Origin of the sequence: Streptomyces sp. TLI_55 (assembly GCF_900206255.1) — a bacterium.
In the GTDB taxonomy this organism is placed as follows: domain Bacteria; phylum Actinomycetota; class Actinomycetes; order Streptomycetales; family Streptomycetaceae; genus Streptomyces; species Streptomyces aquilus.
Genome location: NZ_OAOJ01000001.1, coordinates 8,378,700 through 8,433,813, shown reverse-complemented (window position 1 = coordinate 8,433,813; position 55,114 = coordinate 8,378,700). Strand labels below are relative to the sequence as shown.

Below are 55,114 nucleotides of genomic sequence, written 5' to 3'. Positions count from 1 at the left end.
GAGCGCGCCGGCGCCCGCGGCGCCGAGTCCGGCGAGCAGGACGGTGCGGCGATGGATGCTGTTCATGGGGGGGGGCCTCGATCTCAGGTGCGCAGAGGGAAGTGGGCGTGCCGGAGGGCTTCTCGGCCTGATGTGCAGGCGCGAGGAAGCCGCTGGGCACGGCCTAGATGCGCAGCTGGGAGAGGACGGACAGGTCCGGGGGTGCCCGCTCGGCCGTCCCGGCGGCCTCGGGGCCCGTGGTGACGGCTTCGGCCGCGGCGGCACTCCACAGCACCGGTGTCTCCACGGGCGCCCGGAGCTTCACCACCTCCACGCCGGCGGCGGAGCAGTGCTGCATGGCCATCCCGGAGCAGGCCGCATGATCGGCTTCGGCGGCGGGCGGTTCGCCGGTGACCGCGGCCGGCATGGTCGTCCCGGGCCACATGACGTGCCCGGCGGACGCGGAGGCCGGGGCCGTCGGCGGGGCGGACAGCTCGTGATGGGCCAGCAGGGCGAGTGCCGCGAGCACGGCGACGACGGCGGCGCACACCACGCGGCCCACGCCCTGCCGGGCATGGTTCCGTGGGGTGGAGGCTCCCCGTACTGTCATCGCCGCCCTTGGGGTTCTCGGTGGACCGACCGCCGCCAATATACCCGGTGGGGGTAATGGTGGGGGCCGGATCGCCATGGACGAGGGACCGCTGGAGGAGCCGTATCCGTCCCGAACCCTTGACGAGTCCCGTATGACTGCGTAGACATGTCCGCGTAGACATGACTGCGCAGTCATTGAAAGGATGCCTGCCGGCAGTCGGACTTCGATCAAGTGGCCGATGAACCTGATCACCTGGTCGAAAAAACGGTCGACGGGAGACGCACATGGCGCCAGGGACGAAGCGCGGCGGGACCCCCGCGGCGCCGAGCGGCGTGGACGTGGCCCGGCTGGCCGGGGTCTCCCAGAAGACGGTGTCCAGGGTCTTCAACGACGAGCCGTACGTCTCGGCCGACGTGCGCAGACGCGTCCTCGACGCCGCCGAGCAGCTCGGTTACCGGCGCAACAACGCCGCCCGGGCGCTGGCGTCGGGGCGTACCCGCTCCATCGGGGTCGTCACGCTGGGCACCGCCCTGTACGGTCCCGCCTCGCTGCTCATGGGCGTCGAGCGGGCCGTACGGGACACCGGGTACGCGCTCCGGGTGGTCAACACGATGGAAGGCGATCCGGCGGGCGTCGCCGGTGCGGTCGGCTCACTCCTCGACCAGGGCGTGGACGGCATCGTCATCTCCGAACCGATCGACGAGGAGGGTGCCACGGAAGAGACCCCCCTGCGCGTCGACGTACCCGTCCTCGTGCTGGGCGCGCCCTCACCGGTGACCGCGCCCCTGGTGCTGACCGCAGGGGGCGGCGCGGGTCCGATGGCCCGGGCCGCCACCGAACACCTTCTGGAACTTGGACATATGACGATCCATCACCTAGCCGGTCCGCAGCGGTGGTTCGCCGCCCGCGACCGCCTGGCGGGGTGGCGGGCCGCGCTGACCGCGCACGGGCGGACCGTGCCCCCGGTCGTCGAGGGCGACTGGTCGGCCGCGTCGGGATACGCGGCGGGCCGGGAACTGGCCCAGGATGCCGGTGTCACCGCCGTGTTCGCCGCCAACGACGACATGGCGATCGGCCTGGTCCGGGCCCTGACCGAGGCCGGGCGGCGGGTGCCGCAGGACGTCTCCGTCGTCGGCTTCGACGACATTCCCGTCGCGGCCTATGTGACGCCTCCCCTGACCACGGTGCGCCAGCTCTTCGACACCGTGGCGCAGGAAGGGCTCAAGCGTCTGGTGCACGCGATCGAGAACCCGGACGCGACACCGCTGCGGGCCGCCGATCCACCGGTCGACCTCATCGTCCGCGCGTCGAGCGGGCCGCTCGCGAAGGGAGGCCGCGACACCGGACACTGACCGCCTGCTGACCCCCGGCACCTCCGCCCGGGCGCCGTACCCGCACCGTCGGGCCCCCGCCCCGGGCCACGCCGAGCCGCACCCGCACACGACGGGCCGCACCCCCAGGTCCTCCCCGACCTTCCGCGCCCCGCCCCGCCCGGCCGCGACCGCGCCTTCCACGCGACGCGACGCACGCGCCGGCCACCCCTGACTCCGTACACACCGCCCGGCCGTCTTCCGGCCCGTGCCCGGCCGCCCCGTGCGCGCGCTTCTCGACGCGCCGCACCCCACCATGCCCTCGCACGCCCTCGCCAGGTGTGCCGCCATCTTCGCCTCCGGCGGGAGTTCACCATGCCCAACTTCGCCTCCGCGTCCAGCCCTTCGTCGATGAGCCGTCGGCTGTTCCTCTCCACCACGGGCGCCCTGTCGCTCGGCGCCGCCCTGACCGCGTGCGGCGGCGGGGACTCGGGCGGTTCCTCGGCCGCCACCAAGCCGGTCACCCAGGCCGACATCGACAAGGCCATGACGACACCGACCGAGCTGACGTTCTGGACGTGGGTCCCAAACATCGCGAAGGAAGTCGCCCTCTTCGAGAAGAAGTACCCGGCCGTCAAGGTCAAGGTCGTCAACGCGGGTCAAGGCACGCCCGAATACACCAAGTTGCGGATCGCCCTGAAGGCCGGCAGCGGTGCCCCGGACCTGGTGCAGATCGAGTACCAGGCGATCCCCACCTTCACGATCACCGACAGCCTGCTGGATCTACGCCCCTACGGCGCCTCCGCACTCAAGTCGACGTTCGTGGACTGGACTTGGGGTCAGGTCAGCGGGCCGGGCGGCGAGATCTGGGCGATACCGCAGGACACCGGCCCGATGGGCATGCTGTACCGCAAGGACATCTTCGACCGGCACGGCATCGAAGTCCCCGGCACCTGGGACGAGTTCGCGACCGCCGCCCGCAAGCTGCACAAGGCGGACCCGGACGTCTACCTCACCAACCTCGCCGCCAACCAGGTCGCCGCCTGGCACGGTCTGCTCTGGCAGGCGGGCGCCAAGCCGTACGCCTCCTCCGGCAAGAGCGACCTCACCATCAGCGTCGACGACGCCGTCTCCCGCAAGCTGGGCGCCTATTGGGGCGGCCTCGCGCAGGAGGGCGTCATCGGCGTCGAGCCCGACTTCACGGACTCCTGGTACGCCGCCCTGAACAAAGGCAAGTACGCCACCTGGATCACCGCCGCCTGGGGGCCGGTGTTCCTGTCCGGTTCCGCCAAGCCCACGTCCGGCAAATGGCGGGCGGCCCCGCTGCCCCAGTGGGACGCGGCCAAGCCGAGCTCGGGCAACTGGGGCGGCTCCACGACCGCGGTCATCCGCGCCACCAAGAACCCCATCGCCGCCGCCGTGTTCGCCCAGTTCCTCAACAGCGACCCGGCCAGCGCGAAGATGTTCGCCACCGAGCAGTTCTTCTTCCCCGCCACCAAGGCCCTGCTCACGGACCCCGCCTTCGTCGCGGACGCGCCGTCCTTCTACGGCGGCCAGAAGGTCAACCAGGTCTTCGCCGACATCAGCTCCACCGTCAACTCCGCTTTCCAGTGGCCCCCGTTCCTCGACCAGGCGGCGACCGACTGGACGGAGACCGTCGGCAAGTCCCTCGCCGAACACACCGACACCGTCCGCGCGCTCGGCAGCTGGCAGTCGCGCATGACGACGTACGCCAAGAACCAGGGCTTCACCGTCAAGGGGAGCTGAGATGACCGCCGCACGCCGCCACCGGGCGGCCGGACCGCTGTTCGTCGCCCCGTTCCTGGCCCTGTTCCTGCTGCTCTTCCTCGCCCCGCTCGGCTACGCCGCCTACCTCAGCCTGTTCCAGAACCGGCTCATCGGCGGCAACGTCTTCGTCGGCCTCGACAACTACACCCAGGCCCTGCGCGACCCCCAACTCCTGCACGGCGTAGGCAGGGTGGCGCTGTTCTTCGTCGTCCAAGTGCCCCTGATGCTGCTCCTGGCGCTGCTGTTCGCGCTCGCCCTCGACAGCGGCCTGCTGCGGCTCGCGCGGGTGATCCGGCTGGGCATCTTCGTCCCGTACGCGGTGCCCAGCGTGGTCGCCGCGCTCATGTGGGGCTATCTGTACGGGCCGGACTTCGGCCCGTTCGCCCAGCTGAGCCGCGATCTGGGGCTGCCCGCCCCGGAATTCCTCAGCGACGGCTGGATGCTCGGCAGCCTGGCCAACATCGTGACCTGGGAGTTCGTCGGCTACAACATGATCATCCTGTACGCCGCCCTGCGCACGATCCCCCAGGAGCTGTACGAGGCCGCCGCGATGGACGGAGCGGGCGCCTGGCGGATCGCCTGGTCGGTCAAACTCCCCTCGCTGCGGCCCGCGTTGCTGCTCACCCTGCTGTTCTCCGTCATCGGCAGCTTCCAGCTGTTCAACGAACCCAACCTGCTGATGAAGATCGCCCCGGACGTCATCAGCTCCTCCTACACCGCCAACCTCTACGCCTACTCCCTCGCCTTCACCGGTCAGCAGGTCAACTACGCGGCCACGGTCTCCTTCCTCCTGGGCCTCGTCATCGTGGTCGCCTCCTACGCCGTCCTGCTCACCGCGAACCGCAGGAGGACCCCGTGACGACCACGACCCCGACCGCCACCGCCGTCCCCAAGACCACCGCACCCGAGCCCACCCCGCGCAGGGCACGGCGCCGTGCCCGCCGCAGCACCCCGCTGACCATCGCCATGCTGGCCGCGCTCGCCTACTTCCTGCTCCCCCTGTTCTGGCTGCTCATCGCCTCGACCAAGAGCACCCAGGACCTCTTCAACAGCTTCGGCCTGTGGTTCTCGCACGCCCCGCAGCTGCTGACCAACATCAGGGAGACGGTCACCCAGGACGACGGCGTCTTCGTGCACTGGCTGCTCAACACGGTGCTGTACGCCGTCGTCAGCGCGGTCGGCGCGGCGCTGCTCGCGGCGGCGGGCGGGTACGGGTTCGCCAAGTTCCGCTTCCGCGGCGACCGGCTCGCCTTCAACCTGGTCCTCGGCGCCGTCATGGTCCCGACCACGGCCCTGGCGATCCCGACCTACCTGCTGTTCGCGAAGGCCGGCCTGGTCAACACCCCGTGGGCGATCATCCTGCCGTCCCTGGTCAACCCGTTCGGCCTGTATCTGATGCGCATCTACGCCGCCGACGCCGTCCCGGACAGCCTCCTGGAGGCCGCCCGCATCGACGGCGCCGGCGAGGCCCGCATCTTCTTCCGCATCGCCCTGCGGCTGCTGGGCCCCGGCCTGGTGACGGTGCTGCTGTTCACCCTCGTGGCGACCTGGAACAACTACTTCCTGCCGCTGATCATGCTCAACGACCCCGATCTGTACCCGATCACGGTCGGCCTGGCCTCCTGGGCCGCGCAGGCCCAGAACGGCGGGGCCGGTGCCGGCAGCGACATGCTCGCGCTCGTCGTGACCGGCTCACTGCTCTCCATCGTGCCGCTCGTCGTGGCCTTCCTGATGCTCCAGCGCTACTGGCAGAGCGGCCTGGCCGCCGGCGGCGTCAAGCAGTAACCCCCCTCACCCCATCCTTCGGAGGTCCCCTTCATGGCGGCTCTGCCTGCCCGCGTCCTGTTCGGCGCCGCGTACTACCACGAGTACCAGCCCTACGACCGCCCCGCCGAGCGTCTCAAGACCGACCTGGACCTGATGGCCGACGCCCATGTCACCGTGATCCGGGTCGGGGAGTCGGTGTGGTCGACCTGGGAGCCGGACAACGGCCGCTTCGACCTCGACTGGCTCCAGCCGGTGCTGGACGGCGCCCACGAGCGCGGCATCTCCGTCGTCCTCGGCACCCCGACCTACGCGGTGCCGCCGTGGCTGGCCCGCCAGTACCCGGAGATCACCGGCGAGGGGCGGACCGGCGAACGGTTGGGCTGGGGCGCGCGCCAGGAGGTCGACTTCACCCACCCGGCGTTCCGCTTCCACGCCGAACGCGTCATCCGCAAGATCGTCGCCCGGTACGCCGGCCACCCCGCGGTCATCGGCTTCCAGGTCGACAACGAGCCCGGCCTGCACCTCCTCCACAACCACGGCGTCTTCCAGCGCTTCGTCGACCATCTGCGGGACAGGTACGGCGACGTCGAGACCCTCAACCGGGAATGGGGCCTGGTCTACTGGTCGCACCGGCTGTCCACGTGGGCGGACCTGTGGACGCCGGACGGCAACCAGCAGCCCCAGTACGACGTCGCCTGGCGGGAGTTCCAGGCGCGGCAGGTCACCGAGTTCATCGGCTGGCAGGCCGACCTCGTCCGCGAGTACGCCACCGGGGACCAGTTCGTCACCACCTGCATCTCCTACACCCGCCCCGGCGTGGAGGACGACGAGCTCACCGACCGGCTCGACATCGCCTCCGGCAACCCCTACTACGACATGCAGGACGGCCTGCTGCTGCCCGACCCCACTCCCGACGGCCACGAGCAGATCTGGAAGACCACCGGCGTGTGGGCGCTGTACCAGACCGCCGACTGGATGTTCTCCTCCCGCCAGGAGCCGTTCCTGGTCACCGAGACCAACGCCGGTTCCATCGGCTTCCCTTGGGACAACCGCCCCGCCTACGACGGGCAGTGGCGCCAGGCGGCCTGGGCGCTGGTCGCCCGCGGTGCCCGCATGATCGAGTACTGGCACTGGCACACGCTGCACTTCGGCGCCGAGACCTACTGGGGCGGCATCCTCCCCCACACCGGCCGGCCGGGACGGACGTACGCCGAACTCGCCCGGCTGGGAGCCGAGTTCGAGACCGCCGGTCCGCTGGTCGCCGGTCTGACACCGGACGCGGACATCACGATGGTGTACTCGACGCCGAGCAAGTGGCTGATGCAGAAGTACCCACCGCTCGCCCAGCCGGACGGCAGCCCGGACCCGGCCGCCTACCACCGCTTCTTCGACCCCTTCTACCGCGGCGCGTTCGAGGCCGGCCGCCAGGTCCGCATCGTCCACGCCCGCCAACTGCACGACCCGCGCGGCGAACGGGAGGGCCTCGCCCCCGAGGAGGCCGTACGCCGCCATCCCGTCCTCGTCGTCCCGGCCCTGTACCTCGCCGCCGACTCGACCCTCGACTGGCTGGCCGCCTACGCGCATGCCGGCGGCCATCTGGTCCTGGGCCCGCGCACCGGCTACGCCGACCACGAGGCGCGCGCCCGCGCCGAACGCGCCCCGGGGCGCCTCGCCGAGCACGCGGGCGTGTCCTACGACGAGTTCGGCAACCTCGCCCAGGAGGTCCCCGTGAGCCCGGCACCCGGCAGCCCGCTGCACCTGCCCGCCGACGCCACGGCGACCCGCTGGGCCGACGGCCTCACCGTCGCCGACGCCGACGTGCTGGCCGCCTACGACCATCCGCACTTCGGCCACTGGCCCGCGGCCACCACCCGACGCCACGGCGCGGGCCGTATCACCTGCGTGGGCACCGTCCCCGGCCGCGCGTTCGCGCGCGAGCTGGCCGCCTGGCTGGCACCGGCCGCGCCCGGGGCCTGGCGGGACCTCCCGGCGTCCGTCACCGCGACCACCGGCACGGCCGCCGACGGCCGACGCGTCCACGTCGTCCACAACTGGAACTGGCAACCGGCCACCGCCCAGGCGCCCGTGGACCTCACCGATGTCCTGACCGGGACCGCCGTCCCCGCCGGGACCGCACTGCACCTCGGCCCGTGGGACGTACGCGTCCTGGTCGCCTGACACCACCACACCGCCGGCTCGGCGACGACGGCGATGGCGACCGCAGCGACTTGGCGATCGCCCTTGCCGGTCAGGCCTCCTCGACCGTCGTCGTGACCGGCGTGCCGATCTCCACCGTGCGGCTGACCGTGCACAGCCGGTCGTGGGAGGTCTTGACCGCTCTCGGCAGGATCGCCCGGGCGCGGTCGGCGCCCTCCCCGTCGGGGAAGGCGACCGAGAAGGTGACCGTGAGGTCGGTCATCCGGTTGCCGAGGTCGTCACTGACCTTGTTGCCGGTGACCGTCACGGAGAACTCGGAGGGTTCCGCGTGGCGGCTGGTCGCGATGTCGACGTCCACGGCCGTACAGCCGCCGATCGCGGCGAGCAGCAGCTCGACCGGGGTGAACTCGGTGTCGCCGTCGGCACCCGAGCCGGTGCCGAAGCTGATGGTGCCGCCGCGGGTGTTGGTCGCGGTGAAGTGGCCGGTGCTGGTTCGCTCGACGGTGACGGTGCGCACGGGGTTGTCGGTCATGCCGTCGACCTTACGGGCACGGCGCCCGTGCGCGGCGCTCCTCATTGCCGCATTTCCGCCAGTTCCTCACCGTCGGCTCCGTAGACGCGGAAGACGGGGCCGTCCACCGGCCGGATCATCCTTTTCCGCTCCTTCTCGCTGACCGGCGCGCTGATGGCGTACGAGCTCACGAAGGAGGGCCGGCCGGGGAGCCGGACGATGGGAAGCAGGGTGGTCCGGCCGTGCTGGGTCATGGTGATCCGGGTGGCGGGTGTCTTCCCGGTGTAGACGAACACGGACACCACTCCTTGCGGGAACGGGTACCAGTTGAGGGCCATGGGCACGCCCGGCTCCTCCACGTCCAACGGCCCCACACACGACGGCTTGGGGTCCAGTGGGTGCTTCGGGCAGTACTCCCGCTCCTTCAGCAGGTACCACACGCCGAGTCCGACATCGATCCGCTCCCCGGGGCGCACCACGCGTACCGGCGAGGGGGCGTCGCCGGTCTCGGACGAGGCGGATGAGAGAGGGGTCGGCGAGTCGGCGCTGCTGACGGTGTGGGAGGACGGGGCGGCCTGGTCGAGGGCCAGCTTGCCGGCTACGGGGAGGAGCAGCAGCGCTGCCACGGAGACGGCCGCGAGCCTGCGGCGCCGTCTGATGGCCGCCGCCCGGCGCACGATCGCCTCCCTCGGGAACGCCGGGGGCACGCAGTCCGTCACGGCCTCGTCCAGCAGCCGCCGCAGGTCGGGCTTCGGCGACTGCGGCGGGAGGTCGGTCTTCATGTCGGACACTCCCTACTCCCCGTGCGTCATGGTGGCGGCGTACTCGGACAGCGCCGCGCTGGAGCGCAGCTTCTTCAGCGCCCGGCTGGCCTGGCTCTTCACCGTGCCGACCGAGCAGCCGAGGAGGTGTGCCGTCTGCTGTTCGCTCAGGCACTCCCAGTAGCGCAGCACGACGATGGCCCGCTGCCGGGGCGGCAGGGTGGCCAGGGCGGCGAAGAGCTCCGACCGGGTGTCGTAGCTGTCGGGCCGGTCGGCGTCCCCCGCGGGGCTGCGCTGTTCGGGCAGGTGGGGCGTGAGGAGCTGCACGACACGTCGTTTGCGCTGCCGGGTCGTGTTGTTGTTGATCAGGGCGCGTCGGACGTACTGGTCGGGTGCGTCCAGGGTGCGTATGTGGGACCAGCGCAGATAGATCTTCGCCAGCGTGACCTGGACGAGGTCCTCCGCCTCGTGATGGTCGCCGTTGGTCAACAGGTAGGCGGTGCGCAGCAGTCGTGGCCAGCGGAGGGCCGCGTAGGTCTCGAAGTCCGGCAGTTCGTCCCGCGGAAGCTCCGTGTCACGGCCTCCTCCCGCATCGTCCCCCTGTTCCTGGTCCATGTCCCGCACCGCCTCTCTTCGATCGGCGGTGGGCGTACAAGTCCTGGTCGTCGTACGCACGCTGAGTTCCCCCGATTTCATCCACTGCCGCGCGCTGGTCAGGCGCGCGTGAACTCCTCCCTGTAACACCCCTCGCGAAGCCCTCAGGTTGCATGCGCGACGATTTTTCGGGCCGCGTGTCCGACCGGTTGCCGGGGGTGCCCGCTAAGGCCGCCCGGCCACGCCGACGGTCACATATCCCTCGCCGGGGCCCGGCGGGCGGCGCCAGGAGTGGGTGCGGAGGGTGTGCAGTCGTCCTTGGGTGAGGGCGAGCCTCGGGAGGCGGACGCCGAATTCGACGGCCATGGCCTCCAGCGCGCGCCGCTCACCCAGGCGTTGGTCCCGGGGCTCGTCCACCGGGAAGAGCCGGTGCGGGTCCAGGGTGCCCGGCAGGGTTCCGCGGCTGTCGGTGGTGTCGCGGCGGACGGTGAAGGCGTACGTCTCCTCGCCGTTCTCGGCGACCGACAGATGGAAGACGCCGGGGCGCTGTCCGTCGAACGGCTCGCTCCACACCGTCACCACCCGGGTGCCCCGCGAGGCGGCGACGCCCGGGGAGACGAACCACCGCTCGTCGAAGGAGGCGCTCGGGTGGGCCTGGAGGGCGAAGCTCCAGCCCTGGCCCGCCCGCCCCACGGAGACGGTGGCCTCGTCCGCCCACGGCGCGCTGCCCTGGCCGCCGCGCGGCCGCATGCGGGACTCCCACACCATCGCCGGCTCCCCCAGGGCGGCGCTCTCGTCGACGCCGACGCGGCCCGGAAGGTCGGCCGGTTCCACGCCTTCGACGAGGAGGAAGCGGTACGACCCGAGCAGGTTGCCGGGGTGCATCTCCGTCAGCCATGCCAGGCCCGGCGGATCCAGGTCGGGCGTGGGTGCCGGGGTGTCGCCGCTGTGCCCGGCGCGGGGTGTGGCCAGCAGTTCCCGGCCGCGCTCCGGCGTGATCACGGGGCCGAGGAGAGGGTCGGCGTACAGGCCCACGGGGGCGAGGTGGTCCGGGCCGAGGGGCCGCCACCGGGGCAGTGCGGCGCGCAGCGTGCGCCAGGCCGCGTCCGTCTCGCCCCAACGGGCCTGTTCACGCGCCTGATCGACCGCGTCACCGAAGGGGCCCTCGGGTGTGTAGCGGTACGTGCCCGCCCACACCTGCCGCACGGCCTCCTCCACCGCGGCCCGCTCCGCGTCGGGGAGGGTGCCCAGCCGCGCCGTCAGTGTCCGGTCCTCGCGGTTCATCCGCACGTTCTCGGCCGCCAGCACCGGCACCACCTCCGCCGCGTACCGCGGGTCGGTCACGAGTTCCTGAAAGGACACCAGGTAGGTCTCCCCCAGCAGTCGGCGGATCTGGTCGCGCAGTGCGCCCGCCCGGGGTCTGCCGTGCGAGCCCGCCTGTGCCAACGCCGTCGCGGCCTGCTCGTACCGGCCCGCCAGGGCGTCTTGGCGGGCCGCGTCGACCGAGTCGTCCAGCGCCTGCGTCGTCGCGTTGACGAACTCCGTCCCGGCCCGCCGGGAGCGGTCCGCCTGGAGGCTGTGGAACTCCCGGTACATGTCCTCCATCCACGCCCGGAACGACGGGTACCGCTCGGGCGGACTGGCCCGCCAGGACGCGTACGAGTACACGGCCCACTCACCCGCGTCGTCCACGTCCCCCGGGTCCAGCAGGACGTACACCATGTCCGACTCGACGTCGAGTTGCAGCGCCCGGTCCCACATCCCGGCGAGCAGTTCGTCCTCCGGCGTGAGGTCCTCCGACTCGTCGGGGAAGTACTCGGACAGGCCCGCCTCGTCCTGATGCCACCTCACCTGCCCGGTGCCGGCGAGCAGCCAGACGAAACCGCCCGCGTGCCGCCAGCCGTCCGTCACCGCCAGGAACGTCCGGTACGACGGCGGCAGTCGGTGTCCGAGTCGCTCCTCCAGGTCCGCTATCGACTCCTCGGACGCGCCGGGGAACCCCAGCCATCGCGCCCGCGCGGGCTCCTCGTCCGCCACGTTGCGCTCGTCGGCCGGTGCGTCCAACTCCTGTGCGTCCGCCCACTCCTGGCTCCACCGCTCCAGGAACGGCCGCCAGTCCTCGATCTTGTCCGCCATGAGATCGATGGTGCCAGCCGCCACTGACAACCGGCGTCGTGCGTCCGACGACGGCTCAGTGCATCCCGCAGCTCACGGCTCCGAGGTCTCGGACTCCAGGTCCGCCCGGGTCTCGGGGCCATACACGCCCGGCTCGTCGTCGACGACCACGCGGGTGAACTGGTAGCCACGCACGGCGCTCTCCACCTGGCTGTTGTAGGTGCCGTCGGCGTCGCCGCTGTAGAAGCCGACCTGGCTCAGCCGGAGTTGGAGTTCCGTCACCTCCGGCCCTTTGTCGCCGGGGCGGAGTACGGGGGCCTGTCCGCCGGAGGAACTCGGCGTGGCAGCGCCGCCGGTGGCGGTGGGGGCGGCGCCGGACGCCGTCCGTGTCGGGGCGGTCGAGCCGGTCGGGGTGGCCGGGTCCACGGAGTCGGAGGCGCCCGCCGAGACGGTGGCGGAGGCGGACGGTTGCGTCGAGGTTGCCGACGGGGAGGCGGACGGGGACAAGGGGGCGGTGGCCGAGGGCTGTTCGTCCGGGAGGCCCGCGCGGACGCCGCCGGACAGGGAGTCGTCGCGCTCGGGGCTGTCGTACCAGAAGAGCCCGCCGACGAGGCAGCCCGTCAGCACGACGACTCCGGTGGCTCCCAGCCCGGCGGCCATCAGGGTCCGTCGCCGTCGGCGCCGCCGTGCGGGGTCGGCGGGTTCAACGTCCGGGGCTCGGTCTGGTGCTCGGTCCGGCTCGATCGTGGTCGCCGGCGAGGTCAACTCCCCTGCAACACCGGTCAGTTCACCGGCTGGATCACTCTCGGCACCCTTCGAGGCGGGCGGCCCCTCGCCACCGACCTCCACGAACGGCCGGATGCGTACCGGATCGAAGTCCTCCGCGGCCGCGGCCTCCGCCGTACGCACCGCACGGTGAGCATCCGAGGCACGGCGGGCGCAGCCGCACGCCGGGGTTCCGTCCGCGGCCCGGGCCGTTCCGCACTCCGGACAGACGGGGCCTGCCTGTTCACTCACTCGTGCTCCCTCTCCGTACGAGAGCCAGAGTCTAGACAGAAAAGACACACACAACGTGCACAACAGTTCGATGACCGGAACCCCGGCGTCCGCCCGGCCGGGCCCCCGATCGCGCCCTATGCGGTCGCAACGCCCAGGAAGCGCAGCACCGCCAGCACGCGGCGGTGGTCGGCGTCGGCCCTGGGCAGGTCGAGCTTGGTGAAGATGCTGTTGATGTGCTTGGCGACCGCGCTCTCGCTGACCACGAGTTCGGCCGCGATGCCGGAGTTGGACCGGCCGCCCGCCATCAGCTCCAGCACCTCCCGTTCGCGCGGGGTCAGCCGGTCGAGCGGATCGCTGTGCCGGCGTACCAGCAGTTGCGCGACGACCTGCGGGTCGAGCGCGGTGCCGCCGCACGCCACCCGGCGTACCGCCTCGGCGAACTCCTCGACGTCGGCGACCCGTTGCTTGAGCAGATAGCCGACACCCGAGGTGTGCGCGGCGAGCAGATCGGCCGCGTACCGCTCCTCCACGTACTGCGAGAGCAGGAGTACGGCGGTACGCGGGTACTGGCGCCGGATCACCAGCGCGGCGCGCACTCCCTCGTCGGTGAAGCCGGGCGGCATGCGCACATCGACCACGGCGATGTCCGGCCGGTGCTCCTCGACCGCTGCCAACAGCCCTTCCGCGTCGGCGACTTGCGCGCACATCTCGAAACCGGCCGCCTCCAGCACCTTGACCACGCCGATGCGCAGCAAGAGGGAATCCTCGGCGATCACGGCGCGCACGGCAGCTCCACGGTGATGACGGTCGGGCCCCCGGCGGGGCTGCGGCAGGAGAACGTGCCGTCGACGGACGCGACGCGCTTGGCCAGCCCGGCGAGCCCGGTGCCACCGCCGGCCGCCGCGAGATCCGCGCCGCCCGTGCCGTCGTCCGCGACGACCACCCGAAGTGTCTCCCCGATCCGCGCCACGGTCACGTCCGCCCGGGTCGCCTGGGCGTGTTTGACCACGTTCGTGAGGGCTTCGGAGACCACGAAGTACGCGACGGCCTCGACCGTGGGTGAGGGGCGCCGCGGCAGGTCCACCGCCACCCGCACCGGGAGCGGGAGCCGGGCGGCGACCCCGGACAGCGCGGCGTCGAGGCCCCGGTCCTCGAGGACGGCCGGATGCAGGCCCCGCACCAGCTCGTTCAGCTCGGCGATCGCCTCCTTCGCCTCGCGGTGCGCCTCGTCGATCACCTTCCGGGCCTCCTCCGGCAGGTCGCCGAGGGTGGCCCTGGCCAGGCCCAGGTTGACGGCGAGGGAGACGAGGCGCTGCTGCGCGCCGTCGTGCAGGTCGCGCTCGATCCGCCGCCGCTCGGCGTCGGCGGCGTCGAGCACACCGGCCCGGCTCTCGGCGAGGTCGGCGACCCGGCGGGCCAGCTTCTCCGTGCGGCTGGGGCCGAGCAGGACCTCGGCCGCCCGGGTCTCCAGCCGCACCAGAGCGCCGGTCAGCCGGGGCCCGAGGAACAGCAGGGCGAGGCCGCCGACGGTGATGTACGCGGCCTGCGTGGTGTACCCGAGGTCGCTGACCCGCCACTGCGGGGGCAGCGCCCAGATCCATACGTAGAGGGAGGCGGCCCCGACAGCCGCGGCCCAGACGGCGAGGACGGCGAGGTCCAGGACGGCGAACAGCGGACCCGCCACGGCGTGGTGGCAGACCTGCCGCCACCAGGCCCGGCTGATCAGCCGGCGCACCACCGACTTCCCGTTGACGGCGGGGCGCGGGAGATCCTTGCCGACGAGGGCCCGGTAGCGCCGCCGCTGCCCGGCGGTCAGCAGGGGTGTCACCACCAGCGTCAGCAGCACGGGCAGCGGAGTCACGGCCACCGCGGCGGGCGTACGCACCGACGCCGCCGTCGCGCCGAGCAGCCAGAGCCACAGGGGCACCACGGCAAGGTGGAGCGGCAGACCGGCGGCGACGAGCGCGGTCCGGTGTCCTGCCCCGCGGAACGGCCGGCCCGGCACCAGCCGCAGCCAGGTGGTGAGTTGCATGCGTCAAACGGTAAAGCCGCAGGCCACCCCCGTGCCATGACGCTCTCGCCCGGTTCAGGGGTGCACTTTTCTCCACCCCGGGTCGGCACCCTGCGTGACTGACGGCGCCCCGGTGTGCGGCGGAGGGTGGAGCACATGAAGGGAACAGCAGGCGAGGAGCGGGGGAAGACGATGCGTCAACTGGTGTGGTGTGACGAGGAATTGGCCGGCGCCGAGGTCGTCCCGCTCCACGCAGAGGCGGAGGCGCCGCGCCCGGCCCGCGGCATGCGGCGGGCCGGGTGGCTGCTGGTCGTCTGCGGGCTCGCCCTGCTGCCGTGGCTGTACGTGCTGGCCACCGGCCTGCCGGCCACCGCGACCGCGGCGCACTGGCCGCTCGCCTGGGTCGGGCTCGACGCGCTGGAGGCGCTGGGCCTGATCGCCACCGGCCTCCTCGCCGCCCGCGGCGACCGGCGGCTCGCCCTGGCAGCCGCCGCGACCGCGACGCTGCTGGTGGTGGACGCCTGGTTCGACACCACGACCGCGGCCCCGGGCGGCGACTTCGCCACCGCGGTCGCCCTGGCACTCGGCGCCGAGCTGCCGCTCGCCGCGCTGTGCGGCCGCCTGGCGCTGCGGACGCTGAGCCGGTCCGCGTGACGCCGCCCGCGGCCAACCCGTCGTGGATCATCGTGGAGACGCATCCGAACCAAGTGCCTCCAGGGGAGCAGCCACCATGAGTACGACGCCTTCGCGATCCGCACGGCAGCCGACCGACCCGGCCGCCGTACGGATCGGTGTCCTCGCTCCGCTCACCCGGCCCGGCTGGGTCGAGGCGGGTCAACACCTGCTCGCCGGGATCGAGTTGGGCACGCGCGAGGTCAACGCGGCCGGCGGGATCGCCGGCAGGCCGCTCGAACTCGTGGTGCGCGACACCGCGGCCGACCCTGAGCAGGCCACGGCGGCCGTGGACGAGTTGGCGGGCCAGAGGGTGGCCGCTCTGATCGGCGAGTACCACAGCGTCGTCGCCCGCGCCGCGGCCACCCGGGCCGACGCCCTCGGACTGCCGTACCTCTGCTCGTCGGCCGTGCTCGACGCGCTCACCGAGCGGCCGACCGAGTGGGTGGCGCGCCTGTCGCCGCCGCAGTCGCGCGGCTGGCAGGTCTACGCGGACCACCTCCTGGACGCGGGCCACCGCCGTGTCGCCGTGGCGACCCAGCCGAGCGTCTACTGGGCGACCGGCACCCGTGTCCTGCGGGAGCACCTCGCCGCGCACGGCGGCACGGTCGTCGAACTCGACATGACCGAGCTCGCCCCCGCCGCCGTGTGCGACGCCCTCCTCGACCAGCGCGCGAGTGCCCTTCTCCTGCTGGTCGGCCACCCGGAACCGGCCGTGCCGCTCGTCCGTGCCGTACGCCGCGACCCGCGCCTCGCCGGGGTCCTGCTCGGCGCTCCGGCCGGACAGCCCGAGTTCGCCACATGGTCGACGGCTCTGGGCGCCGACGGCACCGCGATCCCGTTCCTGCGCTACCTGCCCGAGCGGCTCACCCCGCTCGGCACACGCGTCGAGGCCGACCTGCGCGCACGGCTGGGCGGCGCACCGTCGTTCGTCGCCTTCGAGGGCTACGACACGATCGTCGTCCTCGCCGACGCGCTGCGCGCCGGTGGCACGGACCGGGCGGACGTCGCCGCGTCCTGGCCACGCGTCGCGGTCGAGGGCACCCGCGGCCGCATCACCTTCTCCCGCACCCCGGGCATCGGCGTCCTTCAGTGGACCTGGGCGCCGATCCAGGTCGTGGACCGCGATCCGGCGGAACCGGACCGCTTCCGGGTGCTCCGCAGCGGCTGAGACCGGGAAGGCTCGCGATCATGGTTTCGGTGGTGCAGAACGTCGCGATGGGCAGTGCGGACGCGTCCGACCGGGCCGCCATGAACTCCAAGTGCCTCGTCCCATGCCGTCCTCAACGGCCTCCGACTCCAGTGGGTGCTCGACCAGGACCTCGACATCCTGGGGCCGGTCACGGACTTCGTACGACTGCTCTTCGACGACGCACCCGCAGACGACTGAGCGCACCAGGCCGATGTCCTTCCCGCACCTCATGTCCTTTCGGCACGGTCGGCGGCATAGCGGGCCAGGATCTCGTGCGTGTCAGGGGTGAAAGTCCGCTCCTGAAGGATCCGCGGCAGGTCGGACTCGCTGATCCAGGTGTGCCAGGCGACCTCCTCCGAGTCCGGCGTGACGGCCCGGGGTATGACGGCGTCGCACACCCCGAGCCAGTGCGGGCTCAGACCGCTGCGGTTGAGGAACTTGAACCGGAAGCGCACCGCCGCCGACACCCCCAACTCCTCCTCCACCTCACGGGCGGCGGCCTTCTCGTAGGACTCCCCTACCCCCACGGCTCCGCCGATGCCGACCTCGTGGCGTCCCGGGAATCGGGCACCTGCTCAGCGCGCCGATGGATGAGGAGGTGACCCTGCCGGTCGTGACACACGACCACGGCGACCCGGTGCAGCCAGCCCTCCCGGACGGCGTCCCTCCGGCTCACCGGCCCCAGCACACGGTCCTGCGCGTCGACACGTTCCACGACTTCGTCCACGTCGCACACGATCGCAGACCCCACTGACAACGGCCCGGCCCCCTCACCTGTGGGCGGCTCGGTTCATCTCGACGACGTCCTCCAGGGTGGGATCGGCGCCGAGGGCGGCGAAGCGCTCCCCCATGCTGTCCCGGACCGCCGTGTCCTTGACGCGATCGGCGGCGGCCAGGGCGGCCGGCAGTTCGTCGAGGGTCAGCTCGGTGCAGTAGGCGGGGCCCATCGGCTGCTGGCGCCAGGAGTCGGCCAGGGCGCCGGCGTCGTAGGGGTCGAATCCGGTGTCGTCGACCAGCGCCACCCTCCACCGCCTCGATCCGACCGCTGAGGTGCGGGTAGTAGTTGGAGGTGTCGATGACCACCGTCTCGGCGGGGACGGAGGCGAACAGATCGGCCAGCTGTCCCGCCACCCCGAAGGGGATGGCGTCATGACCGGCCGCGCTGAGCTTGCGGGCGAGGTTGCCGCCGATCGTGCCGGCACCGATGACAGAAATTTTCGTGGTTTGTCCTTACAAGAGACGCCCCGCCGCCCAAGTCGGCGCAACGTCATCACCGTGGGGCTGTGGGCTTTGGTTCGCGGAGCAAGGCGCGACGGTCAGGCGACAGCGTTCAGCAGGTCGGCCAGTACGTCGGGGCGTTCCAGGGCGATGAAGTGGCCGGCCTTGGGGACCTCGGTGAAGTCGGCGGCCGGCAGCAGTCGCCTGTCGGCTTCCCGGTCCGAGGGGCGGGACCAGTCCTTCTCGCCGTAGACGAGATGGACGGGCGCCTTGACCTCGGGGTAGCGCGAGCGGGCCGCGATGAGGCTGGGCAGGGCCTGGTAGACGGCACGGGCGACGGTCGGATAGCCGGGGCGGCTGCCGACCCGGAGCAGCTCGTCGACGTAGTCCTCGCGCAGCGCGCTCTTGTCGCCGAGGCCGCCCCGAAGGATCGCGCGGAGGGCAGGCCTGGGCTCGACCCCCGCGATCACCGGGCCCACGCCGGGCGCGAGGACGCCGCTGACGACCACGCGGGCCAGGAGGCTGGAGCGGGCGATGCCGCCGCGGAAGTCGTACGTGTTCACCGCGACGACACGCCGCACCCGGTCCGGCAGCTCGGCCGCGGTGGTCAGGGCGAGCACCGCGCCCATGGACTCCCCCACCAACGTCACGTCGTTCAGGTCGAGTTCGGTCAGCAGCCGCTCGACGCCCGCGCGCATCGCGGGCTCGCCGTACGACGCCCCGGGCACGATCTCGGAGTAGCCCATCCCCGGCAGGTCGAGGGCGTGGACGGTGTAGTGGTCCGCGATCAGCGGGATGAGGTGGCGGAAGTGCTCGGCCTGGGTGCGCACGGTGTGCAGCAGGACCAGAGGAGCGCCGGTGCCCGCCTTGAGGTAGCGCAGTTCTCCCTGCCGGCCGCCGCGAGGGGCGATCGTGTGGCTGGTGGTCCCCGGGATGTGAATCGTGGGACGTGACTCTTGGCTGGGCATCTCGCCGGCTCCTTGTGCGTGAGGGATCGACCAAAGCGGTCATGACTCTCACCGGAGCATGAGAAACCGATCGGTCTCCACCAGAGTAAACCGATCGGTTTCCAGCCGCAAGCGCCGCGAGCGTCCGCAGGCCTCCTTCGAGAACCCTTCACTTGCACCCAGGAAACCGATCTGTTTTCCTGAGCGGAAACAGATCGGTTTCCGGCCGTTGGTCGGGCCCGCCCACACCCAGCGACCAAGGGGAAAAGTGAGTACCACCTTCGACCGCGGAGCACCCGCCTCCGGGACAACAGACTCGGGCCGCCGCGGCTCACATGCCGTGCGCTGGTGGGTGCTCGTCGTGCTGGGCGTGGCGCAGCTGATGGTCACGCTCGACGCGACGGTCGTGAACATCGCCCTGCCCGAGGCGCAGCACGACCTCGGCTTCAGCGACGGCAGCCGACAATGGGTGATCACGGGGTACGCCCTGGCGTTCGGCAGCCTGCTGCTGCTCGGGGGCCGGCTCGGTGACCTGTTCGGCCGCCGTACGACCTTCGTGACCGGCCTGATCGGTTTCGCGGCCGCCTCCGTCGTCGGCGGCGCGGCCGGCAGCTTCGAGATTCTCGTCGCGGCCCGCGTCGCTCAGGGCCTGTTCGCCGCGCTGCTCGCGCCCGCGGCGCTCTCGCTGCTGAGCGTGACCTTCACGGACCCGGCGGAAAGGCCGAAGGCCTTCGGCATCTTCAGCGCGCTGGCCGGTGCGGGCGCCGCGGTCGGACTCCTGCTGGGCGGCATGCTCACCGAATGGGCGTCGTGGCGCTGGGTGATGTACGTGAACGTCGTCTTCGCGGGCGTCGCGCTGGTCGGCGCCCTGCTGTTGCTGGCCAAGCCCGCACACACCGAGCGGCCCAAGATCGACATCCCCGGAACCGTGGTGGTGAGCGCCGCGCTGTTCGGCATCGTCTACGGGTTCGCCCACGTCGAATCCACCAGCTGGACCGACCCGGTCGCCCTCGGCTCCATGATCAGCGGCGTGCTGCTGCTCGCCGTGTTCGTCTGGCTGGAGCGCCGGGTCGCGCATCCGCTGCTGCCGCTGCGCGTCGTACTGCACCGGACGCGCGGCGGTTCGTTCCTGGCCGTGTTCATCCTGGGCATGGGGATGTTCTCGATCTTCCTGTTCCTGACCTACTACCTGGAGGCCAGCATCGGTTACTCGCCGATCGAGGCGGGCCTGTCCTTCCTGCCGATGGTCGGCGCCATCGTCGCCGCCTCGACCACGGTGCCTTCGCTGGTGCTGCCCCGGGTCGGCCCGAAGATCGTCGTCACCGCCGGCTTCCTGGTCTCCGCGTCCGGCATGGCCCTGCTGACCCGGCTCACACTGGACAGCGCCTACGTGGCCGACATCATGCCGGGCATGATCCTGCTGGGTCTCGGCATCGGCGCGGTCATGACCACCGCGTTCCAGGGCGCGACCGCGGGCGTGCACCACGAGGACGCCGGCGTCGCCTCCGCGCTGATCAACACCAGCCAGCAGGTGGGCGGTTCGATCAGCACGGCGCTGCTGACCACGGTCGCCTCGTCGGCCGCCACCGACTACCTCTCCTCGCACAAGCCGAGCGCGCTGACGGCGGCGCGGGCCGGCGTCGAGAGCTACACGGCGACCCTGGCCTGGGGCGCCGGGATCTTCGCGGTCGGTGCGGCGATCATGGCGTTCCTGATGCCGAACACGGCCCTGGCGCCGTCGGAGGGCGAACCCGTCATCGCCCACTGAGCCGGAGGCCGCGAGGGGGATGCCGACGTCCGGAGGCACCCCCTCGCGGGGTAGCGGAGCCGGCTGACTTCTACCGGCCCCGCCCCATTCACCCACCGTAAACCGATCAGTTTCCAATGGCCCGGAATCGAGTTAACCTCGCCCTATGACCACCGAAGCAATGCCAACCCGAGAACGCCTGCTGGAGGCAGCGGCCACGCTCACCTACCAAGAAGGTGTCAACATCGGCGTCGATGCGCTGTGCAAGGCGGCGGGGGTGTCCAAGCGCTCCATGTACAAGCTGTTCGAGAGCAAGGACGAACTGCTGGCGGCGAGCCTGGAGGAACGCGCCTCCGCCTACGTGGCGACGCTCCTTCCCGCGGCGGACGACGATCGTCCGCCCCGCGAGCGGATCCTGCACGTCTTCGAACAGGCGGAGGCACAGGCGAGCGCGCCCGACTTCCAGGGCTGCCGGTACCTCGTCGTACAGATCGAACTCAAGGACCCGGACCACCCCGCGAGCCAGGTGGCCCGCCGGGTCAAGGAGAACCTGACGGCGTTCTTCCGCACCGAGGCCGAACAGGGCGGGGCGAACGACCCCGACCTGCTGGCCCGGCAGTTGATCCTGGTCTTCGACGGCGCCAGCGCCCGCGCGGGCATCAAGGCCGACACTCAGGGCGGCCTCGTCATTCCGACCGTGACGGCTCTGCTGGACGCGGCCGAGTTGCGCTGACTGGGTGATTCGTGGTCACGCGGCCTCAGGGAAGCCGAACCGCTTGACGAGCCCCGGATCCCCGAACGCGTTGATTCGCGCGATGCCCGTCGTGGTGACGGTGAGCACCAGGATGCCGTAGGCCTGACCATTGTGGTAACCGACCGCCGCGGGCTGGCCGTTCGCGCTGGTCGGCAACAACCGCCAGGTTCCCGGCGGGCCCAGAACCTGCTGGACGAGATAGGGCACGCACGTGGCACGGCCGGCGAACCATGTGCGCCACGGCGTCGCCTCGATGCTGGCATCGACCCGCAGCAGCCGTTCAAGGGCCGCGCCATCCGCCTCCTCGATGGCCGCGATGTAATGAACGAGTACGGTGCTCAGCTTGCCCGGCTCGACTGTTCGCTCGACGTCAGGAGGCTCCTGGGCCAGCCGCGCACGCGCGCGCTGCAGCGTGCTCTTCACCGCTGCCGTGCTGGTGCCCATCACCTGTGCCACGTCCGACGCCGGCCACTCCAGCACGTCCCGCAGGACGAACACCGCCCGCTGGCGGCCCGGCAACTTCTGAAGCGTGGCGATCAGCGCGATCCGCAGGCTGTCGCGCGCCGCCACGATCGCCGCCGGGTCGAGCATGGAGTCGGGAATGGGTTGAACCCACGGTGCTTCCGCAGCCGTGGGCGGGGCCATCGGGTCGTCGGCGGGTCCGCCGAGGCCCGAGGGCAACAAACGCCTACTACGGTGCGACAACGCGGAAAGGCATGCGTTCGTGGCGATCTGATAGAGCCACGTGCGCACCGACGACCTGCCCTGGAACGCCTCATACGAACGCCAGGCACGCAGGTAGGTCTCCTGGACCACGTCCTCGGCATCGTCCACCGATCCAAGCATGCGATAGCAGTGGGCCAGCAGCTCGCGCCGGTAGGGTTCCGCGTCCGTCGCGAAATCTCCCATCCCGATCGACATTACGGGGCATAGGTGAGCGTGACGACGCCTGTCGCGCTCGGCGTTGCGGACACGAACCGCAGCGAGCGCGGCAACGCGCTGCCGAAGAGCCGCTCACCCTCGCCGACGACAAGGGGATGGACGCCGAGGTTCAGTTCGTCGATCAGGTTGTGCTGCAGCAGTGTTCGCATCAGCGTGAAGCTGCCGTACATCACGATGTTGCCGCCGGGCTCCTGCTTGAGCTTCGCGACCGTCTGTGCCGCGTCGCCGGCAAGGACGGTGGCATTCCAGGGCAACGGGCCGCGCAGCGTCCTCGTCACGACGACCTTGGGAATGGTGTTCATCGCCTCGGCATACGGTCCGGTGTTGCGCGACCAGGCCTTCTCGAGGATCTCAAAAGTCGCCCGCCCGAGCAGAAAGGTGTCGCTCGCCAGGAGAGCGTCGGTGGCCCGCTGGCGCGAGGCGTCGTCGAAGTAGTCCAGTGCCCAGCCGCCGCGCTCGATCTCGCTGAATCCGCCCGGATCCTGGACCACGCCGTCAAGCGTGATGAATGCCCCCGCGATGAGCTTGCGCATGATGGTCTCCGTCCCCGGGTCGGAGGTTCCGGCCCTCGCATAGGAAGACTCGGGTCAGCTCCGAAAGGAATCGGGTCGGTGTGCCTCCTGCTTCGGCTGTAGACCGTGAGCGTGCTCGGCATCCCGGCAGTGGTCCCACACCCTCTCCGGTTTCAGGACTCCTTCGCGAGCTGGGGGTACAGCGCGGCCAGGTCACCGGCCAGGCCCGCCTTGACCTGGCGGGAGATGTCGTCGGCGAGGACTTCGTGGGCGCCGGTCTCGATGCCGTCGAGGGCGAGTGCGGCGACGTCACGCGGGTCGGACTTGGGGGCGTCGACGTCGGCCGCGAGGTCGGTGTCGACGTAGCCGACGTGCAGGCCGGTGACGGCGATGCCGCGCGGCTGGAGTTCGAGGCGCAGGGAGTTGGTCTGCGACCACAGGGCGGCCTTGGAGGCGCTGTAGGTGCCGCCGAGCGCGATCCAGGACAGCACGGAGTGCACGTTGAGGAGATGGCCGCCGCCGTTGCGCTCGATGATCGGCACGAAGGCGCGGGCGACGAGGAGCGGGCCGTAGAAGTTGATCTCGAACTCCCGGCGCACGTCGTCGACCGGGGTGTCGAGGAAGGGCCCGCCGACCGAGGCGCCGGCGTTGTTGATCAGCACGGTCACGTCCTGCGCCTGGGCGGCCGCCGCCGCGACGGAGGCCGGGTCGGTGACCTCCAGCGCGACCGGTACGGCGTCCGGGTGCGTCACGCTGCGCGGGTCGCGGGCCGTGGCGTAGACCTTGGCGGCGCCCCGTGCGTACAGCTCTTCCACCAGAGCCTTGCCTATGCCGCGGCTGCCGCCGGTGACGAAGACGTTCGCGCCCTTCAAAGCGGTCATGACTGCAAGCCTCCACAGATGAGAAACCGATCGGTTTCCATCACGGTAAACCGATCGGTTTCACAAGGCAAGCCGACGAGGGGCGCCGTCCGGTACCTGTGCCGGCGCCTACCTCACAGTCCGCTCGTCCGTGAATGCGGCTGCCGGCAGCTCGGCCTCTGTCTCCTCCCAGGCGATCCCTAGGCCCAACTCGGCCTCCAGGAACCGCAGGAACGCCACGTCACCCGCCTCGTCTCCGTCGGCGACGAAGCCGAGGGCGACTTCGGCTGGGACGCCGTTCGTGAGGTGAGGCAGACCGGGCTCGAAGGATGTCACCAGTTCTCCATGGACGGCATAGCCGACGCGGCTGAAGCCCTTGGCGTTGCGATGGATGCTGAAGGCTCGCCCCCGCTGGGACAGTGCGGCGAGGTAAGTCCCCGTGCGGCACTGGAACTCCTCCAGGGCATACGCCCAGCCCGCCACCGAGCCCGCTCTCACGATGGTGTCGGGCGGGTCGGGGAGGAAGCCTCCGTCCGTCAGACGAGCGACCTCCGCTTCGTCTTCCCAGTCCAGGAAGTCGAGGTCACTGATGTGGTCGTCCGCGTTCCTGGTCAGCAACTCGTACGCCGCGAAGCGGGTCAGCGGGACGATGTGAGGCGCCTCGGCGCCGATGCCGCGCAGCAACTCGTGCGGCGAGAGACCCTCGCTGAGGGTGAGCGTGAAGCTGACGTCGTAGGCCTCGGCTACCCAGCGCAAGCGTGCTCACCTCGCACGCGGAAGCCGCGCAGGACGAGACGCAGGCCGACGCTCGCCGCGAGCAGGTGCTCCGCAAGCCGGGACGGGACGTCGATCATCACCCGTTGGTCGGCGACCACCTCCACGCCGGGCCAACTCGCGGCGCACGCCGTGCCCTTGGCATACATCAGCAGCCCCGTCTTGGCTCCCACAGCCCCTCCCCAAGCCCTGCCCCCTCAAATGGGCAGTCGCACCATAGCCGCCGCCACTGACAGTGCCCTCTCACGGATCTCAGGCTGACGCCACGAAGCCGGTGGACAGGTCGAGGTGGAGGGGGGTGCCTGAGGACGTCGGGGTCCAGCCCTCACGCAAGGCGTGCTGGATGGCTCGGGCTACGTCCGGTGGCAGTATCGGCTTGCCTTCCCGTCCCAGCCAGTTGCTCATGTGCGGCTGATCGGTGGTCACCACGAGCGTTGTGCCCGGGCCCGGGCTGCCCGCATGCTCGACCGCGAAGGTGCACGGGGTCCAGGCCATGCCCTGGAAGTAGGTCGGCCGGCGGCGCAGGCGCCAGCGATACGTCGTGCCGTCGACCACGATGCGCCGTGCGCCCTTGCGTCCCAGTGCCATGACTCCCCCTGTAGCTCTACGGGGACGATGCTAGTGACTCCGGCTCAGTGCTCTGCAGGAATATGCGTGCCGACTGCCGACACCGTTCAACTTCCCTTCACAGCACGGTCGTAGGTAGAGAGACGTAGGTCAGCTGGTTCCTTGTGCCGATGTCACAGTCGTTCGCCCCTCCTAGGGTCGGAGCAGCCAGGGATCATCGAACCGAGGCTCCACCAGGAGGAAACCCGTGATCGTCGTCACCGGTGCCACCGGCAATGTCGGCCGTGCTCTTGTCGAGCGGCTCGTGGCCGAAGGACAGTCCGTGCGGGCCGTGAGCCGCGATCCGGAGCGGGCCGCGCTTCCCCCGGCCGTGGAAGTGAACCGCCTTGAGTCGGAGGGGCTGTTCGTCGGAGCGTCGAAGCTCTTCCTCCATCTGCAGGCCACCGGCGAGCACACCGACACCGTCCTCGACAGGGCTCGCGCCGGCGGTGTACGACACGTGGTCATGCTCTCCTCGGGGATCATCGAGGAGGGGGCCGACGAGACCCACCCGATCCACATCATGCACGCGCGAGCCGAGCAACTCGTCCGGGACAGCGGCATGGAGTGGACCTTCCTGCGGCCCAACGCGTTCTCCACCAACGCCTTCCAGTGGGCCCCGCAGATCCGGCAGGGCGACTCCGTGCACGCCCCCTTCGCCGGCGCCGTCTCCGCGCCGATCCACGAGGACGACATCGCGGCCGTAGCCGAGCGTTGTCTGCTCGACGCGGGCCACGAGGGTGCCGTCCACCGGCTCACCGGGCCCGCGGCGACGACCAACGCGGAGCAGGTCGCCGCCATCGGGCAGGCCCTCGGGCGGAAGTTGACCTACGTCGAGACTCCCATGGAAGAGGCGGAAGCCACTCTCTTCCCGGAGCTGCCGCGGCACATGGTGCGGGCCCTGCTCAAGTCCTTTGCGGCCACGGTCGATTCCTCACCCGAGATCACCTTCGAGGTCGAGAGCATCACCGGTCGCCCGGCTCGGACCTTCGCGGAATGGGCGGAGGATCACCGGGCCGACTTCGCTGCCTGAGCATGCCTCGTCATTTCTCGGCGGGGTACACGTCGGTGACCTTGCCCTGAGGGGTCGCCTTCAGGTAGCCGCCTCCATAGTCGTCGGTCAAGTAGACGGACAGTGAGACCGGTTCGTCGAAGATGGTGTTCGGCGGTGTCACCGTCACATAACGCAGTTCCGGTTCGGGGACGTTCAGCTTCTTGTCCGCTTCCTTCAGGAGCACAGGGACCTTGTCCCAAGCGAAGGCGTCGAGCGTGAACGGCTGTTTTCCGCCCGACAGGTTGTCCTTGATGATCCCCTCCGCCACCCCCTTGCCCGGGTAGTACGTGTACGAGTCGTACTTGGTCTCGCTGCCTTCTACCATCACATCCGCCATCACGTAGTCGTCGTAGACCGTGAAGTCCCCGAACCTGTCCCGCCCCGTCGCGTCCTTCAACGCCTTGATCGCGGTACGGATGTTGGCCGGTGTCAGCATCGAGCCCTTCGCAAGGGGCTCTTCTGACGGCTTCGGAGTCGACGACGCGGACGGAGACGCAGATGTGGACGTGGGCGTAGACGTCGAGGGGCCGGTGCCCAGGTTGTCGCCCTTGTTGTCGTCCAAGGGCAGGAGCCACCACAGCAGGCCAACGGCGCCGGCCAGGGACACGCCTGACACCGCCCGCAGGACCGTCGTACCCGTGCCGCGTCTGCGGGTCGTCGTCGACACCGGTGTCGTGGGCGGTTGGGGTGATATCTGGACCGGGGGTCCGGGGAGGACCGGTGGCGGTCCGAAGCCGGTCGGCGGGGGTGGCGCTTGGGGTGGGGTGAGGGGGTAGGACGTGGGGTGGTCGCTGGGCGGCGTCGGCAGTGACTCGATCTCCGCCAGTCGCCGGTCCAGTTCGGCCGCGGACGGGCGTGCCGCCGGGTCCCGTACCAGCACGCTCATCAGGACCTCGCCGAGAGCACCGGCCCGTACCGGCGGTGGCACGTCCTCGTGGAGGACCGCGGCGAGGGTGGCCAGGGTGGTGCCTCGGCGCAGGGGGTGGTGGGCCTCCACCGCGGTGTACAGCATCATCGCCAGCGACCACAGGTCGGAGGCGGCGCCGCCTTCCTGGCCGGTGATGCGTTCCGGGGCCATGAAGTCGGCCGTGCCGATGATGGAGCCGGTGGCGGTGAGGGTGGTCGACTCGCGGATCGCCGCGATGCCGAAGTCGGTCAGGACCGGGCGGCCGTCCGGTCGTAGCAGCACGTTGGCGGGTTTCACGTCCCGGTGCTGGATGCCGGCGTCATGCGCGGCGGTGAGCGCGGCCAGCACGCCGCGGCCGAGCCGGGCCGCCTCGGCCGGTGGCATCGGGCCCTGGGCGAGGCGGTCGGCCAGGGAGCCGCCGCTCACCAGCTCCATGACCAGCCAGGGGTACGTGCCCTCGCCGCCGTCGACGATGTGGTGGATGGTCACGACGTTCGGGTGGTCGATGCGGGCCAGCGCCCTGGCCTCGCGCAGCACGCGCTCGCGCAGCATCCTCGCGCCCTCGGGGTCGTACTCGGCGAGGTCGCGGTCCGGCGGGCGTACCTCCTTGACCGCCACCAGCCTGTGCAGCACCAGGTCCCTGGCCCGCCAGACCGTGCCCATCCCACCGCCACCGAGACGGGCCTCCAGCTCGAAGCGCCCGTCGACGACGCGTCGTTCGGCGCGTCTGTCTGCCTCACTCATGGGCCGGAGCCTAGCGGTCCGCACCGACGGCCTCCCGCCGCCCCTGACTGCGACGATGCTTGACTTCGCCCGGCCCGGCTGGCTCGGTGGTACGTGGTGCACAGCAGCCCCGTCCGTCCCACCCCAGGGAGCGCAGCATGACCGGACCCATGGATCAGGACCGCGACGGCGCGGAGGCCCGCCGGACGGACCCTCTCACGCAGCTCACCCTGGAGGAGCTGCGGCAGCGGAGCAGCATGAAGTGGCGTACGCACCCCCGGGACGTGCTTCCGCTGTGGGTCGCCGAGATGGACGTACCGCTCGCTCCGGCTGTCGTCGAGGCCTTGCAGGCGGCGATCGAGCTGGGTGACACCGGGTATCCGTACGGAACCGCGTACGCCGAGGCATTCGCCGCGTTCGCCGCCGAGCGGTGGCGGTGGGACGGGGTGCGGGTGGAGCGGACCGCGATCGTGCCGGACGTGATGCTGGGCATCGTCGAGGTGCTGCGGCTGCTCACCGATCCCGGCGACTCGGTGGTGGTGTGTTCGCCGGTGTACCCGCCCTTCTACGCGTTCGTCTCGCACGACGCCCGCGTCGTCGTCGAGGCGCGTCTCGGTGCCGATCTGCGGATCGACCTGGACGCTCTGGAGGACGCCTTCGTGCGGGCCCGGGGCGACGGGCGGCGTGCGGTGTTCTTGCTGTGCAATCCGCACAACCCCACCGGTGTCGTCCACACCCGCGAGGAGTTGGAGGCCGTCGCCGTCCTCGCCCGCCGGCACGGGGTGCGGGTCGTCTCCGACGAGATCCACGCGCCGCTGGTGCTGCCGGGCGCCGTCTTCACCCCGTTCCTCAGCGTGCCCGGCGCCGAGAACGCGTTCGCGCTGGCCTCCGCGTCCAAGGCGTGGAACCTCGCCGGGCTGAAGGCGGCCCTGGCGCTCGCGGGGCCCGAGGCCGGCGACGAACTCCGGTGGATGCCCGAGGAGGTCGGCCACGGGCCCAGCCACCTCGGGGTCATCGCGCACACCGCGGCCTTCCGTAAGGGCGGCGACTGGCTCGACGACCTGCTGCTCGGCCTCGACGCCAACCGGGACCTGCTCGGCCGTCTCGCCGCCGAACACCTCCCGGGCGTGCGATGTCACCGCCCCGAGGGCACCTATCTGGCGTGGCTGGACTGCAACCGGCTGGGACTGCACACGGATGCGGGCGGTGACGGACCCGGCGTGGTCAGTGAGCTGGCCGGGCCTGCGAAGTTCTTCCTCGACCGGGCTCGGGTCGCGCTCAGTTCGGGGCATGTCTTCGGCTCCGGCGGCGAGGGCCACGTACGCCTCAACTTCGCGACACCGCCCACCGTCCTGCGCGAGGCGGTGGTCAGGATGGGACGCGCGCTGCGGGACCTGTAGCCGTGGTCCCTGCGCAGCGAGCGGCCACCGGCGCCGGTGGTCATCGCGAACGGGTCACCGATCCCGCTGTCGAAGACCGCCTCCGGCGGAACCGCCCTCGCCACGGATGGGATGATGCTCCTGTGGTGAGAGTGCGATCCGTAGGCCGCTACTGCGTGCCGCTCCTGGTCAACCTGTTGATCGGTGTCCCGGCGATCGCCGTGTGGGAGTCCGCCCTTTGGTACGCCGCCCACGGGCACTGCGGACTCGATGATCTCGACCGACCCGATCTGGACGGCTGCACCTACCCCGAGATCGACCACAGCGGTCCCGTCCTGCTGTTCCTCGTCATCACGGGCGCGTTCGTGCTGCTGCTCGTCCTGATCGCCGACGTGCTCCTCCCCCTGCGCCGCGAACGCCCGCTCAGACCCTGGCTGTTGACCCTGCCGGCCGTCGCGCTGCCCTACCTCCTTCTGCTCGGATCCGCGGGCTGAAAAGATCGGCCGCATGACCGCCATCGGTCACCAACTCCTGGGCCCGCATCGAGACTTGGCTCGCCAGGCACGTTCGCAGTCTTGGAGCCCCCTGCGGAGCCCGCCGCCATCGCGGCGGCGGAGGCGGCCGGGCACGAACATGGGGCCCGCCCCGCGCATCACGCGGAACGGGCCCCATCATCGAGCGCCGGGCAGGCCTTGCACCTGCATTTCCCCGCAGGAAGCGGGGCGTCTTTCCTTGGACCACCAACGCAGTGCCGGTTGTTCGCGGTTGCGGTGACCGGCTCAAGATCAAGCATACCGTATGTGCGGGGGTGCCTCCGACCGTGTCAGTTCCGGCGTGGATCGACGAGGATCTTGGGGCCGAGGCCCGCGTCCGGCGGGCGCTTTCCGGCGAGTACGGCACCGACCTCTGTCAGGCCGACCGTCGCGGCGACGAGCGGACGCGGGTCGACGCTGCCCTCCGCATACGCCTGAACGGTCGCTTCCAGACCGGGAGATGCGGACAGTACGCCCACCGCGGTGACGTCCTTCAGGGCCAGCGTCCGGGTGTCGACGCGGCTCGGTTCGCCGGCGATGCCGACGTACACCACGCGCCCGGCGGGCTCGACCAACTCGACCGCCAGGCCAGGGAGATGGACGGCGTTGGTGGCGTCGACGACCGCGTCGTAGGGCACGTCGGGCAGGGAGTCCGCGCGCCAGACGTGCGCGAAGCCGAGATCGCGGGCGAACGCGAGGGATCTGTCCGTCGCGCCCATGAGATGGACCTCCGCCCCGGCGGCCCGCACGAACATCGCGGTGAGCAGGCCGATCGTGCCGGGCCCGAGGATCAGCACCCGGTCGCCGGCGCCGGTCGCGGTGGCCCGTGCGGCGCGCAGGGCGGTGCCGCCGGGTTCGACCAGGGCGCCGAGTTCGGCGTCGACGGTGTCCGGCAGGGCGTGCAACGAGGCGGCGGGGACCGCCAGTTGCTCGGCCAGGGCGCCGGGGCGGTCGCCGCGGATGCCGACCTCCTGCCGCTGGTCGCACACGTGGTGCCGGCCGCGTAGGCAGCGGCGGCACGCTCCGCAGCCGAGCATGGTGTCCCCCATGACGCGCCTGCCGAGCCACGCGGGGTCCACGCCGTCGCCGACCGCCGCCACGCGTCCGGCCCACTCGTGGCCGAGCCGCATCGGGTAGGCGGCATGGCCCTGGTGGAGGTAGGTCATCGCGCCGGTGTAGAACTCGACGTCGGTGCCGCAGACGCCGACGCGTTCGACGTCGACGACGGCTTCGCCGGGTCCCGGCACCGGGGCCGGGACCTCCTGGACGGCGTACTCCCCCGGCGCGGTGAGGACGAAGGCGCGCATGGGCGGGCGCGTCACCGCGGGGCGAGGACTTGCTGGCGCTGGGTGCCGAGGTGCTTGATGCCGAGTTCCATGACGTCGCCGGGCTGGAGGTAGACGGGCGGGGTGAGGCCCATGCCGACGCCGGGCGGGGTGCCGGTGTTGATGAGGTCGCCGGGTTCCAGGACGAGGAACTGACTGAGGTAGTGCACGATGAAGTACGGGTCGAAGATCATCGTCTTGGTGCTGCCGGTCTGGCGGCGCACCCCGTTGACGTCCAGCCACATGTCGAGGGCGAGCACGTCGTTGATCTCGTCGGCGGTGTCGAGCCAGGGCCCCGCGGGGTTGAAGGTCTCGGCCGACTTGCCCTTGGCCCACTGGCCGCCGCGTTCCAGCTGGAAATCGCGTTCGCTGACGTCGTTGACGACGACGTATCCGGCGATGGCGGCGCGGGCGTCGTCGACGGAGTCCAGGTAACTGGTCCGGCGGCCGATGACGATGCCGAGTTCGACCTCCCAGTCGGTCTTGGTGGACCCGCGCGGGATGCGTACGTCGTCGTTCGGGCCGATGAGCGTGTTGGGCGACTTGGTGAACAGGATCGGCTCGTCGGGGACGGCCATGCCGCTCTCGGCCGCGTGGTCACGGTAGTTGAGACCGATGCACAGGATCTGGTGCGGGCGGGCGATCGGCGCGCCGACGCGTTCCCCGGCGAAGCGGGACACCTGCCCGGCGGCCACGCGCTCGGCGACGAGGGGCCGGACGCGGTCGATGCCGCCCGAGCCGAAGAACGCCTCGTCGAAGTCGGTGACGGTGTCGGACAGATCGACGTAGGTGTCGTCGTCGATGCGGGCGACGGGCTTCTCGGCGCCGGGCGCGCCTATGCGCATGAGGTACACGGGATCGGTCTCCAGGGATACAGGGGGCCAGGGATTTCAGGGGGTGCGGGGGCGTGCGGGGCGATGGGGTGCGCTCAGGGGGCCGAGCGCGGCGCGGATCTCGTCGACGGCATCCACCAGACTGGGCAAGGGAGTTCGGTAGGTGAGGGCGCTGACGCTCACGGCTCCGGAGGGGGAGGCCGGAGAGGTGGCGTAGACGGGCAGGGCGAGGCAGTTGACGCCGGTCTCGTTCTCCTGGTCGTCGACGGCGTAGCCGCACTGCCGGGTGGCATCCAGTGCGCGGTGCAACTCCTCGGCCGTGCACAGGGTTTGCGGGGTGCGGCGCTCCAGTGGCGTGCCGCCGATCCACTGTCGTACGGCGTCGAGCGTGTCCAACTCGTGGGCGAGCAGGACCTTTCCGACACCGGTGGTGTGGGCGGGGTTGCGGCCGCCCACGGTGGAGGTGAGGCGGACGGCGCCGGTCGGGGGGTCGACCTTGGCACGGTAGACGACCTCACGGCCGTCGAGGACCGCGTAGTGAGCGGTCTCGCCGAAGCGCACGGCAAGGGTCTGGAGCAGCGGCCGGAGACGGACGTGGTCCGGGCGGGCCTCGTGGTGGGCGAAGGCCATGCGCAGGAACTCGTCGCCGAGCAGATAGCGGCCCCGGGCGTCCTGGTCGGCGAGGCCGGCCCGGCGCAGCGCGCCCAGCGCCCGGTGCACGGTCGGCTTCGGGCTGCCGATCACCCGGGTCAGCTCCTCCAGCCCCACCCCGTCGGGATAGCGGGCCAGTTGCTTGAGCACGGCGAGCACCCGGTCGGAACCCACCAGACGGCCCTCGCCCGAACGCGATGCGGCCGACCCGGCGTCGTCCTGGTCGGGGTCTGTCGAGCCGTCGTACGTCTGCGTATGCTCCATGGCGTTCCACAGATTAGACCTGTGTGTCGATTGTTGGAAGGAGCTCCGGGTGACGCTCCGCAGCGCCCAGTGGTACGCCGGACAGGACCGCAACGCCTACATCCACCGGGCCTGGATGCGCCGCGGTGTGCCGGACGACGCGTTCAGCGGACGTCCGCAGATCGCCATCGCCAACACCGCCTCGGACCTGACTCCCTGCAACGCCCATCTCGACGAGGTCGCGGCATCCGTGCGCGACGGCGTGTACGAGGCCGGCGGCATCCCCCTGAACCTGCCCGTGGTGTCGCTCGGCGAGACGAATGTGCGCCCGACGGCCATGCTGTGGCGGAACATGGCGGCGATGGCCACGGAGGAGATGCTGCGGGCCAACCCCATTGACGGCGTCGTGCTGTTGGGCGGCTGTGACAAGACGATCCCGTCGCTGCTCATGGCCGCCGCGTCGGTCGACCTGCCCGCGGTCGTGGTGCCGGGCGGACCGATGCTCACCGGGACCTTCCGCGGCACGCCGCTGGGCTGCGGCACGGATGTCTGGCGGCTGTCGGAGGAGGTGCGGGCCGGGACGCTCACCCAGGAGCAGTTCACCCGCTCCGAGTCGGCGATGATCCGCAGCCGGGGGCACTGCAACACCATGGGCACCGCCTCCACGATGGCGCTGGTGGCCGAGGCCCTGGGCACCGTCGTACCCGGCGTGGCCGGAACGCCCGCGCCCGACAGCCGGCTCCTCCAGGCCGCGCACCGCACGGGCCGTTTGGCGGTGGACATGGTCGCCGCCGACCGGCGCCCGGCGACCTTCCTGACCCGGGCCAACTTCCACAACGCGATCGTGGCGCTCGCCGCGATCGGCGGCTCCACCAACGCGGTCGTCCATCTGCTGGCCATCGCCGGACGGTTGGGCATCGAGTTGTCACTGGACGACTTCGACCGCATCGGCTCGCGCGTGCCGGTGCTCGTGGACCTCCAGCCGGCGGGCCGCTTCCTCATGGAGGACTTCCACCGCGCCGGCGGACTGCTCGCGGTGCTGCGCGAGGTCCGCGACCTGCTCGACCCCGGGGCGCTGACCGTCACCGGCGAGCCGCTGGTGGACCACCTCGACGACGCCCCGATCTGGGACACCGAGGTCATCCGCCCCCGCGCCGAACCGCTGGTCGCCGAGGGCGGCATCGCCGTGCTGCGCGGCAACCTCGCCCCGCACGGCGCGCTGGTGAAGCCCGCGGCCGCCTCACCGCACCTGCTGCGCCACCGGGGCCGGGCGGTCGTCTTCGACAGCATCGAGGACTTCCACGCCCGTATCGACGACCCCGACCTGGACGTGGACGCCGACTCCGTCCTGGTCCTGCGCGGCTGCGGCCCCAAGGGCTACCCGGGCATGCCCGAGGTGTCGAACATGCCGCTGCCGAAGAAGCTCCTGGAGCAGGGCGTACGGGACATGGTCCGGGTCTGCGACGGCCGGATGAGCGGCACGGCGTACGGCACGGTCGTGCTCCACGTGGCGCCGGAGGCGGCGGCCGGCGGCCCGCTGGCCCTCGTCCGGACCGGGGACGTCATCGTCCTCGACGTGGCGGCCCGCCGCATCGACGTCGACGTACCGGACGCCGAACTCGCCCGCAGAACCCCGGCCAAGGCCACCGTCGCCGGCTTCGCCAGTCCCCGGCGCGGCTGGGAGCGGCTCTACGTCGACCACGTCCTCCAGGCCGACACCGGAGCCGACCTGGACTTCCTGGTGGGGTCGAGCGGCTCGGAGGTGACCCGGGAGTCGCACTAGCTCTGCTGTCCCGGGAGTTGCCTACGCCGCCCGGGCGCGCAGCCGGCGCAGCATGCGGGCGTCCTCGAAGCCGACCGAGCGGGCGGCCGCCTCGAGGGTGGCGCCGTGGCTGATGAGGTGCTGGGCGCGTTCGAGACGGAGGGTCTGCTGGTAGCGCAGCGGGGTCAGGCCGGTGGCGCGGGTGAACAGGCGGGTGAGGGTGCGTTCGCTCACGCCGGCCGCGGCGGCGAGGGTGGGCAGCGGCAGCGGGTGGTCGAAGCGGGCGTCGATCAGGTCCTGGACGTGGTGGACGGTGTCGTCGAGGTGGGAGCGGTGCCGGAACATCGCGCTGGACTGGGCGTCGTGGCCGTTGCGACGGGCGTAGACGACCATGTCGCGGGCGACCTTGGCGGCGACCGCTGGGCCGTGCCGGCCGGCGACCAGGTGCAGGGCCAAGTCGATGCCGCTGGCGATGCCGGCCGAGGTGATGACCCGGTCGTCGGCGGTGAACAGGACGTCACGGACGACGGTCGCGCCCGGGTGGCGCCGGGCCAGTTCGTCCTGCACGTCGTGGTGCGTGGTGCAGCGGCGGCCCTGGAGCAGGCCGGCCCGGCCGAGCGCCTCGGCTCCGGCGCACACGCTGGCCACCGTGCCGCCGCGGGCGTGGTGGTCGCGCAGGGCCCGCAGCGCGGGGGCGCCGATCTCGGGCGAGTCGGCCAGGGTGACCGCCTGCCAGCCGGGCACCACGACGAGGTCCTCGGGGCGCAGCTCGGGCCAGTCGAGTCCGGCCAGCAGGGGCACCCCCTGCGCGGTGGGGACCTCGGTCCGCTCGGCGACGTAGGTGAGGGTGTAGGGGTGCCCGAAGTCGGCGGCGGTGGAGAAGACCTGCGCGGGTCCCGCCAGGTCCAGCAGATGGACTCCGGGCACCAGGAAGAAGACGACGTGGCTCACGATCCGGTCATCATGCCGGACGCCGGGCCGCGGCCTCCAGCCCGGCGACGGTGGCGATGGTGGCGAAGCGTCCGGCGAGGGCGTACTCGGTACGCCGTACGACCTCCTCGGCGGGCAGGGTGCGGGGGTCGGCCAGCAGTTCGGCGTTGCTGAGGTCGGCGGGGGCGTCGCGGTGCGGGATGGGGTTGGTGGCCGTCGCGTCGACGACGAAGGTCACGCCGTAGCCGAGGTCGCTCGCGACGCGCGCGGTGGTCTCCACGCACTGCTCGGTGCGGATGCCGCAGACGGTGAGTTCGCGGATGCCGTGCTCGGTCAGCAGCTGCTGGAGGTTGGTGGTGGTGAACGCGTTGTGCGAGGTCTTGTGGATCAGCGGCTCGCCGTCCGCCCGCTCCAGCTCCTCCATCAGGCGGACGTGGCCGAGGGCGGGGTCGAAGACGTCGCCGCTGCCGGGCTCCGAGTGCAGCACCCACACCACCAGCTCCCCCGCATCGCGGGCCAGCCGGACGAGACGGTTCACCTTGTCGGCGATCTTCGGGTCGGAGATGGTCTCCCACAGCGGGCGAGCGCGGAAGGACTCCTGGACATCGATGACGATGAGGGCTCGGGTCATGACCCCAGCCTGGTCCGGCGGGCGGGTCCGCGGACAGGCCGGATCGGGTCCTGGGGCGGACCGATTCGGTCAGGTGCCCTGGTGGGGTGGGCGGGGAGCGGAGGGCGGGGGCGAGGGTGGTGGGCAAGGGTAGGGGCTCGGGAGGTCTGGTGGCCGGGGGCCTGATGGCTGGGAGTCGGGGGCGGGAAGCCCTGATCGCCTGGCGGCCCGGGGCCGGGCGGGGGGGGATGGCCCGGCGGCTGGATGGCCGGGGGCCGGATCGCCGAAAGCCGGGGGGCGGGGACCGGATGGCCAGGGTCGGATGACCGGGACCGGAAGGCCGGACGCCAAGGGCCGGGGGCCGGAGCGCCTGGCGGCCCGGGGCCGGGGCGGGGGGATGGCCCGGCGGCTGGATGGCCGGGGCCGGGTCGCCGAAGGCCGAAGGCCGGAGGGGGCGGGGACCGGATGGCCGAGGTCGGATGACCGAGACCAGATGGCCGGGGTCGGGTGGCCGGACGCCACGGGCCGGGACCGGAGCGCCTGGCGGCCGGATGGCCCGGATGACCGAGCGGCCGGACGACCGGGGGCCGGATCGCCGCAGGCCGGGGAGCGGGGACCGGATGGCCAGGGTCGGATGACCGGGACCGGAAGGCCGGACGCCAAGGGCCGGGGGCCAGAGCGCCTGGCGGCCCGGGACCGGGGCGGGGGGGATGACCCGGCGGCTGGATGGCCGGGGGCCGGATCGCCGCAGGCCGGGGAGCGGGGACCGGATGGCCAGGGTCGGATGGCCGGGACCGGAAGGCCGGACGCCAAGGGCCGGGGGCCAGAGCGCCTGGCGGCCCGGGACCGGGGCGGGGGGGATGACCCGGCGGCTGGATGGCCGGGGGCCGGATCGCCGCAGGCCGGGGAGCGGGGACCGGATGGCCAGGGTCGGATGGCCGGGACCGGAAGGCCGGACGCCAAGGGCCGGGGGCCAGAGCGCCTGGCGGCCCGGGACCGGGGCGGGGGGATGACCCGGCGGCTGGATGGCCGGGGGCCGGATCGCCGAGGGTCGAATGGCCGGGCGTCGGGTGGCCGGACGCCGGATCGCCTGACGGCCGGATCGGCGAGGGCCGGGGGGACCAAACGGGCCGGGGGTTGGGGGGCTGACGCCCGGTGGGGTCGGCGGCCGCGGGCCGGGGTGCGTCAGCGGGCGCGGTCGTAGGTCAGGGCCATCTCGCCCGACTCGCCGATCTCCCGGTGGGTGAGCGTCCACTTCGAGGCCGGCAGACCGTCGTCGAACAGCCGCTCCCCGCCGCCGGCGATCTCGGGGCAGATGATCAGGTACAGCCGGTCGACCAGGTCCGCCGCGAGGGCCGCCTTGATGACGCTCGCGCTGGTGTTGATCAGGATGTCGCCCTCACCGGTGGCCTTGAGGTCGGCGAGGATCTCCGCGGTCGGGGCGTTGACCACGCGGGCGCGGCTCCACGGCGCCTCGGTCAGGGTCGTGGACAGCACCACCTTCTCCGTGTCGACCAGCCACTTCGCGTAGCCGCGGTCGCGTGGGTCAGCGTTGTCGTCCTCGGCGACCGAGGGCCAGAACCCGAGGAACCCCTCGGCGTTGCCCCGGCCGAGCACGACCGTCGTCGCGTTCTCCCAGATGCGGGTGAGGTGGTTGCGGGCGACGTCCGTGACGGCGTACGGGACGATCGCGCCGAGGTCACCGGGGCCGCCGGCGCCGTTGTAGCGCCCGTCGAGGGTGAGGTTGATGTTCGCGGTGACCTTGCGTCCGGTCGAGTCACTCATGATGGCGCTCCTTGTCCCGTGGTCCGTGCATGGGTGGTGCCCTTGGTGGTGGTGCGCGCTGTGCCGACGGTGTCGGCGAGTCGGTCGCCGAGGTGGTCGGCGAGGTTGTCGAGCACCCGCTCCCAGCCGGTTCCGATCCCGGCGATGTAGGGGGCCGCTTCGACGGTCGTGTCGGTGATGCGCAGGTCGAGCCGGAGTCGCGTCCCGTCCGGGACCTCTGCGAGGCTCAGGTCGTAGTGCCCGGTGAACGAGACCGCGCCCGCGGCGTCCAGCACCGAGAGGTCGAACCCGAGGTGCTCGGGTTCCGCCGCGGCGTGGACCCGCCCCTCGGAGCGGTAGCGCCCTTCGGCGTCCCGGTATTCGAGGACGGCCCGTCCGCCGGGCCGTGCCTCCAGGACGCACTCGCTGACCGTCAGCGACGGCGGTGCCCACCAGGAGGCGAGCAGGTCCGCGTCGGTCCAGTGCCGCCAGACGAGGTCCCGGGGTGCGGGGAATGCGCGCTCGAACGAGAACGTACGTCCGTCCGCCCACCGCTCCCGGTCCGCGGCCGCGGTCTCCGCCTCGATGGCGGCGCGGTAGCGCGCGATGACGTCCCGCTCGCCCGCCTGCGCCTCCGCCGTCTCGACCAGCTCCCGCAGCCGCCGCTCCAGGGCCGCCAGGGGCGCGGTTTCGACCGCGTAGACCCGGCGTTGCCCCAGTGGGAAGACCGTCACGAGGCCGGCCCGGGCGAGGGTCTGCAGGTGCTTGGTGGTCTGTGGCTGCCGCAGCCCGGTCAGCTCCGCCAGTTCACCGACGGACCGGGGCCGCTCGACGAGGAGTTCGACGATGCGCCACCGCGCTCCGTCCCCCAGTGCTGATGCGATCCGCTCCATGCCCTGAAGTATTCATTACAACGAATATTCTCGTCAAGGAATTTCTCGGGAAACCACTTCCACCCGTGCCGCGACCGCCATGACGGCGGCGGCGACCGCGACGATCCCGGCGCCGACGAACAGCGGTGCCCGGTAGCCGAGGCCCGCCGAGAGGGCCAGGCCGCCGAGCCAGGCGCCGAGGGCGTTGCCGACGTTGGAGGCGGACACGTTGGCACTGGCGGCGAGGGCCGCGCCGTGGGCGTGGTCGGTGACGCGGGTGATCATGCCGGGGACGGCGGCGAAGCCGGTGAGCCCCATCAGGAAGACCAGGACGACCGAGGCGGGGGCACTGGCGGCCAGCAGCCCGAACACGGCGAGCGTGACGGTCAGTCCGAGGAGGGCGAGGATCAGGGCGCGGTCACGGTCGTGGTCGGCGGCCCGTCCGCCGACCACGTTCCCGACGACCAGGCCGACGCCGTACACCATCAGCAGCCAGGCGACATCCGACGCGGAGAAGCCGCCGACCTCGGTGAACGTGTAGGCGATGTAGCTGAACGCGCCGAACATGCCGCCGTAGCCGAGTGCGGTGGCGGTGAGGGTGAGCCAGACCTGTGAGGAGCGGAAGGCGTGGAGTTGGGGGCGCAGGCCGGCAGAGACATGGCCGCCTGGGTTCGGGGGCGCGTCGGCCGGCGTGGGCACCAGGGCGGCGATCCCCGCCAGCGCCAGCACGCCGATCGCGGTGACCGCCCAGAACGCCGAGCGCCAGCCCCACCGTTCACCGGCCAGCGCGCCGAACGGCACACCCAGCACGTTCGCCAGGGTCAGCCCGGCGAACATGACCGCCACCGCACGGGACTTCCGCTCGGGCGCGACCAGGCTGCGGGCCACCAGCGATCCGATCCCGAAGAACGAGCCGTGGCACAGGGCCGCGACGATCCGGCCGAGCATCATCACCGGATAGTTCGGCGCGACGGCGGACAGCAGGTTACCGATGACGAACAACGCCATCAGACCGACCAGGACCTGCTTGCGGGGCAGTCGGGCCGTCGCCGCCGTGAGGGCGATCGCGCCGACAGCGACACTCAGCGCGTATCCGGAGATCAGCCGGCCGGCCGCCGCCTCGGACACCGCGAAACTCGACGCGACCTGCGGCAGCAGCCCGGCGATCAGGAACTCGGTCAGCCCGATACCGAAGCCGCCGAGAGCCAGCGCGACCAGCCCCGGCGGCAGCCGTCCCCGTTCGCCGGTATGCCGCGGGCGCTGAGTGGATGTGCCGCGTAACGCCCCTGTCCCATCCCTGAATCGGCTCATGATCCACCCTCACCCGCTGCGGCGGACCCGTCCATGGACAAAGGCCCATGGCGCTTGGACGAACGGCCGCGGTTCTCCGGGAGTTGTGGCATTCGGCTGGTCGCAGCGGCCCGGCCGGGGCAGGCTGTACGGCGGGTCGCGTACGCCGACCACCGGAGGAGTACGGGAGCGATGTCACCCAAGTCACCGAGGGTTCTTCACTACCCCGCGTCCGGCGAAGTGGACCTCAGCGCCCCGGCCACCGAACTGCACCGTCTGGCGCGGGCCTTGGCCCAGGGCGAGGGACTGCTGTGGACCATGGCCGGGCCGGACGGAGACGATCGCGTCTTGGCGGGGGTTGAGGTCCGCGACACGCCGGGATCCGCGGTCCGCATCGCCCTCGACCCCGCCCGGCGAGTCCTTCTGATCGGCGGCGACAGCGACTCCCGGGCCCTCTTCGCCGCCAATCTGCGGGTCATGGCCGACGCGGAGGACGGCGGGCACCTCCACGTCGACCATTTCCCCGACCATCCCTATCTGGCGGAGGGTTCCCTCCCACTGGTGGTCAACAGCCCGCACGGGGGAATGCCGGGGCGTTGAGCCGTCAGCGGCCCGCGATCGCCTCCGCTCCCGCCTGCGCGTACTTCTCGTCCAGGCTGCCGGACGGGGCGCCCGCGACGCCGATGCCCGCGATCGGGGCGTTCTGGGCGGTGACGGGGACACCGCCGGCCAGGAACAGGGTGCCGGGGATGTCCTTCAGGTTCGGGGCCTGCTTCAGGCGCTCGGCGAGTTCGGAGGTGGGGGCGTTCCAGGAGACGGCGGTGTACGCCTTGCGCTCGGCCGACTCGTACGACTGCGGGCCGGCGCCGTCGCCGCGCAGGGTGACGACGGTGTTGCCGTTGCGGTCGACGACGGCGACCGTGACCCGCTGGTTCTCCTTCTCCGCGGCGTCGAGCGCGGCCTGGGCGGCGCGGGTCGCGGCGTCGATCGTCAGGTGGGTGGACGTGGTGGTGGCCTTGGCCGGGGTGGAGGCCGCGGCGGCAGCGGCGGGCGCCTTGGCCGGTGCGGAGGCGTTGGCGGAGACCGCGCCGAAGCCCGCCAGGGCGACGGCGCCGAGCACGGCACCGCCGAGGGCGACGCGGGCGCGGCGGGAGACCTTCTTGTGCTGGGGCTGCACGGCGTTCATGGGTCGTCGACTCCTTCGGTGGGCGGGCGGCTCGGTCGCCGCCCCGTTTCCTGCTCTCCACCCTCGGCCCGGAACCAGGCCCGGACGGTCGACGTTCCGGCTCGCTCGGGGGCGCGGGACGGATGACACGAGGGTCATCCGATCGGTTGACCTGCGGGGCCCGCGGGGCCGGTGACAATGGAGGTGTTTGCCCAGTTCAGCGTGCATAACCGGGAAAGGAGGCGGCCCCTGATGCCCACGCACCACGACGAACCGAGCGCCGTGGACACCCGGTGGCTCGGCCTCGTCCTGCACGCGGCCTTCTTCCTGCTGCTCGGCGGCGCCCTCGCCCGCTTCCTGCTGCGCCATCCCGGGGAGCCGCGCACGCCGTGGGTCATCGCGCTGTGCGTGGTGCTCGTCCTCCTGCATCTGGTGGGGCCGAAGGCGGGCAGCCCGGGACCACGGCACTCGGCGTGGCTGGCGCTCGTCGTCGTGGTGTGGATGGTGCTGGTCGTGCTCGCGCCCAGCTTCGCCTGGTGCGCGGTGCCCCTCTTCTACACCGGCCTGCGTACGCTGCCGCCGCGCGCGGCCCTCGTACTCGTGGCGGTGCTGACGGTGTTCGTGGTGGCCGCGCAGGTGCAGCTCGGCGGGCGTTTCGACCCGAACCTGGTGCTCGCGCCGCCCGCCGTCGCCGCGCTCGCCACCGCCGTCTTCCTCCAGATGGAGCGGCAGACCGACCGGCAGCGCGCCCTCATCGACGACCTCATCCGCACCCGCCGCGAACTCGCCGCCTCCGAACGCCGCGAGGGCACCCTCGCCGAGCGGGAGCGGCTCGCCATGGAGATCCACGACACGCTCGCCCAGGGTCTGTCCAGCCAGCGGATGCTGCTCCAGGCAGCGGACCGGGTGTGGGACGGCGAACCGGACAAGGCCCGTGCCCACGTCCGCACCGCCGCCTCCGTCGCCGAGCACAACCTCGCCGAGGCCCGCCGTTTCGTCCACGACCTCGCGCCCGCCGACCTCGCCCGCGGCGGCGGCCTCGACGAGGCGCTGTGTGCGCTGGCCGCCCGGGAGTCCGGTGGGCGGTTGACCGTACGGGTCCATGTCGACGCCGACGAAGATCGGCTCAGCCGGCTACCGGGCCGCGTCCAGTCCGCGCTGCTGCGCATCGCCCAGGGCGCCCTGGCCAACGTCCGCGAGCATGCCGACGCGCGCGGTGCCGCGCTCACGCTCACCCTGCTCGACGACGAGGTCGTCCTGGACGTCTCCGACGACGGCCACGGCTTCGACCCCGCCGCGCTGCCCGACTCCCCCGAGGGCGGCCGCGGCCACGGTCTGCCCGCGATGCGGGCCCGCCTACGCGCACTCGGCGGCACCCTGACCGTCGAGTCCCGCCCCGGCGAGGGCACGGTCCTGTCCGCGGCGGTTCCTTTGGAGGCGCAACGATGACCCCTGAGGTCCCGCCCGGAAGCGCACCGATGACCCCCGAGGCCCCGCCCGGAAGCGCACCGACGACCCCCGAGGCCCCGCCCGGAAGCGCACCGACAACCCCCGAGGCCCCGCCCGGAAGCGCACCGACAACCCCCGAGGCCCCGCCCGGAAGCGCACCGACAACCCCCGAGGCCCCGCCCGGAAGCGCACCGACAACCCCCGAGGCCCCGCCCGGAAGCGCACCGACGACCCCTGATCTCCGCTGGGAGGCGGCGCCTTGACGATCCCCGACCGCTCTCGCCGCGTGCGCATCCTGGTCTGCGACGACCATGCCGTCGTACGTGCCGGACTGCTCGCGCTGCTCGACAGTGCCCCGGACATCGAGGTCGTCGGGGAGGCCGGCACCGGTGAGGAGGCGCTGGCGCTGGCCGCGAAGCTCACGCCGGACGTGGTGCTGATGGACCTCCAGCTGGGCGAGGGCCTCGACGGCGTGGAGACCACGCGCCGCCTCACCTCCGCGCCGGGCGCCCGCCCGCACGTCCTGGTGCTGACGACGTACGACACCGACGCCGACATCACCCGCGCCATCGAGGCGGGCGCCACCGGCTATCTCCTCAAGGCCGAGCGCCCCGACGAGCTGTTCGCGGCGATCCACGCCGCCGCCGACGGTCGCACCACGCTGTCGGCGCCGGTCGCCGGCCGGGTGATGGCCAACCTGCGCAAGCCCCGCCCCACCCTCACCGACCGCGAACGCGACATCCTCGCCCAGTTGGCCCGCGGCATCGGCAACCGGGACATCGCCCGCGCCCTGTTCATCAGCGAGGCCACCGTGAAGACCCACCTCCGCCGCATCTACGACAAGCTCGGCGTCGACACGCGGGCAGGGGCGGTGGCGGTCGCCAAGGAGAGGCGCCTCCTTCCGTAGGGAGGGGCCACACTGGTTCCGGCCCCCCTCCCGCCGAGGTGACCGTGTCGCCCCGGCCGACGCCCCACGCGGACGTAACGTGGTGGCTTCCGATGCCGTAAACCCCTGGATGGCGTGATGTGTTGGAGTGCGACGGCCGACCTGGTGGCCGGTACGGCGGTCGCGGGTATCGGTGTCGCCTGTGTGGCGCGGGTGCGTGATCCGCGCGATCTCCCGCTGGCCGGGCTGCCGTTGCTGCTCGGCGCGCATCAGATCGTCGAGGCGCTGGTGTGGAACTCCGGTGGCGGCTGCGGCGTCGCGACGGTGGTGTGGGCCGTGATCGCGCTGCCGGTACTGGCCGTGGGGGTGCCGTCGGCTGTGTGGTGCGCCGCCACGCGACACGCGCGACGCCGTCTGTCCGTGCCGGTGCTGATCGGCGCGGCAACCGCCGCCGCGCTCGCCCACGCCTTGGCCTCCCGTCCGGTGACTGCCGAGATCCGCGGCCATACGATGGGCTACTCCATCGGCCTCTCACACACTCCCCTCCTCATCGCCGGGTATCTGCTGGCGACCGTGGGCTCCTTGCTGCTCTCAGGTGACCGGCGGCTGTTTGTGCTGGGGGTGCTCGTCGCCGTTGGTGCGGTGGTCTGCTCGGCGTTGTGGCGGCTGGAGTTCGTCTCAACGTGGTGCGCGCTGGCCGCCCTGTGCTCGGTGGTGCTGCTCGGCTGGGTCCGCGCCCGCCCGCGTGGCGCGGTGGCCGCGGCCTGACCCCACCGATCCGTAGTCGCCTCCGCCTGACCCCCACCGATCTTTCTGCAGCCACCTGCGCGCCCCACCCCCCATGGGACAGGATGAGCAGGTCATGCACCCCCACGTCAGCCACCGTCCAGCGCCTCTGCCCGTGTTGCGGGCCGCGGTGTTCGCCGTCGTCGGCGCCGTGCTCGGGGTGAGCGCCCATCATCTGTTCGGTGCGGAGTCCGTGCCGTGGGCGCAGGCGTCGACCGTCGCCGGCGGGCTCTTCGGGCTGGGTCTGGTCGGCGTACGGCGGCCACGGCACGTGGGCACGGTCGTGGTGTTCAGCGTGGCGGGACAGTCGGGGCTGCACCTGTGGCTGACGCTCACCACGCACACTCCTCACGCGCAGGGTCACGTCCACCACGGCGGCCTCGCCATGGGTCATGAGCGGCTGCACGACTCCGTCGCCATGACCGTCGCCCACGCCCTGGTCGCCGTACTCGTCGCGGTGTTGCTGCATCGCGCGGACGCCGCCTGCTGGACACTGGTCCGCGGTGTGGGCGCGGCAATGGGCTCGGTACGGGCCCAAGTCGCCGCCGCCCGGGCGCTGTTCACCCAACCACGGATGTCCGGACTGCTCGACGTACCGGTTGCGGTGCGGGCCGAGCGGGCGCGGCCGACGCTCACCGGGACCGTCCTCGCGCATGCGGTGGTGCGGCGGGGGCCGCCGTCGGGTCGGGCGGTTCTCGTCAACTGACCCGATCGGGGCGCGCGTTCGGCTTCGCCGTGCGGCGGCCCCGGCAACCCCCCATGCCTGGAGACACCCATGTCCCGCATCATCCGCCGGCTGACCGTCGCGGCCGCCGCAGCAGCAACCGCCGTCCTGTTCACCGCCGTTCCGGCCGCCGCCCATGTCGAGGTCGAGTCGGACGACGCTCAGGCCCTCGCCGAGAACGCCGAACTCGCCTTCACCGCCGAGTCGGAGTCCGCCACCGCCGGGATCGCCCAGATCCGGGTGGTCCTGCCCAAGGGCATCGCCCCGTCCGACGTGACGTACGGGAAGGGGCCCGAGGGGTGGAAGTTCACCGCGACGGACGACGGCTACCTCGTGAAGGGCGCGGCGCTGAAGGTGGGCGCCGATGCCGAATACTCCGTCGTCGTACGGCAGTTGCCCGACGCGAAGGAGCTGGCGTTCAAGACGCTCCAGACGTACGGCGACGGCAAGGTCGACCGCTGGATCGAGCTCGACGAGTCCGGCGACGACGACGGACACGGGCACGGCGAGGGCAATCCGGCCCCGGTGCTGAAGCTGAAGGCCGCCGCGCCGGGGGCGACGCCGGTCGGGCCCTCCCCCAGTGCGTCCGCGAGCACGTCGGCGACCCCGACCGCCGAGGAGTCCAGCACCTCGCCGACCCCGCAGGCGGCCGACACCGAGAAGGACGAGGACGACGGCGGTCTGTCCGCGGGGGCGTGGATCGCGATCGCGGTGGTGCTCGTCGTGGCCGTGGCCGTGGTGTTCGTACGACGCAGGGGCGGCGCCCGGCAGTAGGGCGACCGGAAGCGCCTCACGCCCCTGCCTCAAATGCCTCCGCATCCCGGCGAGTTCGGGTTGCGGGGGCTGGTCGTGGGCGCGGTTCGAGGGGGACGATCCCGGGAGAGCGCCGTCGTACCGGCGCGGAGGGGAGCCCCCGATGAAGGCCATCGTCCAGTACGCGTACGGCTCCACCGAAACCCTGGAACTGCGGGACGTCGAGCGTCCCGTGCCCCGCGACGACGAAGTGCTGGTGGAGGTGCGTGCCGCGGGCGTCGATCCGAGCGTCTGGCATCTCATGACCGGGCGGCCCTATGTCGCCCGGCTCAGTCCCGAGCTCGGCCTGCGTCGGCCCGCTCACGTCGTGCGCGGGTGGGACGCGGCGGGGCGGGTGGCGGCGGTCGGGAAGAAGGTGACCGGGTTCAAGCCGGGGGACGAGGTGTTCGGGCAGTGCGACGGCTCCTTCGCGGAGTACGCGCGCGCCAGACCCGACCAGCTCGCCGCCCTGCCCGACGGCCTCTCCTTCACGCAGGCCGCCGCTCTGCCCGTCTCCGGCGTGACCGCGCTCCAGGCCCTCGACCTGGCCCGCCCGCGGCCCGGCGACAAGGTGCTCGTGATCGGCGCCTCGGGCGGCGTGGGGACGTACGCCGTGCAGCTCGCCGCCCATTACGGGGCCCGGGTCACCGGGGTGTGCGGGCCCGGCGCGGCCGATCTGGTGCGGTCACTGGGGGCGGCCGACGTCATCGACTACACACGGGAGGACGTCACCGACCGGCCCGTCCGCTACGACCTCGTCGTCGACGCCGCCGGGAACCGTTCCCTGAGCCGGTTGCGCCGGGTCCTCGCGCCGCGGGGCACGGTCGTCTTCGTCGGCGGCGAGGACGGCGGGCCCTTGCTGGGCGGCCTGGACCGCCTGGTGCGCGGACTGGTGCTGTCGCTCTTCGTGGGGCAGCGCCTGCGCCCGCTGTTCGCCCGTACCCGGCAGCCGGACCTGCTCCGGCTCAAGGCCCTCGCGGAGACCGGCGTGATCGCGCCGGTGATCGACCGCACCTATCCGCTGGACGAGGCCGTGGCCGCCGTACGCCACCTGGAGAGCGGGCATCCGCGGGGCAAGCTCGTCGTCACCGTCTGAGCGCGTCAGCTCTCCGTCGGGGGTTCCAGACGGGCGAGCCAGGTGGTGAGCAGCGCTTCGAGGGTCTCGGCCTCGGCGGGGGTGAGGAGGTCCAGGAGCCGGCGTTCGTTGTGGATGTGGTCGGTGAAGGCCCGGTCGATCAGTTCGCGGCCGGGGCGGGTGAGGGCGACGATCCGGCCGCGCTGGTCGTCGGCGGAGCGGCGGCGGGTGACGAGTCCGGCCCGCTCCAGACGGTCGATGCGCTTGGTCATCGCGCCGGTGGTCACCATGGTGTGCGCGGCGAGCTCGCCGGGTGCCCGCTCATAGGGCTCACCGGCGCGGCGCAGGGCGCACAGGACGTCGAACTCCCCCTCGCCGAGGCCGTGACGGCCGTAGACGAGCTCGAGTTCCTCGGTGAGCCGGCCGGCGAGGCGGTGCAGCCTGCCGATCACTCCCTGCGGGCCGACGTCGAGGTCGGGTCGCTCGCGGCGCCAGTCGGCCTGGATACGGGCCACACGGTCCGGCGTTCGCCGGTCTTCCACGGACATGGACCCCATTTTAGCTTCCCGGGAAGTTATATAACTTCCCGGGAAGCTATATTGGCTTCCATGGAAGCCAATTCCCGATGGGTGGCGCTGACGGCGGTGGCACCGGTGGCCTGGGGCACCAACTACTACGTCACCCACGAGTTCCTCCCGACGGACAGCCCGCTGTACGGGGCCGCGCTGCGGGCGCTGCCCGCCGGTGTCGTGCTGCTGGCCCTCGCACGGCGGCGGCCGCACGGGGTGTGGTGGTGGCGCTCGGCGGTGCTCGGGCTGCTCAACGTGAGCGTGTTCTTCGTCCTCGTCTACGCCGCCTCGCAGCTGCTTCCGACGAGCGTGGCCTCGACCGTCATGGCGGTCTCCCCGCTGACGATGATGCTCATCGCCTGGTCCCTGGTCGCCGAGCGGCCCGGCGCCGCGCATCTCACCGGCGCCGCGATCGGGCTCGCCGGGGTCTGTCTGATGCTGTTCACCGGCGCGGAGGGGCTGAGCGTGCCGGGGGTGCTGGCCTCGGGCGGGGCCATGCTGGTGTCGGCGTTCGGCCACATCCTGACCAAGCGGTGGAACGCCGGTGGCGCGGTGCTCGCCTCGACCGCCTGGCAGCTCACCGCCGGGGCGCTGTTCCTGCTGCCGGTCGCGGCGGCCGTGGAGGGCCCGCCGCCCGCCCTGTCCGCCTCGGCGCTCCTCGCGTTCGCCTACGTCTCCGTCGTCGCCACGGCTCTGGCGTTCACGGTGTGGTTCGCCGGACTGCGGCACCTGCCCTCGGGGACGGTCGGCCTCATCGGGCTGCTCAATCCCGTGACCGGCGTCCTGCTGGGCACGGTGGTGGCGGGCGAGGCGCTGACCGTGCGGCAGCTGTGCGGGCTGGGGCTGGTGCTGCTCGGGGTCGCGCTCGGCCGCCCGGGACGCGCCAAGCCGGTGCCCCGGGCCGTGCCTGCGGCCTGCAACGCCCCTCGAGACGGGGCAAGGTGGAGGGGTGAGCGAACAGCGCTTCGACGTGTGGGCCGCCGGTGACGCCTACGAGCGGTACATGGGCCGCTGGAGCCGGCGGGTGGCCGACGCGTTCGTCCGGTGGCTGGGCTGTCCGCCCGAGGACCGGTGGCTGGACATCGGCTGCGGGTCGGGGGCGTTGACCTCGACGGTGGCGGTACGGTGCCGGCCCGGGGTGCTGCTGGGTGTGGAGCGGTCCGCCGGGTTCGCGGCGACGGCACGCGCCGCCGCTCCCCCGCCCGCCCGGGTCGTCGTGGCGGACGCCCAGGCTTTGCCGGTGCGGGACGCGGTCTTCGACGCGGCCGTCAGCGGGCTGGTCCTCAACTTCCTTCCCGAGCCCGGTGTCGCGCTGGCGGAGGCGGTGCGGGTGGTGCGGCCGGGGGGTGTGGTGGCCGCCTATGTGTGGGACTACGGCGAGGGCATGGGGTTCCTGAGCCACTTCTGGGCCGCCGCGACCACGGTCGACCCGTCGGCCGCGGCCCATGACGAGGGCCGCCGCTTCCCGTTGTGCCGACCGTCCGCCCTGCGTCCGCTGTGGACCGGGGCGGGACTGGTCGAGGTGACGGTGGTGCCGGTCGAGATCCCCACCGTGTTCGCGGACTTCGACGACCTCTGGGCCCCGTTCCTGTCCGGTCAGGGCCCGGCACCCGGGTACGTGGCCGCCCTCGCCCCCGGCGTCCGGGAGCGGGTGCGGCGGACGCTGCACGAGCGGGTGCCGGCGCGCGCGGACGGGACGATCGCCCTCACGGCGCGCGCCTGGGCGGTACGGGGGCGCAAGCCGGCGGCTGGCGCAGCGTGACCGTGGCGCCGCACGGGAGTGGAACGCGTTCAAGGACACCAGCAGGTGCCGCACCGGGAAACCCCGGTCCCAGACCGCGTGTCCCACGCCGCCGCCCACCCCTGTCCCGTCGTCCACGACGGCACACAGCGGGTCGGCGGCGACGCGCGGAGCACAGGGTTTTCCGTCAGGCGTGCGGGTCGCGCACCAGGGCGCAGACCAGGTTCTCCTCGATCTTGCGCATGCGCTCCACCTGGTCGGCGTCCGTGGCCTTGTTGATCTGGGTGGTGGCGGAGAATGTCACCGAGCGGCGCCCGTCCGGGGTGGCCGCGACGAACTGCGTGTAGCCGAGGGTGTTGCCGGTGTGGCCGAAAACGGCACCGCACCGGGTGTCGTACCGGAAGAGCGCCAGCCCCGCACGGTTGTGTCCCGGCCCCGCGGGCTCGGAGGAGCCCTCGATCCACCGCCGTTGCGCGTGGATCTCACGCCCGCCGAAGAGCGCCCCGCCGACGTAGCCGTGGATGAAGCGGGTCATGTCGGCCGGCGTGGAGACGATGCCTCCGGAGGCCCACACCCCGGACATGCCCAGCACCTCGCTGACGTCCTCCGGAGCGGCCCCCGGCTCGACGGCGTAGCCGTGCATGTAGGGCTTCGGCATGCGGTAGCCCTGCGGAAGGCTCGTGCGGTGGAGGCCGAGCGGGGTGTAGACGAGGTCGCGCAGGAGGCGTTCGTACGGTGTTCCGGTCGCCGCCTCCGCCATCAGCGCGACCGCGATGTTGTCGGAGTTGGAGTACTGGTAGCGGCTGCCCGGCGGGAAGCGGAGCGGCTGGTCGGCCACGTAGTCGAGCAGGCGGCGGGAGTCGAAGTGGTGGTGCGGGTCGGCGAGGATCTCGGCCCGGAACGCGGCGCTCTCCGAGAAGTCCGGCAGTCCGCTGGTGTGCTGGAGCAGCTGGCGCAGTGTCACCGCGCCCCACGCGCGCGGCAGTTGGGGCAGCCGCTCGCGCAGGGTGTCGTCGAGGTCCAGGGCGCCGCGGTCGGTCAGGGCCAGGGCGACGGCACCGCTGAAGGCCTTGGCGGTGCTGGCGATGCGCATGTGGTCGTCCGGGCGGGGCGGGCGGCCGGTGCGGACGTCGGCGGTGCCCGCGGTGAGGACACGGGTCTTCCTGCCGTAGTCGAGGACGGCGATGACGGCGGGCGGGCCGCCCGCACTGTGGACGAACCGGTCGAGTTGTTCCTGGAGTCGGTGGTCGTCGCCGCGCTTCGGTGTCGCGGACGCGGGGCCGGCGGCGGTGACCGGGGTCAGTACGGCCACGCAGAGGGCGGCCACGGAGGCGGCGCGCAGGCTGGAACGCAGAGGCATCGAGGGCTCCTGGGGGTGGGCTGGACTGCGGTCCAGCCTCTCCGCCCCCGCCCGTCACCTGCTTCTTGTGCTGCTGCATCCGGCCCAGTGGGGTGCACTGGGATTCACTGCGCCCAGTGCGGTGTCCAGATCTGCCGGGTGCCGTGCCCCTGCCGGGCGGCGTCGAGGTGGGCGCGCAGGGCGGTGAGGGCCGGGTGGGGGTTGTCGGCGCGCCAGATCAGGGAGTGCGGGTAGACGGGCATCGGGTCGTGCAGGGCGATGCGCCGCAGGTCGTGGTCGGCGGGCCAGCCGAGGCGGGTCTGCGCGCCGACCAGGGTCGCCAGGGAGGGCGAGTCGGCGATGGTGTCCAGGAGCGGGTCGGTGCCGAAGTCGGGTCCGGTGGCCTCGATGGTGAGACCGAACGCGGCGGCGAAGTCGTCGTAGTAGGCGGCCCACTCGGTGCCGTCGACGAGGCCGGGCATCCAGATCCGGTGGCCGACGAGCCGGTCCGGGGTGACGGAGCGGGCCGCGGCGAGCGCGTGTCGCGGGCCGGTCAGGAGCTGGACGGGCTCGTCGTGGACGCGGGCGGTGGCGATGCCGTCGGGGAGCCTGCGGGCGGGGAGGGTGACGGCACGGAAGGAGGCGTCGATGGTGCCGGAGCGGACCGCGGCGAAGGCCTCCTTGGCGTCGAAGAGGGTCACCACGTCCAGTTCGACGTCCGGGTGGGCGCGATGGAAGCCGCGCAGGACGTCCGCCGGGGCCAGCCGGCGCCCGATGACGTCCACGCGCAGCGCGCGGCGGCCGGGCCGCACGGAGGCGACGGCCCGTTCCTCGGCGTCGAGGAGGGCCCGGGCGTGGGGCAGGAACGCCTGGCCGTCGATGGTGAGCCGCACGCCCCTGGCCGTGCGGGTGAACAGCCGTACGGCCAGGTCCTTCTCCAGCGCGGCGACGCGTTTGGAGACCGCCTGCTGGGTGATCGACAGGGTCGTGGCGGCGTCCTGGAAGCGTCCCGCGTCCGCGGCCGTCACGAAGGTGCGCACACCGTCGAGGTCCATGGCCGTCATCGTAGAACCACAACTGTTGGTTGTGTCCGGGCCGCGTGGCGGTTGTTTGATCCACGCGGGCCCGGCCCGGTTGGATGTGCAGGCCCGGCCCGGTTGCAGGTGCGGGGTCGGCGAGAGGCGGGTGCGGTTCATGGGGGCGAGACGTTCGCTCGGGCGGTCCTTCGGGTGGCTGTGGGCGGCGTACGGGGTCAGCGCGCTCGGCACCTGGCTCGCCTTCGACGCGTTCGCGCTGGTCGCGATCCTTGTCCTGCACACCGGGCCGGCCCAGGTGTCGGCGCTGTCGGCGGCCGGGCTCGCGGTCGGGGCGATGGTGGCGGTGCCGTTGGGGCCGTGGGTGGAGTTCCGCCGGAAACGGCCGGTGATGATCGGGATGGACCTGGTCCGGTTCGCCGCGCTGATGACGATCCCGGTCGCGTTCGCCCTCGATCGGCTGACGTTCGGACAACTCCTGGTTGTGTCGGTGCTCGTCTCGGCGGCCGACATCACCTTCACCGCCGCGTCCGGGGCGTGTCTCAAGGCGCTGGTGCCGCGGGAGGATCTGCTCGTCGCCAACGGGCGGTTCGAGGCGACGACCTGGAGCACCACCATGGTGGGCCCGCCGCTCGGCGGCGCCGTGGTCGCCGTGTTCGGGCCCGTGACCACCATCGCCGCCAACGCCGTCAGCTTTCTGCTCTCGGCCGGGGGCATCCGCGCCATGGGCGGCACCGAGCCCCCGCCCGAACGCCCCTCGGTCCGCTCGAAGCTCCGCGCCGCCGACCTCCTCCACGGCTGGCGCTTCCTCCTCACCCACGCGACGCTGCGCCCCCTGTTCTTCAACAACGCCCTCGTGAACGGCCTGATCATGGCGGCCCAGCCGCCCCTCGCCGTCCTCATGCTCGGCCGCCTCCACTTCACGCCCTGGCAGTACGGGCTCGCCTTCGCCCTGCCGTGCCTGGGCGGGCTGATCGGGTCGCGGCTGTCCCCGCGCCTGGTCACCCGGTTCGGGCAGCGCCCGGTCCTGCTCGTCGCCGGGACGCTACGGGCCTGCTGGGGATTGGGTCTGGCCTTCGTCGGCCCCGGAACGGCGGGGCTGCTGCTCGTCATGGCCGTGGAGTTCGGGCTGATCACCTGCGCGGCCGTGTTCACGCCCGTCCTGGCGACCTACCGCCTGGAACGCACCCCGACCGACCGCCTCGCCCGCACGCTGTCCGCCTGGTCCATCACGGTCAAGCTGTCCATCGCCGCGCTCACCGCGCTGTGGGGCCTGCTCGCCGCCGCCACGGGCCCGCGCGTCGCCATCGCCACGGCCGGACTGCTGCTCCTCGCGACGCCGCTCCTGCTGCCGCGGCGAGCGCTGCGCACGGGTGAGGCCGACGGGGACGACGGGGACGGCCGTACGGACCCGTCGCTCACCGCCGCGCGCTGACCGGACCGCCGGGTCGCCTCACAGCCGTACGACGATCAGCGCCGTGTCGTCCGTCGCTCCTTCCGGCGGCAGGAGTTCCAGGAGGACCGCGTCCGCCATCGCCGCCGGTTCGGCCGTGCGGTTGCGGGCGAGGGCGTCCGCCAGGCGGGCCAGGCCCGCGTCGATGTCCTCGCGGCGGCGTTCCACCAGCCCGTCCGTGTACAGGACCAGCGTGTCGCCCGCCCGGAAGCCGGCCGTCGCCTCGGGGCGTGAGACGGGGGCGGGGCTGGCGTCCAGCGGCGGGTCCGTGGCCGCGTCGAGGAACTCCACCCGGCCGTCGGCGTGGACCAGCGCCGGCGGGAGATGGCCGGCGCTGCTGTAGGTGACGGTCCGGGCGTCGAAGTCGACGAACGTGGTGGCCACCGTCGCGGACTCGGCGCCGGGGACGACGTGCGCGTACCGGCCCAGCACGTCCAGGGCCTGCGCGGGTCCCTCGGCGACCCGGGACGCTGCGCTCAGCGCGCTGCGCAGCTGGCCCATCACACAGGCCGCCGCCAGTCCGTGCCCGACGACGTCGCCGACCGCCACACAGATGCGGTCGCCGCCGATCCGTTCCACGAGGTCGTACCAGTCGCCGCAGACGTTCAGCGCGCCGACGGCGGGCCGGTAGCGTACGGCGGCCCGGTGGTCGCGCACCTGACGCGGCGCCGGGAGCATCGCCTCCTGGAGGGCCAGGGCGACCTCGCGCTCGCGGGCGTGGGACTTTCTCAGCCGTTCGTTGACCTCCTGCAACTCCCGGGCGCGGATGTACAGTTCGGCCTCCAGCGCGCGGGCCCGGGTGCCGACGGGGCCGCCGCGGTCGCGGATGAACTCGGTGACCTCCTCCACGCGGTGCACCAAGAGAGCGACCTTCCCGTCCGGCCCGAACACGGGGGCGTTGACGGGGCTCCAGTAGCGCTCCTCCCAGCTCCCCGGCTGCTCCAGCGACTGGACGTCGTAGCGCTGGACGGCCATGGTGTCGCGCTCGCCGGTGGCCAGGACGCGTTGCAGGGAGGCGGCGAGGTTGCGCATGCCGGAGGCGGCCGGGTCGCCGGGGTTGTCGGGGAAGACGTCGAAGAGGTAGTGGCCGACGAGCTGCTGCCGACTGCGTCCGGACATGCGGACGAACTCCTCGTTGACGTCCACGTACACCAGCTCGGGCGTCAGGACCGCCACCATGCCGGGCAGGGCCTGGAACACCGCCGCGTAGTCGATCCCCGCGTCCGCCATGGCTCCGCCGCCTCACTGCCGATATCGCCTCACTTCCCACGATATGGGGCCGGGGGCCCGCCCGGTGGGTCTGCCGCAGAGGCGGGGCGGGCACGCCGCCCCTGATGGGCCGCGGGCGCTCTCCTCCGTCCCGATCCGCCGTATACGGCAGCCACGGCAGCCACGGATTCCGGCCACGCCCCGTCCGGGGCCGGAAATTCGGTTGCTGTCCGCCCCTCGCCGGGGGCTAGATTCCGCGCATGGCAGACATCCAGGGCTCGTACGACGATCTGTTCACGGCGGTGCCCAACGCGCTGGCAAGCTTCCTGGACGAGGGCGACACCGGCGGTTCGGCGGCGGTGTTCGTCGACGGCAAGCCCGTGGTGGACGTGTGGGGCGGGTACGCGGACGCCGGGCGGAGCAGGCCCTGGGAGCGGGACACCGTCACCAACGTCTTCTCGGTGACCAAGACGATGACGGCCCTGGCCGCGATCATCCTGGTGGACCGCCTGGAGCTCGATCTGGACGCACCGGTCGCACGCTATTGGCCCGAGTTCGCCGCGGCGGGCAAGGACAAGGTGCTCGTACGGCATCTGCTGTCGCACACCGCGGGCCTGCCCGACTACGCCGGGCCCATCGCCGAGATCTACGACTGGCCCGCCGTCACGGCCCGGCTCGCGGGGCTGGCGCCGCAGTGGGAGCCGGGGACCGCGGCCGGCTACCACTCCCTCACGCAGGGCTTCCTGGTGGGCGAGGTGGTGCGCCGGGTCACGGGCCGCACCCTGGGCACGTTCTTCGCCGAGGAGGTGGCCGGGCCGATCGGTGCCGACTTCCACATCGGCGTGGGCCCCGAGGACGACCATCGCGTGGCGCTCGCCGTCCCACCGCCCGGGCACGACGAGGACTACACCGCGAGCTCCCCGAACGCGGCGCCCCGGCCGGCCTCCGCGACCGCGCTCCGGGTCCGGGACGCCAACAGCATGGCGTGGCGCCGGGCCGAGATCCCCGCGGCCAACGGCTACGGCAACGCCCGCTCCGTCGCGCTCGTGCAGTCCGTGATGGCCTGCGCGGGCGGGATCGGCCCGGTTCGGCTGATGTCCCCGGGCGGGTGCGAGGTGGCGTGGGAGGAGCAGTTCGACGGCGAGGACCGCACCCTCGGCATGCCGATGCGCTGGGGCCTGGGGTACGGCCTGTTCGGCACGGCGTAC

General features: G+C 72.2%; 55 protein-coding genes and 1 pseudogene (2 of these 56 only partly in view). 24 read left to right on the top strand and 32 right to left on the bottom strand.

Annotated features, from left to right (window positions below; all coding sequences use genetic code 11):
• Window positions 1-66, bottom strand: partial view of a multicopper oxidase family protein gene (locus tag CRP56_RS38640; RefSeq protein WP_097272126.1) — the beginning only. The gene continues 1,518 nt to the left of window position 1, outside the view; 66 of the gene's 1,584 nt are visible here — the first part of the coding sequence; its start codon is at window positions 64-66; its stop codon lies beyond the left edge, outside the window.
• Window positions 67-163: 97 nt separating this feature from the next.
• Window positions 164-589, bottom strand: a complete 426-nt coding sequence (locus CRP56_RS38635; RefSeq protein WP_143664970.1) for a DUF6153 family protein — start codon at window positions 587-589, stop codon at window positions 164-166.
• A gap of 266 nt (window positions 590-855) precedes the next feature.
• On the opposite strand from CRP56_RS38635, the gene CRP56_RS38630 reads away from it, so the two are divergent.
• The 5 genes from CRP56_RS38630 (at window position 856) to CRP56_RS38610 (ending at window position 7,614) form a co-directional block, all read left to right on the top strand.
• Window positions 856-1,923 (top strand): LacI family DNA-binding transcriptional regulator, encoded by a 1,068-nt coding sequence (locus CRP56_RS38630; protein WP_373559729.1) that lies wholly within the window; start codon window positions 856-858, stop codon window positions 1,921-1,923.
• Window positions 1,924-2,256: 333 nt separating this feature from the next.
• On the top strand, window positions 2,257-3,648 hold the full coding sequence (locus tag CRP56_RS38625; protein WP_097272120.1) for an ABC transporter substrate-binding protein: 1,392 nt from the start codon (window positions 2,257-2,259) through the stop codon (window positions 3,646-3,648).
• Window position 3,649: 1 nt separating this feature from the next.
• A complete protein-coding gene (locus CRP56_RS38620; RefSeq protein WP_097272117.1) occupies window positions 3,650-4,528 on the top strand; it encodes a carbohydrate ABC transporter permease in 879 nt (292 codons plus the stop codon).
• Entirely contained in the window at window positions 4,525-5,454 is a 930-nt protein-coding gene (locus CRP56_RS38615; RefSeq protein WP_097272115.1) for a carbohydrate ABC transporter permease, read from the top strand. Before CRP56_RS38620 ends, CRP56_RS38615 begins: the two co-directional genes overlap by 4 nt.
• A gap of 33 nt (window positions 5,455-5,487) precedes the next feature.
• Window positions 5,488-7,614 carry a beta-galactosidase gene (locus tag CRP56_RS38610; protein ID WP_097272113.1) on the top strand — a complete coding sequence of 709 codons (2,127 nt, stop codon included), beginning with the start codon at window positions 5,488-5,490 and terminating at the stop codon, window positions 7,612-7,614.
• Window positions 7,615-7,684: 70 nt separating this feature from the next.
• Here CRP56_RS38610 and CRP56_RS38605 read toward each other — a convergent pair whose 3' ends face one another.
• The 7 genes from CRP56_RS38605 to CRP56_RS38575 form a co-directional block, all read right to left on the bottom strand.
• Window positions 7,685-8,125 carry an OsmC family protein gene (locus tag CRP56_RS38605; protein ID WP_097274887.1) on the bottom strand — a complete coding sequence of 147 codons (441 nt, stop codon included), beginning with the start codon at window positions 8,123-8,125 and terminating at the stop codon, window positions 7,685-7,687.
• A 41-nt stretch (window positions 8,126-8,166) separates the two neighbouring features.
• Complete coding sequence (locus CRP56_RS38600; RefSeq protein ID WP_143664969.1) at window positions 8,167-8,886, bottom strand: hypothetical protein; 720 nt, start codon at window positions 8,884-8,886, stop codon at window positions 8,167-8,169.
• Between the two features lie 12 nt (window positions 8,887-8,898).
• Window positions 8,899-9,480 (bottom strand): SigE family RNA polymerase sigma factor, encoded by a 582-nt coding sequence (locus CRP56_RS38595; protein WP_097274885.1) that lies wholly within the window; start codon window positions 9,478-9,480, stop codon window positions 8,899-8,901.
• Window positions 9,481-9,684: 204 nt separating this feature from the next.
• Complete coding sequence (locus tag CRP56_RS38590; protein WP_097274883.1) at window positions 9,685-11,595, bottom strand: SMI1/KNR4 family protein; 1,911 nt, start codon at window positions 11,593-11,595, stop codon at window positions 9,685-9,687.
• A 72-nt stretch (window positions 11,596-11,667) separates the two neighbouring features.
• Complete coding sequence (locus tag CRP56_RS38585) at window positions 11,668-12,591, bottom strand: peptidoglycan-binding domain-containing protein (protein ID WP_097272109.1); 924 nt, start codon at window positions 12,589-12,591, stop codon at window positions 11,668-11,670.
• A gap of 116 nt (window positions 12,592-12,707) precedes the next feature.
• A complete protein-coding gene (locus CRP56_RS38580) occupies window positions 12,708-13,358 on the bottom strand; it encodes a response regulator transcription factor (RefSeq protein WP_097272107.1) in 651 nt (216 codons plus the stop codon).
• Entirely contained in the window at window positions 13,346-14,605 is a 1,260-nt protein-coding gene (locus CRP56_RS38575; protein WP_097272105.1) for a sensor histidine kinase, read from the bottom strand. The genes CRP56_RS38580 and CRP56_RS38575 overlap by 13 nt, the downstream gene beginning before the upstream one ends.
• Before the next feature lie 135 nt (window positions 14,606-14,740).
• On the opposite strand from CRP56_RS38575, the gene CRP56_RS38570 reads away from it, so the two are divergent.
• Window positions 14,741-15,238, top strand: a complete 498-nt coding sequence (locus tag CRP56_RS38570) for a hypothetical protein (RefSeq protein WP_097272103.1) — start codon at window positions 14,741-14,743, stop codon at window positions 15,236-15,238.
• 76 nt (window positions 15,239-15,314) lie between these two features.
• A complete protein-coding gene (locus tag CRP56_RS38565; RefSeq protein ID WP_179851221.1) occupies window positions 15,315-16,427 on the top strand; it encodes an ABC transporter substrate-binding protein in 1,113 nt (370 codons plus the stop codon).
• Window positions 16,428-16,675: 248 nt separating this feature from the next.
• Here the strand turns inward: CRP56_RS38565 and CRP56_RS38555 are convergent.
• The 3 genes and pseudogenes from CRP56_RS38555 to CRP56_RS38545 all read right to left on the bottom strand — a co-directional run bounded on the left by CRP56_RS38555 (window position 16,676) and on the right by CRP56_RS38545 (window position 18,634).
• Window positions 16,676-17,175 (bottom strand): annotated as a pseudogene (locus CRP56_RS38555) (NUDIX domain-containing protein).
• Between the two features lie 43 nt (window positions 17,176-17,218).
• Complete coding sequence (locus CRP56_RS48655) at window positions 17,219-17,470, bottom strand: hypothetical protein (RefSeq protein ID WP_257041536.1); 252 nt, start codon at window positions 17,468-17,470, stop codon at window positions 17,219-17,221.
• Window positions 17,471-17,764: 294 nt separating this feature from the next.
• Window positions 17,765-18,634, bottom strand: coding sequence for an alpha/beta fold hydrolase (locus tag CRP56_RS38545; RefSeq protein WP_097272101.1), 870 nt, complete (start codon window positions 18,632-18,634; stop codon window positions 17,765-17,767).
• Between the two features lie 247 nt (window positions 18,635-18,881).
• Between CRP56_RS38545 and CRP56_RS38540 the strand changes: the two genes are divergently transcribed.
• The gene (locus CRP56_RS38540) at window positions 18,882-20,381 is read left to right on the top strand and encodes an MFS transporter (protein WP_097272099.1); all 1,500 of its coding nucleotides are present in this window, start codon (window positions 18,882-18,884) and stop codon (window positions 20,379-20,381) included.
• Between the two features lie 145 nt (window positions 20,382-20,526).
• Window positions 20,527-21,093: a TetR/AcrR family transcriptional regulator gene (locus CRP56_RS38535; RefSeq protein ID WP_097272098.1), complete on the top strand. Its 567-nt coding sequence runs from the start codon at window positions 20,527-20,529 to the stop codon at window positions 21,091-21,093.
• Window positions 21,094-21,108: 15 nt separating this feature from the next.
• Here CRP56_RS38535 and CRP56_RS38530 read toward each other — a convergent pair whose 3' ends face one another.
• From CRP56_RS38530 to CRP56_RS38505, 6 genes are all read right to left on the bottom strand, one after another.
• Entirely contained in the window at window positions 21,109-22,023 is a 915-nt protein-coding gene (locus tag CRP56_RS38530; protein WP_097274879.1) for an RNA polymerase subunit sigma-70, read from the bottom strand.
• An 11-nt stretch (window positions 22,024-22,034) separates the two neighbouring features.
• Entirely contained in the window at window positions 22,035-22,589 is a 555-nt protein-coding gene (locus CRP56_RS38525; RefSeq protein WP_097272096.1) for a dihydrofolate reductase family protein, read from the bottom strand.
• A 152-nt stretch (window positions 22,590-22,741) separates the two neighbouring features.
• Window positions 22,742-23,449, bottom strand: a complete 708-nt coding sequence (locus CRP56_RS38520) for an SDR family oxidoreductase (RefSeq protein WP_097272094.1) — start codon at window positions 23,447-23,449, stop codon at window positions 22,742-22,744.
• Window positions 23,450-23,557: 108 nt separating this feature from the next.
• Window positions 23,558-24,184: a DUF6461 domain-containing protein gene (locus tag CRP56_RS38515; protein ID WP_097272092.1), complete on the bottom strand. Its 627-nt coding sequence runs from the start codon at window positions 24,182-24,184 to the stop codon at window positions 23,558-23,560.
• Window positions 24,172-24,375 carry a DUF6928 family protein gene (locus CRP56_RS38510; RefSeq protein ID WP_097272089.1) on the bottom strand — a complete coding sequence of 68 codons (204 nt, stop codon included), beginning with the start codon at window positions 24,373-24,375 and terminating at the stop codon, window positions 24,172-24,174. The genes CRP56_RS38515 and CRP56_RS38510 overlap by 13 nt, the downstream gene beginning before the upstream one ends.
• Before the next feature lie 79 nt (window positions 24,376-24,454).
• On the bottom strand, window positions 24,455-24,790 hold the full coding sequence (locus CRP56_RS38505) for a hypothetical protein (protein ID WP_097272087.1): 336 nt from the start codon (window positions 24,788-24,790) through the stop codon (window positions 24,455-24,457).
• Between the two features lie 226 nt (window positions 24,791-25,016).
• Between CRP56_RS38505 and CRP56_RS38500 the strand changes: the two genes are divergently transcribed.
• Window positions 25,017-25,841, top strand: coding sequence for an NAD(P)H-binding protein (locus CRP56_RS38500; protein ID WP_097272085.1), 825 nt, complete (start codon window positions 25,017-25,019; stop codon window positions 25,839-25,841).
• A 10-nt stretch (window positions 25,842-25,851) separates the two neighbouring features.
• Here CRP56_RS38500 and CRP56_RS38495 read toward each other — a convergent pair whose 3' ends face one another.
• Window positions 25,852-27,513 (bottom strand): serine/threonine-protein kinase, encoded by a 1,662-nt coding sequence (locus CRP56_RS38495; protein WP_097272083.1) that lies wholly within the window; start codon window positions 27,511-27,513, stop codon window positions 25,852-25,854.
• 137 nt (window positions 27,514-27,650) lie between these two features.
• On the opposite strand from CRP56_RS38495, the gene CRP56_RS38490 reads away from it, so the two are divergent.
• Window positions 27,651-28,892, top strand: coding sequence for a MalY/PatB family protein (locus CRP56_RS38490; protein WP_257041535.1), 1,242 nt, complete (start codon window positions 27,651-27,653; stop codon window positions 28,890-28,892).
• A gap of 125 nt (window positions 28,893-29,017) precedes the next feature.
• On the top strand, window positions 29,018-29,365 hold the full coding sequence (locus CRP56_RS38485; RefSeq protein WP_257041534.1) for a hypothetical protein: 348 nt from the start codon (window positions 29,018-29,020) through the stop codon (window positions 29,363-29,365).
• 329 nt (window positions 29,366-29,694) lie between these two features.
• On the opposite strand, the gene CRP56_RS38480 is transcribed toward CRP56_RS38485, so the two are convergent.
• Genes CRP56_RS38480 through CRP56_RS38470 form a run of 3 tightly spaced genes read right to left on the bottom strand, consistent with a single transcriptional unit; the run spans window position 29,695 to window position 32,477 of the window.
• Entirely contained in the window at window positions 29,695-30,711 is a 1,017-nt protein-coding gene (locus tag CRP56_RS38480) for a zinc-dependent alcohol dehydrogenase (RefSeq protein WP_097272079.1), read from the bottom strand.
• Between the two features lie 11 nt (window positions 30,712-30,722).
• Window positions 30,723-31,583: a fumarylacetoacetate hydrolase family protein gene (locus CRP56_RS38475; protein WP_097272077.1), complete on the bottom strand. Its 861-nt coding sequence runs from the start codon at window positions 31,581-31,583 to the stop codon at window positions 30,723-30,725.
• 36 nt (window positions 31,584-31,619) lie between these two features.
• Window positions 31,620-32,477 carry an IclR family transcriptional regulator gene (locus CRP56_RS38470; protein WP_097272075.1) on the bottom strand — a complete coding sequence of 286 codons (858 nt, stop codon included), beginning with the start codon at window positions 32,475-32,477 and terminating at the stop codon, window positions 31,620-31,622.
• 49 nt (window positions 32,478-32,526) lie between these two features.
• Here CRP56_RS38470 and CRP56_RS38465 point away from each other — a divergent pair, with 49 nt between their 5' ends.
• Window positions 32,527-34,239, top strand: coding sequence for an IlvD/Edd family dehydratase (locus CRP56_RS38465; protein WP_097272073.1), 1,713 nt, complete (start codon window positions 32,527-32,529; stop codon window positions 34,237-34,239).
• A 21-nt stretch (window positions 34,240-34,260) separates the two neighbouring features.
• Here the strand turns inward: CRP56_RS38465 and CRP56_RS38460 are convergent, their stop codons facing one another.
• The 5 genes from CRP56_RS38460 to CRP56_RS38435 all read right to left on the bottom strand — a co-directional run bounded on the left by CRP56_RS38460 (window position 34,261) and on the right by CRP56_RS38435 (window position 39,624).
• Window positions 34,261-35,169 carry a GlxA family transcriptional regulator gene (locus CRP56_RS38460; RefSeq protein ID WP_097272071.1) on the bottom strand — a complete coding sequence of 303 codons (909 nt, stop codon included), beginning with the start codon at window positions 35,167-35,169 and terminating at the stop codon, window positions 34,261-34,263.
• Between the two features lie 10 nt (window positions 35,170-35,179).
• Complete coding sequence (locus CRP56_RS38455) at window positions 35,180-35,779, bottom strand: cysteine hydrolase family protein (protein ID WP_097272069.1); 600 nt, start codon at window positions 35,777-35,779, stop codon at window positions 35,180-35,182.
• 1,164 nt (window positions 35,780-36,943) lie between these two features.
• The gene (locus CRP56_RS38445) at window positions 36,944-37,543 is read right to left on the bottom strand and encodes a dihydrofolate reductase family protein (RefSeq protein WP_097272067.1); all 600 of its coding nucleotides are present in this window, start codon (window positions 37,541-37,543) and stop codon (window positions 36,944-36,946) included.
• Window positions 37,540-38,415 (bottom strand): metalloregulator ArsR/SmtB family transcription factor, encoded by an 876-nt coding sequence (locus CRP56_RS38440; protein ID WP_097272065.1) that lies wholly within the window; start codon window positions 38,413-38,415, stop codon window positions 37,540-37,542. The genes CRP56_RS38445 and CRP56_RS38440 overlap by 4 nt, the downstream gene beginning before the upstream one ends.
• A 33-nt stretch (window positions 38,416-38,448) precedes the next feature.
• A complete protein-coding gene (locus CRP56_RS38435; RefSeq protein ID WP_097274874.1) occupies window positions 38,449-39,624 on the bottom strand; it encodes an MFS transporter in 1,176 nt (391 codons plus the stop codon).
• A gap of 252 nt (window positions 39,625-39,876) precedes the next feature.
• On the opposite strand from CRP56_RS38435, the gene CRP56_RS38430 reads away from it, so the two are divergent.
• A complete protein-coding gene (locus CRP56_RS38430; RefSeq protein WP_097272063.1) occupies window positions 39,877-40,284 on the top strand; it encodes an Imm32 family immunity protein in 408 nt (135 codons plus the stop codon).
• Window positions 40,285-40,288: 4 nt separating this feature from the next.
• Here the strand turns inward: CRP56_RS38430 and CRP56_RS38425 are convergent, their stop codons facing one another.
• Window positions 40,289-40,870, bottom strand: coding sequence for a GlcG/HbpS family heme-binding protein (locus CRP56_RS38425; RefSeq protein ID WP_097272061.1), 582 nt, complete (start codon window positions 40,868-40,870; stop codon window positions 40,289-40,291).
• A gap of 231 nt (window positions 40,871-41,101) precedes the next feature.
• Here CRP56_RS38425 and CRP56_RS38420 point away from each other — a divergent pair, with 231 nt between their 5' ends.
• The 6 genes from CRP56_RS38420 to CRP56_RS38395 all read left to right on the top strand — a co-directional run bounded on the left by CRP56_RS38420 (window position 41,102) and on the right by CRP56_RS38395 (window position 46,582).
• Window positions 41,102-42,298, top strand: coding sequence for a sensor histidine kinase (locus CRP56_RS38420; RefSeq protein WP_097272059.1), 1,197 nt, complete (start codon window positions 41,102-41,104; stop codon window positions 42,296-42,298).
• 259 nt (window positions 42,299-42,557) lie between these two features.
• On the top strand, window positions 42,558-43,205 hold the full coding sequence (locus CRP56_RS38415) for a response regulator (protein ID WP_097272057.1): 648 nt from the start codon (window positions 42,558-42,560) through the stop codon (window positions 43,203-43,205).
• A gap of 117 nt (window positions 43,206-43,322) precedes the next feature.
• On the top strand, window positions 43,323-43,952 hold the full coding sequence (locus CRP56_RS38410) for a DUF6629 family protein (RefSeq protein WP_097272055.1): 630 nt from the start codon (window positions 43,323-43,325) through the stop codon (window positions 43,950-43,952).
• 94 nt (window positions 43,953-44,046) lie between these two features.
• On the top strand, window positions 44,047-44,676 hold the full coding sequence (locus CRP56_RS38405; RefSeq protein WP_097272053.1) for a hypothetical protein: 630 nt from the start codon (window positions 44,047-44,049) through the stop codon (window positions 44,674-44,676).
• A gap of 69 nt (window positions 44,677-44,745) precedes the next feature.
• Window positions 44,746-45,468 (top strand): DUF1775 domain-containing protein, encoded by a 723-nt coding sequence (locus CRP56_RS38400; protein ID WP_097272051.1) that lies wholly within the window; start codon window positions 44,746-44,748, stop codon window positions 45,466-45,468.
• Window positions 45,469-45,610: 142 nt separating this feature from the next.
• The gene (locus CRP56_RS38395; RefSeq protein ID WP_097272049.1) at window positions 45,611-46,582 is read left to right on the top strand and encodes an NAD(P)-dependent alcohol dehydrogenase; all 972 of its coding nucleotides are present in this window, start codon (window positions 45,611-45,613) and stop codon (window positions 46,580-46,582) included.
• Window positions 46,583-46,587: 5 nt separating this feature from the next.
• Here CRP56_RS38395 and CRP56_RS38390 read toward each other — a convergent pair whose 3' ends face one another.
• The gene (locus CRP56_RS38390) at window positions 46,588-47,109 is read right to left on the bottom strand and encodes a MarR family winged helix-turn-helix transcriptional regulator (RefSeq protein WP_097274872.1); all 522 of its coding nucleotides are present in this window, start codon (window positions 47,107-47,109) and stop codon (window positions 46,588-46,590) included.
• Window positions 47,110-47,169: 60 nt separating this feature from the next.
• Here CRP56_RS38390 and CRP56_RS38385 point away from each other — a divergent pair, with 60 nt between their 5' ends.
• Both CRP56_RS38385 and CRP56_RS38380 read left to right on the top strand, forming a co-directional pair.
• On the top strand, window positions 47,170-48,117 hold the full coding sequence (locus tag CRP56_RS38385; protein WP_097272047.1) for an EamA family transporter: 948 nt from the start codon (window positions 47,170-47,172) through the stop codon (window positions 48,115-48,117).
• Entirely contained in the window at window positions 48,080-48,892 is an 813-nt protein-coding gene (locus CRP56_RS38380; RefSeq protein WP_097272045.1) for a class I SAM-dependent methyltransferase, read from the top strand. Before CRP56_RS38385 ends, CRP56_RS38380 begins: the two co-directional genes overlap by 38 nt.
• A gap of 166 nt (window positions 48,893-49,058) precedes the next feature.
• Here the strand turns inward: CRP56_RS38380 and CRP56_RS38375 are convergent, their stop codons facing one another.
• A complete protein-coding gene (locus CRP56_RS38375; RefSeq protein WP_097272043.1) occupies window positions 49,059-50,231 on the bottom strand; it encodes a serine hydrolase domain-containing protein in 1,173 nt (390 codons plus the stop codon).
• Between the two features lie 104 nt (window positions 50,232-50,335).
• The gene (locus tag CRP56_RS38370) at window positions 50,336-51,265 is read right to left on the bottom strand and encodes a LysR family transcriptional regulator (RefSeq protein ID WP_097272041.1); all 930 of its coding nucleotides are present in this window, start codon (window positions 51,263-51,265) and stop codon (window positions 50,336-50,338) included.
• 139 nt (window positions 51,266-51,404) lie between these two features.
• Between CRP56_RS38370 and CRP56_RS38365 the strand changes: the two genes are divergently transcribed.
• Window positions 51,405-52,679: an MFS transporter gene (locus CRP56_RS38365; RefSeq protein ID WP_097272039.1), complete on the top strand. Its 1,275-nt coding sequence runs from the start codon at window positions 51,405-51,407 to the stop codon at window positions 52,677-52,679.
• An 18-nt stretch (window positions 52,680-52,697) separates the two neighbouring features.
• Here CRP56_RS38365 and CRP56_RS38360 read toward each other — a convergent pair whose 3' ends face one another.
• A complete protein-coding gene (locus CRP56_RS38360; RefSeq protein ID WP_097272037.1) occupies window positions 52,698-53,927 on the bottom strand; it encodes a PP2C family protein-serine/threonine phosphatase in 1,230 nt (409 codons plus the stop codon).
• 239 nt (window positions 53,928-54,166) lie between these two features.
• On the opposite strand from CRP56_RS38360, the gene CRP56_RS38355 reads away from it, so the two are divergent.
• Window positions 54,167-55,114: the 5' portion of a serine hydrolase domain-containing protein gene (locus CRP56_RS38355; protein ID WP_097272035.1), read on the top strand. Its footprint extends 159 nt past the window's final position; only the first 948 of its 1,107 coding nucleotides appear in the window; it begins with the start codon at window positions 54,167-54,169; the stop codon falls past the right edge of the window.

Bases quoted from the DNA above. Each gene is read 5' to 3' on its own strand.
- CRP56_RS38480 (WP_097272079.1), bottom strand. From the start codon at position 30,711: ATGCGCGCCTTCGTCCTCACCGCGCCGGGGGAGTACGCCGTCCAGGAG.
- CRP56_RS38535 (WP_097272098.1), top strand. From the start codon at position 20,527: ATGACCACCGAAGCAATGCCAACCCGAGAACGCCTGCTGGAGGCAGCG.
- CRP56_RS38390 (WP_097274872.1), bottom strand. From the start codon at position 47,109: ATGTCCGTGGAAGACCGGCGAACGCCGGACCGTGTGGCCCGTATCCAG.
- CRP56_RS38625 (WP_097272120.1), top strand. From the start codon at position 2,257: ATGCCCAACTTCGCCTCCGCGTCCAGCCCTTCGTCGATGAGCCGTCGG.
- CRP56_RS38570 (WP_097272103.1), top strand. From the start codon at position 14,741: ATGAAGGGAACAGCAGGCGAGGAGCGGGGGAAGACGATGCGTCAACTG.
- CRP56_RS38395 (WP_097272049.1), top strand. From the start codon at position 45,611: ATGAAGGCCATCGTCCAGTACGCGTACGGCTCCACCGAAACCCTGGAA.
- CRP56_RS38440 (WP_097272065.1), bottom strand. From the start codon at position 38,415: ATGGAGCGGATCGCATCAGCACTGGGGGACGGAGCGCGGTGGCGCATC.
- CRP56_RS38365 (WP_097272039.1), top strand. From the start codon at position 51,405: ATGGGGGCGAGACGTTCGCTCGGGCGGTCCTTCGGGTGGCTGTGGGCG.
- CRP56_RS38410 (WP_097272055.1), top strand. From the start codon at position 43,323: ATGTGTTGGAGTGCGACGGCCGACCTGGTGGCCGGTACGGCGGTCGCG.
- CRP56_RS38400 (WP_097272051.1), top strand. From the start codon at position 44,746: ATGTCCCGCATCATCCGCCGGCTGACCGTCGCGGCCGCCGCAGCAGCA.
- CRP56_RS38595 (WP_097274885.1), bottom strand. From the start codon at position 9,480: ATGGACCAGGAACAGGGGGACGATGCGGGAGGAGGCCGTGACACGGAG.
- CRP56_RS38430 (WP_097272063.1), top strand. From the start codon at position 39,877: ATGTCACCCAAGTCACCGAGGGTTCTTCACTACCCCGCGTCCGGCGAA.
- CRP56_RS38520 (WP_097272094.1), bottom strand. From the start codon at position 23,449: ATGACCGCTTTGAAGGGCGCGAACGTCTTCGTCACCGGCGGCAGCCGC.
- CRP56_RS38605 (WP_097274887.1), bottom strand. From the start codon at position 8,125: ATGACCGACAACCCCGTGCGCACCGTCACCGTCGAGCGAACCAGCACC.
- CRP56_RS38470 (WP_097272075.1), bottom strand. From the start codon at position 32,477: ATGGAGCATACGCAGACGTACGACGGCTCGACAGACCCCGACCAGGAC.
- CRP56_RS38495 (WP_097272083.1), bottom strand. From the start codon at position 27,513: ATGAGTGAGGCAGACAGACGCGCCGAACGACGCGTCGTCGACGGGCGC.
- CRP56_RS38490 (WP_257041535.1), top strand. From the start codon at position 27,651: ATGACCGGACCCATGGATCAGGACCGCGACGGCGCGGAGGCCCGCCGG.
- CRP56_RS38590 (WP_097274883.1), bottom strand. From the start codon at position 11,595: ATGGCGGACAAGATCGAGGACTGGCGGCCGTTCCTGGAGCGGTGGAGC.
- CRP56_RS38530 (WP_097274879.1), bottom strand. From the start codon at position 22,023: ATGGGAGATTTCGCGACGGACGCGGAACCCTACCGGCGCGAGCTGCTG.
- CRP56_RS38525 (WP_097272096.1), bottom strand. From the start codon at position 22,589: ATGCGCAAGCTCATCGCGGGGGCATTCATCACGCTTGACGGCGTGGTC.
- CRP56_RS38565 (WP_179851221.1), top strand. From the start codon at position 15,315: ATGAGTACGACGCCTTCGCGATCCGCACGGCAGCCGACCGACCCGGCC.
- CRP56_RS38360 (WP_097272037.1), bottom strand. From the start codon at position 53,927: ATGGCGGACGCGGGGATCGACTACGCGGCGGTGTTCCAGGCCCTGCCC.
- CRP56_RS38385 (WP_097272047.1), top strand. From the start codon at position 47,170: ATGGAAGCCAATTCCCGATGGGTGGCGCTGACGGCGGTGGCACCGGTG.
- CRP56_RS38610 (WP_097272113.1), top strand. From the start codon at position 5,488: ATGGCGGCTCTGCCTGCCCGCGTCCTGTTCGGCGCCGCGTACTACCAC.
- CRP56_RS38620 (WP_097272117.1), top strand. From the start codon at position 3,650: ATGACCGCCGCACGCCGCCACCGGGCGGCCGGACCGCTGTTCGTCGCC.
- CRP56_RS38600 (WP_143664969.1), bottom strand. From the start codon at position 8,886: ATGAAGACCGACCTCCCGCCGCAGTCGCCGAAGCCCGACCTGCGGCGG.
- CRP56_RS38370 (WP_097272041.1), bottom strand. From the start codon at position 51,265: ATGGACCTCGACGGTGTGCGCACCTTCGTGACGGCCGCGGACGCGGGA.
- CRP56_RS38630 (WP_373559729.1), top strand. From the start codon at position 856: ATGGCGCCAGGGACGAAGCGCGGCGGGACCCCCGCGGCGCCGAGCGGC.
- CRP56_RS38375 (WP_097272043.1), bottom strand. From the start codon at position 50,231: ATGCCTCTGCGTTCCAGCCTGCGCGCCGCCTCCGTGGCCGCCCTCTGC.
- CRP56_RS38420 (WP_097272059.1), top strand. From the start codon at position 41,102: ATGCCCACGCACCACGACGAACCGAGCGCCGTGGACACCCGGTGGCTC.
- CRP56_RS38505 (WP_097272087.1), bottom strand. From the start codon at position 24,790: ATGGCACTGGGACGCAAGGGCGCACGGCGCATCGTGGTCGACGGCACG.
- CRP56_RS38635 (WP_143664970.1), bottom strand. From the start codon at position 589: ATGACAGTACGGGGAGCCTCCACCCCACGGAACCATGCCCGGCAGGGC.
- CRP56_RS38575 (WP_097272105.1), bottom strand. From the start codon at position 14,605: ATGCAACTCACCACCTGGCTGCGGCTGGTGCCGGGCCGGCCGTTCCGC.
- CRP56_RS38405 (WP_097272053.1), top strand. From the start codon at position 44,047: ATGCACCCCCACGTCAGCCACCGTCCAGCGCCTCTGCCCGTGTTGCGG.
- CRP56_RS38445 (WP_097272067.1), bottom strand. From the start codon at position 37,543: ATGAGTGACTCGACCGGACGCAAGGTCACCGCGAACATCAACCTCACC.
- CRP56_RS38455 (WP_097272069.1), bottom strand. From the start codon at position 35,779: ATGACCCGAGCCCTCATCGTCATCGATGTCCAGGAGTCCTTCCGCGCT.
- CRP56_RS38545 (WP_097272101.1), bottom strand. From the start codon at position 18,634: ATGCCCAGCCAAGAGTCACGTCCCACGATTCACATCCCGGGGACCACC.
- CRP56_RS38425 (WP_097272061.1), bottom strand. From the start codon at position 40,870: ATGAACGCCGTGCAGCCCCAGCACAAGAAGGTCTCCCGCCGCGCCCGC.